The sequence below is a fragment of the Phytohabitans sp. LZ39 genome (assembly GCF_059359075.1).
Genome location: NZ_JCADBM010000022.1, coordinates 57,672 through 113,801 on the forward strand (window position 1 = coordinate 57,672; position 56,130 = coordinate 113,801).

57 protein-coding genes (2 of these 57 running past the window's edge) are annotated in these 56,130 nt (G+C 71.2%); 33 read left to right on the forward strand and 24 right to left on the reverse strand.

From position 1 onward, the window contains the following. Positions 1-58 carry the final stretch of a pullulanase-type alpha-1,6-glucosidase gene (gene pulA, locus AC5L36_RS33910; RefSeq protein WP_441222688.1) on the forward strand. 5,237 nt of this gene lie to the left of the window's left edge, so the window shows 58 of its 5,295 coding nt (coding positions 5,238-5,295); its start codon lies beyond the left edge, outside the window; the stop codon is at positions 56-58. 12 nt (positions 59-70) lie between these two features. On the opposite strand, the gene AC5L36_RS33915 is transcribed toward pulA, so the two are convergent. Continuing rightward, positions 71-1,516 (reverse strand): aminopeptidase P family protein, encoded by a 1,446-nt coding sequence (locus AC5L36_RS33915; protein ID WP_441222689.1) that lies wholly within the window; start codon positions 1,514-1,516, stop codon positions 71-73. 65 nt (positions 1,517-1,581) lie between these two features. Between AC5L36_RS33915 and asnB the strand changes: the two genes are divergently transcribed. From asnB to AC5L36_RS33940, 5 genes are all read left to right on the forward strand, one after another. Then, positions 1,582-3,507, forward strand: coding sequence for an asparagine synthase (glutamine-hydrolyzing) (gene asnB, locus AC5L36_RS33920; protein ID WP_441222690.1), 1,926 nt, complete (start codon positions 1,582-1,584; stop codon positions 3,505-3,507). Between the two features lie 151 nt (positions 3,508-3,658). Further along, positions 3,659-4,507, forward strand: a complete 849-nt coding sequence (locus AC5L36_RS33925) for an SCO2525 family SAM-dependent methyltransferase (protein WP_441222691.1) — start codon at positions 3,659-3,661, stop codon at positions 4,505-4,507. A 33-nt stretch (positions 4,508-4,540) separates the two neighbouring features. Continuing rightward, a complete protein-coding gene (locus AC5L36_RS33930) occupies positions 4,541-6,397 on the forward strand; it encodes an SCO2524 family protein (protein WP_441222692.1) in 1,857 nt (618 codons plus the stop codon). Then, complete coding sequence (locus tag AC5L36_RS33935) at positions 6,398-7,318, forward strand: SCO2523 family variant P-loop protein (protein WP_441222693.1); 921 nt, start codon at positions 6,398-6,400, stop codon at positions 7,316-7,318. Beyond that, positions 7,303-8,271, forward strand: coding sequence for an SCO2522 family protein (locus tag AC5L36_RS33940; RefSeq protein WP_441222694.1), 969 nt, complete (start codon positions 7,303-7,305; stop codon positions 8,269-8,271). Before AC5L36_RS33935 ends, AC5L36_RS33940 begins: the two co-directional genes overlap by 16 nt. Here the strand turns inward: AC5L36_RS33940 and AC5L36_RS33945 are convergent. After that, positions 8,264-9,253, reverse strand: a complete 990-nt coding sequence (locus tag AC5L36_RS33945; RefSeq protein WP_441222695.1) for a DUF6879 family protein — start codon at positions 9,251-9,253, stop codon at positions 8,264-8,266. The two genes, AC5L36_RS33940 and AC5L36_RS33945, sit on opposite strands and share 8 nt — an antisense overlap. Beyond that, positions 9,250-10,209, reverse strand: a complete 960-nt coding sequence (locus tag AC5L36_RS33950) for an SCO2521 family protein (RefSeq protein ID WP_441222696.1) — start codon at positions 10,207-10,209, stop codon at positions 9,250-9,252. The genes AC5L36_RS33945 and AC5L36_RS33950 overlap by 4 nt, the downstream gene beginning before the upstream one ends. A gap of 87 nt (positions 10,210-10,296) precedes the next feature. Between AC5L36_RS33950 and AC5L36_RS33955 the strand changes: the two genes are divergently transcribed. Then, on the forward strand, positions 10,297-11,343 hold the full coding sequence (locus AC5L36_RS33955; RefSeq protein WP_441222697.1) for an FAD-dependent oxidoreductase: 1,047 nt from the start codon (positions 10,297-10,299) through the stop codon (positions 11,341-11,343). On the opposite strand, the gene AC5L36_RS33960 is transcribed toward AC5L36_RS33955, so the two are convergent. Next, positions 11,324-12,403: a lytic polysaccharide monooxygenase auxiliary activity family 9 protein gene (locus tag AC5L36_RS33960; protein WP_441222698.1), complete on the reverse strand. Its 1,080-nt coding sequence runs from the start codon at positions 12,401-12,403 to the stop codon at positions 11,324-11,326. The genes AC5L36_RS33955 and AC5L36_RS33960 overlap by 20 nt on opposite strands. A gap of 245 nt (positions 12,404-12,648) precedes the next feature. Then, a complete protein-coding gene (locus AC5L36_RS33965; RefSeq protein WP_441222699.1) occupies positions 12,649-13,065 on the reverse strand; it encodes a DUF1801 domain-containing protein in 417 nt (138 codons plus the stop codon). Positions 13,066-13,096: 31 nt separating this feature from the next. On the opposite strand from AC5L36_RS33965, the gene AC5L36_RS33970 reads away from it, so the two are divergent. After that, positions 13,097-13,471, forward strand: a complete 375-nt coding sequence (locus AC5L36_RS33970) for a nuclear transport factor 2 family protein (protein WP_441222700.1) — start codon at positions 13,097-13,099, stop codon at positions 13,469-13,471. Here AC5L36_RS33970 and AC5L36_RS33975 read toward each other — a convergent pair. Both AC5L36_RS33975 and AC5L36_RS33980 read right to left on the reverse strand, forming a co-directional pair. Next, complete coding sequence (locus AC5L36_RS33975; protein ID WP_441222701.1) at positions 13,465-14,295, reverse strand: MBL fold metallo-hydrolase; 831 nt, start codon at positions 14,293-14,295, stop codon at positions 13,465-13,467. The genes AC5L36_RS33970 and AC5L36_RS33975 overlap by 7 nt on opposite strands. 33 nt (positions 14,296-14,328) lie before the next feature. After that, a complete protein-coding gene (locus AC5L36_RS33980; RefSeq protein WP_441222822.1) occupies positions 14,329-14,742 on the reverse strand; it encodes a thioesterase family protein in 414 nt (137 codons plus the stop codon). A 192-nt stretch (positions 14,743-14,934) separates the two neighbouring features. Between AC5L36_RS33980 and AC5L36_RS33985 the strand changes: the two genes are divergently transcribed. After that, positions 14,935-15,933, forward strand: a complete 999-nt coding sequence (locus AC5L36_RS33985; RefSeq protein WP_441222702.1) for a phosphatase PAP2 family protein — start codon at positions 14,935-14,937, stop codon at positions 15,931-15,933. Here the strand turns inward: AC5L36_RS33985 and AC5L36_RS33990 are convergent. The 3 genes from AC5L36_RS33990 to AC5L36_RS34000 are packed head-to-tail and all read right to left on the reverse strand — an operon-like array spanning position 15,824 to position 17,927. Further along, the gene (locus AC5L36_RS33990) at positions 15,824-17,248 is read right to left on the reverse strand and encodes a PH domain-containing protein (protein WP_441222703.1); all 1,425 of its coding nucleotides are present in this window, start codon (positions 17,246-17,248) and stop codon (positions 15,824-15,826) included. The two genes, AC5L36_RS33985 and AC5L36_RS33990, sit on opposite strands and share 110 nt — an antisense overlap. Continuing rightward, a complete protein-coding gene (locus AC5L36_RS33995; RefSeq protein ID WP_441222704.1) occupies positions 17,245-17,745 on the reverse strand; it encodes a PH domain-containing protein in 501 nt (166 codons plus the stop codon). The genes AC5L36_RS33990 and AC5L36_RS33995 overlap by 4 nt, the downstream gene beginning before the upstream one ends. After that, on the reverse strand, positions 17,742-17,927 hold the full coding sequence (locus tag AC5L36_RS34000; protein ID WP_441222705.1) for an acetone carboxylase: 186 nt from the start codon (positions 17,925-17,927) through the stop codon (positions 17,742-17,744). The genes AC5L36_RS33995 and AC5L36_RS34000 overlap by 4 nt, the downstream gene beginning before the upstream one ends. Positions 17,928-18,230: 303 nt before the next feature. Between AC5L36_RS34000 and AC5L36_RS34005 the strand changes: the two genes are divergently transcribed. From AC5L36_RS34005 to AC5L36_RS34015, 3 genes are read left to right on the forward strand one after another with little or no spacing between them, the layout of a single operon-like run. Further along, entirely contained in the window at positions 18,231-19,352 is a 1,122-nt protein-coding gene (locus tag AC5L36_RS34005; RefSeq protein WP_441222706.1) for an AAA family ATPase, read from the forward strand. After that, positions 19,349-20,269, forward strand: a complete 921-nt coding sequence (locus tag AC5L36_RS34010) for a DUF58 domain-containing protein (RefSeq protein ID WP_441222707.1) — start codon at positions 19,349-19,351, stop codon at positions 20,267-20,269. Before AC5L36_RS34005 ends, AC5L36_RS34010 begins: the two co-directional genes overlap by 4 nt. After that, the gene (locus AC5L36_RS34015) at positions 20,266-21,216 is read left to right on the forward strand and encodes a VWA domain-containing protein (RefSeq protein WP_441222708.1); all 951 of its coding nucleotides are present in this window, start codon (positions 20,266-20,268) and stop codon (positions 21,214-21,216) included. Before AC5L36_RS34010 ends, AC5L36_RS34015 begins: the two co-directional genes overlap by 4 nt. Before the next feature lie 73 nt (positions 21,217-21,289). Here the strand turns inward: AC5L36_RS34015 and AC5L36_RS34020 are convergent, their stop codons facing one another. The 6 genes from AC5L36_RS34020 to AC5L36_RS34045 all read right to left on the reverse strand — a co-directional run bounded on the left by AC5L36_RS34020 (position 21,290) and on the right by AC5L36_RS34045 (position 26,952). Further along, positions 21,290-22,255 carry a DUF559 domain-containing protein gene (locus tag AC5L36_RS34020; RefSeq protein WP_441222709.1) on the reverse strand — a complete coding sequence of 322 codons (966 nt, stop codon included), beginning with the start codon at positions 22,253-22,255 and terminating at the stop codon, positions 21,290-21,292. A 33-nt stretch (positions 22,256-22,288) separates the two neighbouring features. Then, positions 22,289-22,801 (reverse strand): GNAT family N-acetyltransferase, encoded by a 513-nt coding sequence (locus AC5L36_RS34025; protein WP_441222710.1) that lies wholly within the window; start codon positions 22,799-22,801, stop codon positions 22,289-22,291. Between the two features lie 257 nt (positions 22,802-23,058). After that, positions 23,059-24,231 (reverse strand): acyltransferase family protein, encoded by a 1,173-nt coding sequence (locus tag AC5L36_RS34030; protein ID WP_441222711.1) that lies wholly within the window; start codon positions 24,229-24,231, stop codon positions 23,059-23,061. Next, on the reverse strand, positions 24,228-24,968 hold the full coding sequence (locus tag AC5L36_RS34035) for an alpha/beta fold hydrolase (protein ID WP_441222713.1): 741 nt from the start codon (positions 24,966-24,968) through the stop codon (positions 24,228-24,230). Before AC5L36_RS34035 ends, AC5L36_RS34030 begins: the two co-directional genes overlap by 4 nt. 74 nt (positions 24,969-25,042) lie before the next feature. Continuing rightward, entirely contained in the window at positions 25,043-25,711 is a 669-nt protein-coding gene (locus AC5L36_RS34040; protein ID WP_441222714.1) for a response regulator, read from the reverse strand. Beyond that, complete coding sequence (locus tag AC5L36_RS34045; RefSeq protein WP_441222715.1) at positions 25,708-26,952, reverse strand: sensor histidine kinase; 1,245 nt, start codon at positions 26,950-26,952, stop codon at positions 25,708-25,710. Before AC5L36_RS34045 ends, AC5L36_RS34040 begins: the two co-directional genes overlap by 4 nt. Before the next feature lie 120 nt (positions 26,953-27,072). Here AC5L36_RS34045 and fabG point away from each other — a divergent pair, with 120 nt between their 5' ends. From fabG to AC5L36_RS34065, 4 genes are read left to right on the forward strand one after another with little or no spacing between them, the layout of a single operon-like run. Continuing rightward, complete coding sequence (gene fabG / locus AC5L36_RS34050) at positions 27,073-27,777, forward strand: 3-oxoacyl-ACP reductase FabG (protein ID WP_441222716.1); 705 nt, start codon at positions 27,073-27,075, stop codon at positions 27,775-27,777. Between the two features lie 16 nt (positions 27,778-27,793). Then, positions 27,794-28,561, forward strand: a complete 768-nt coding sequence (gene fabI / locus AC5L36_RS34055) for an enoyl-ACP reductase FabI (RefSeq protein WP_441222717.1) — start codon at positions 27,794-27,796, stop codon at positions 28,559-28,561. A 1-nt stretch (position 28,562) separates the two neighbouring features. Then, entirely contained in the window at positions 28,563-29,576 is a 1,014-nt protein-coding gene (locus AC5L36_RS34060) for a ferrochelatase (protein ID WP_441222718.1), read from the forward strand. A 49-nt stretch (positions 29,577-29,625) separates the two neighbouring features. Next, positions 29,626-30,405 (forward strand): HAD-IIA family hydrolase, encoded by a 780-nt coding sequence (locus AC5L36_RS34065; RefSeq protein WP_441222719.1) that lies wholly within the window; start codon positions 29,626-29,628, stop codon positions 30,403-30,405. Positions 30,406-30,533: 128 nt separating this feature from the next. Here the strand turns inward: AC5L36_RS34065 and AC5L36_RS34070 are convergent, their stop codons facing one another. Both AC5L36_RS34070 and AC5L36_RS34075 read right to left on the reverse strand, forming a co-directional pair. Next, positions 30,534-31,061 carry a hypothetical protein gene (locus AC5L36_RS34070; protein ID WP_441222720.1) on the reverse strand — a complete coding sequence of 176 codons (528 nt, stop codon included), beginning with the start codon at positions 31,059-31,061 and terminating at the stop codon, positions 30,534-30,536. A gap of 149 nt (positions 31,062-31,210) precedes the next feature. Then, on the reverse strand, positions 31,211-31,996 hold the full coding sequence (locus tag AC5L36_RS34075; RefSeq protein WP_441222721.1) for an Rv1486c family protein: 786 nt from the start codon (positions 31,994-31,996) through the stop codon (positions 31,211-31,213). 89 nt (positions 31,997-32,085) lie between these two features. Between AC5L36_RS34075 and AC5L36_RS34080 the strand changes: the two genes are divergently transcribed. After that, a complete protein-coding gene (locus tag AC5L36_RS34080; RefSeq protein ID WP_441222722.1) occupies positions 32,086-32,892 on the forward strand; it encodes a DUF3097 domain-containing protein in 807 nt (268 codons plus the stop codon). On the opposite strand, the gene AC5L36_RS34085 is transcribed toward AC5L36_RS34080, so the two are convergent. Then, entirely contained in the window at positions 32,884-33,363 is a 480-nt protein-coding gene (locus AC5L36_RS34085; RefSeq protein ID WP_441222723.1) for a Rieske (2Fe-2S) protein, read from the reverse strand. The two genes, AC5L36_RS34080 and AC5L36_RS34085, sit on opposite strands and share 9 nt — an antisense overlap. Before the next feature lie 61 nt (positions 33,364-33,424). After that, positions 33,425-34,726, reverse strand: coding sequence for a serine hydrolase domain-containing protein (locus tag AC5L36_RS34090; protein WP_441222724.1), 1,302 nt, complete (start codon positions 34,724-34,726; stop codon positions 33,425-33,427). Positions 34,727-34,820: 94 nt separating this feature from the next. On the opposite strand from AC5L36_RS34090, the gene AC5L36_RS34095 reads away from it, so the two are divergent. The 3 genes from AC5L36_RS34095 (at position 34,821) to AC5L36_RS34105 (ending at position 37,286) form a co-directional block, all read left to right on the forward strand. Then, on the forward strand, positions 34,821-35,258 hold the full coding sequence (locus tag AC5L36_RS34095) for an NfeD family protein (protein WP_441222725.1): 438 nt from the start codon (positions 34,821-34,823) through the stop codon (positions 35,256-35,258). A gap of 19 nt (positions 35,259-35,277) precedes the next feature. Further along, positions 35,278-36,381, forward strand: a complete 1,104-nt coding sequence (locus AC5L36_RS34100) for an SPFH domain-containing protein (RefSeq protein WP_441222726.1) — start codon at positions 35,278-35,280, stop codon at positions 36,379-36,381. A gap of 176 nt (positions 36,382-36,557) precedes the next feature. Continuing rightward, the gene (locus AC5L36_RS34105; RefSeq protein ID WP_441222727.1) at positions 36,558-37,286 is read left to right on the forward strand and encodes a hypothetical protein; all 729 of its coding nucleotides are present in this window, start codon (positions 36,558-36,560) and stop codon (positions 37,284-37,286) included. Here the strand turns inward: AC5L36_RS34105 and AC5L36_RS34110 are convergent. After that, positions 37,279-38,652: an MFS transporter gene (locus AC5L36_RS34110; protein ID WP_441222728.1), complete on the reverse strand. Its 1,374-nt coding sequence runs from the start codon at positions 38,650-38,652 to the stop codon at positions 37,279-37,281. The genes AC5L36_RS34105 and AC5L36_RS34110 overlap by 8 nt on opposite strands. Positions 38,653-38,703: 51 nt before the next feature. On the opposite strand from AC5L36_RS34110, the gene AC5L36_RS34115 reads away from it, so the two are divergent. The 3 genes from AC5L36_RS34115 (at position 38,704) to AC5L36_RS34125 (ending at position 42,389) form a co-directional block, all read left to right on the forward strand. Continuing rightward, positions 38,704-39,525, forward strand: coding sequence for a TrmH family RNA methyltransferase (locus AC5L36_RS34115; protein ID WP_441222823.1), 822 nt, complete (start codon positions 38,704-38,706; stop codon positions 39,523-39,525). Between the two features lie 4 nt (positions 39,526-39,529). Next, positions 39,530-41,155, forward strand: coding sequence for a PucR family transcriptional regulator (locus AC5L36_RS34120; protein ID WP_441222729.1), 1,626 nt, complete (start codon positions 39,530-39,532; stop codon positions 41,153-41,155). A gap of 61 nt (positions 41,156-41,216) precedes the next feature. Continuing rightward, positions 41,217-42,389, forward strand: coding sequence for a YncE family protein (locus AC5L36_RS34125; RefSeq protein ID WP_441222731.1), 1,173 nt, complete (start codon positions 41,217-41,219; stop codon positions 42,387-42,389). A 47-nt stretch (positions 42,390-42,436) separates the two neighbouring features. Here AC5L36_RS34125 and AC5L36_RS34130 read toward each other — a convergent pair whose 3' ends face one another. Next, the gene (locus AC5L36_RS34130; protein WP_441222732.1) at positions 42,437-43,741 is read right to left on the reverse strand and encodes a MurL-like N-terminal domain-containing; all 1,305 of its coding nucleotides are present in this window, start codon (positions 43,739-43,741) and stop codon (positions 42,437-42,439) included. Positions 43,742-43,759: 18 nt separating this feature from the next. Between AC5L36_RS34130 and murD the strand changes: the two genes are divergently transcribed. From murD to AC5L36_RS34145, 3 genes are read left to right on the forward strand one after another with little or no spacing between them, the layout of a single operon-like run. Continuing rightward, a complete protein-coding gene (gene murD / locus AC5L36_RS34135; RefSeq protein WP_441222733.1) occupies positions 43,760-45,097 on the forward strand; it encodes a UDP-N-acetylmuramoyl-L-alanine--D-glutamate ligase in 1,338 nt (445 codons plus the stop codon). A gap of 35 nt (positions 45,098-45,132) precedes the next feature. After that, positions 45,133-45,711, forward strand: coding sequence for an RNA polymerase sigma factor (locus AC5L36_RS34140; RefSeq protein ID WP_441222734.1), 579 nt, complete (start codon positions 45,133-45,135; stop codon positions 45,709-45,711). Continuing rightward, positions 45,708-46,577 carry a hypothetical protein gene (locus AC5L36_RS34145; protein WP_441222735.1) on the forward strand — a complete coding sequence of 290 codons (870 nt, stop codon included), beginning with the start codon at positions 45,708-45,710 and terminating at the stop codon, positions 46,575-46,577. The genes AC5L36_RS34140 and AC5L36_RS34145 overlap by 4 nt, the downstream gene beginning before the upstream one ends. A gap of 21 nt (positions 46,578-46,598) precedes the next feature. Here AC5L36_RS34145 and AC5L36_RS34150 read toward each other — a convergent pair whose 3' ends face one another. Continuing rightward, positions 46,599-47,537: a hypothetical protein gene (locus AC5L36_RS34150; RefSeq protein WP_441222736.1), complete on the reverse strand. Its 939-nt coding sequence runs from the start codon at positions 47,535-47,537 to the stop codon at positions 46,599-46,601. Positions 47,538-47,611: 74 nt separating this feature from the next. Here AC5L36_RS34150 and AC5L36_RS34155 point away from each other — a divergent pair, with 74 nt between their 5' ends. The 5 genes from AC5L36_RS34155 (at position 47,612) to AC5L36_RS34175 (ending at position 52,707) form a co-directional block, all read left to right on the forward strand. After that, complete coding sequence (locus tag AC5L36_RS34155) at positions 47,612-48,901, forward strand: aspartate aminotransferase family protein (RefSeq protein ID WP_441222737.1); 1,290 nt, start codon at positions 47,612-47,614, stop codon at positions 48,899-48,901. Between the two features lie 144 nt (positions 48,902-49,045). Further along, a complete protein-coding gene (gene ngcE / locus AC5L36_RS34160) occupies positions 49,046-50,413 on the forward strand; it encodes an N-acetylglucosamine/diacetylchitobiose ABC transporter substrate-binding protein (RefSeq protein ID WP_441222739.1) in 1,368 nt (455 codons plus the stop codon). Positions 50,414-50,430: 17 nt separating this feature from the next. Next, the gene (locus AC5L36_RS34165) at positions 50,431-51,339 is read left to right on the forward strand and encodes a carbohydrate ABC transporter permease (RefSeq protein ID WP_441222740.1); all 909 of its coding nucleotides are present in this window, start codon (positions 50,431-50,433) and stop codon (positions 51,337-51,339) included. After that, positions 51,336-52,232: a carbohydrate ABC transporter permease gene (locus AC5L36_RS34170; RefSeq protein WP_441222741.1), complete on the forward strand. Its 897-nt coding sequence runs from the start codon at positions 51,336-51,338 to the stop codon at positions 52,230-52,232. Before AC5L36_RS34165 ends, AC5L36_RS34170 begins: the two co-directional genes overlap by 4 nt. 10 nt (positions 52,233-52,242) lie before the next feature. Next, the gene (locus tag AC5L36_RS34175) at positions 52,243-52,707 is read left to right on the forward strand and encodes a GNAT family N-acetyltransferase (RefSeq protein ID WP_441222742.1); all 465 of its coding nucleotides are present in this window, start codon (positions 52,243-52,245) and stop codon (positions 52,705-52,707) included. A gap of 201 nt (positions 52,708-52,908) precedes the next feature. On the opposite strand, the gene AC5L36_RS34180 is transcribed toward AC5L36_RS34175, so the two are convergent. Continuing rightward, a complete protein-coding gene (locus AC5L36_RS34180) occupies positions 52,909-53,919 on the reverse strand; it encodes an N-acetylglucosamine kinase (protein WP_441222743.1) in 1,011 nt (336 codons plus the stop codon). A 162-nt stretch (positions 53,920-54,081) separates the two neighbouring features. Between AC5L36_RS34180 and AC5L36_RS34185 the strand changes: the two genes are divergently transcribed. Together AC5L36_RS34185 and ngcE (AC5L36_RS34190) are read left to right on the forward strand one after the other, a co-directional pair. Beyond that, entirely contained in the window at positions 54,082-54,975 is an 894-nt protein-coding gene (locus AC5L36_RS34185) for a MurR/RpiR family transcriptional regulator (RefSeq protein WP_441222744.1), read from the forward strand. An 82-nt stretch (positions 54,976-55,057) separates the two neighbouring features. Further along, positions 55,058-56,130, forward strand: the 5' portion of a protein-coding gene (gene ngcE / locus AC5L36_RS34190) for an N-acetylglucosamine/diacetylchitobiose ABC transporter substrate-binding protein (protein ID WP_441222745.1). It continues 361 nt past the right edge of the window; 1,073 of the gene's 1,434 nt are visible here — the first part of the coding sequence; the start codon lies at positions 55,058-55,060; its stop codon lies beyond the right edge, outside the window.

A 56,130-nucleotide genomic window follows, 5' to 3' on the forward strand; every position in this document is an offset into this window, starting at 1 on the left:
CTCGACCGGCACCTTCACGGTGCCGGCGCGCAGCGTCGCGGTGTTCGTGCGTTCGTAGCCGGAGCGGTGCCTACGGGAGGCGGGGTCCGCCCGCCTCCCGCTGGGCGGCCAGCCACGTCTCGACGTCGGCCGAGCGCCTCGGCAGGCCGTCGGAGAGGACGACCGCGCCCTCCGCGGTGACCAGCACGTCGTCTTCGATGCGGACGGCGATGCCGCGCAGCTCGGCGGGCACGAGTTCGTCTTCGGGCTGGAAGTACAGACCGGGCTCGACGGTCAGCACGTTGCCCTCGTCGAGCTCGCCCTCGCGGTACTTCTCCTTGCGGGCCCGCGCGCAGTCGTGCACGTCGATGCCGAGCATGTGCCCGAAGCCGTGCAGCGACCACCGGCGGTAGAGCGTCGAGTCCTTGTCCATCGCCTCGTCGACGCTCACCGGCAGTACGCCCAGCGCGTGCAGGCCCTCGGCGAGCACCCGCATGCAGGTCAGGTGTACGTCACGGAAGGCGACGCCGGGCTTGATGAACTCGATGCCGGCCTGCTGCGACGCGTACACGATGTCGTAGACCTGCCGCTGGAGCGGGGTGAACGTGCCGGAGACCGGGACCACGCGGGTGACGTCGGCCGTGTAGAGGTGGTGGCCCTCCACGCCCATGTCCATCAGCAGCAGCTCGCCGGGGACGGTGGTGCCGTGGTTGCGGATCCAGTGCAGGATCGTGCCGTTCGCGCCGGCACCGACGATCGAGCTGTAGCCGACGCCGTTGCCGTCGTGGCGGGCGCGCAGGCCGAAGACGCCCTCGACGAGCCGCTCCGAGACGCCCCGGTCGGCCGGGAGGATCCGGGCGACGTCTTCGAAGCCGCGGACGGTCGCGTCGATCGCCGCGCGCAGCTGGGCGATCTCCCACTCGTCCTTGACCAGCTTGAGCTCGGAGATCACCCGGCCCAGCTCGGCGTCGCGGGCGCCGGCCTCCTCGGTGTCGTACGGCAGGACCGCCGCGTCCACCACCGGGTCGAAGCCGCGCAGCACGCGGGTGCGCCCCGGCGGGCAGTCGGCCAGCGCGGCCGTCAGCTCGGACAAGGGCGCGGTGCGGATGCCCAGCTCGGTGGCCTTCTCGTCGAGCGTCTGGCGGCGCCCGACCCACAGCTCGCCGTCGCGGCTGCGGAAGAACTCGTCGCTTTCCCGAGGTGCGCGGATCTTGGTGTAGAGGACCGCGTCGCCGCTCGGGTGCAGGATCAGCACGCTGCCGGGGTCGTAGTCGCCGGTCAGGTAGGCGAAGTCGCTGCCAGGCCGGAAGGGGTAGTTGCTGTCGTTCGCCCGCACCCGCTCGGGGCCGGTCGGCACGACGATGATCTCGCCGGGGAAGGCCGCGGAGACGGCGGCCCGGCGGCGGGCGTGGTGGGCGGCTTGTGGCCGCTCGGGTACCGGCACGGCGTCGTCGCGCCAGCCGGTGCGCATGAACTCCAGGAGCTGTTCCGGATAGTCCGGGTCGTGTGATTCCGTCCTCGGCTTCTCGTCGCTCATCTCTTGACTCTCCCGTAATCCCGGATTCCCAGCGTCTGACGTTACCCGGTGCCAGAATGGTGCATATGTGTGGAATTCTGGCCTTCTTCTCCACCCGGGGCGATGCGGGCGCCCACCGGGACGCTGTCGCGGGCGCGCTGGAGTGCCTACACCATCGCGGGCCGGACGAGACCGGCGTCCAGGTCGTGGACGACGACGCCGTCTTCGCCCACAAGCGCCTGTCGATCATCGACGTGGAGTCGAGCCACGAGCCGCTTCCGTACGCCGACGGCCGCTACCTGCTGACCTTCAACGGCGAGATCTACAACTACCTGGAACTGCGCGAGGAGCTGATCCGCGACTGCGGCGCGATCTTCAAGACCCAGGGCGACGCCGAGGTGGTCGTCGCCGGCTACCACCACTGGGGCGAGCGGGTGCTGACCCGCCTGCGCGGCATGTTCGCGTTCGTGATCTGGGACCGCCTGGCCGGGAAGGCGTTCGGCGCCCGCGACTACTTCGGCATCAAGCCGATGTACTACATGGACACTCCGGACGGCGTCTACCTGGCCTCGGAGAAGAAGGCGCTGCTGGAGCTGGCCGGCCCGCTCCCCGTCGACGCGGCCAGCCTCTCGCACTACCTCACGCTCCAGTACGTGCCCGAGCCGCGCACCCTGCACGAGGGCATCCAGCGGCTCGGCTCCGGCGAGCTGTTCCGCTTCACGGCGGCCGGTGGCGTCGAGGTGGAGCGCTGGTACCGGCCGGTGTTCCGCCCGGCGCCGGTCGACGAGGAGCAGAAGGTGTACGACCGGATCCGCGAGACGCTGCGCGACAGCGTGCGGGTGCACATGCGGGCCGACGTGCCGGTCGGCGCGTTCCTGTCCAGCGGCATCGACTCGACCGCGATCGTGGCGCTGGCCCGCGAGTTCAACCCGAACATCCTGACCTTCACCGTGGGCTTCGACGTGGACGGGTACTCGGAGATCGGCGTGGCCCAGGACTCGGCCCACCACCTCGGTGTCACCACGATCCCGACGGTGATCGGGCCACAGGACATGATGGACGCGCTACCCAAGATCGTCTGGCATCTGGACGACCCGGTCGCGGACCCGTCGCTGGTGCCGCTCTACTTCGTCGCGAAGAAGGCGGCCGAGCACGTCACGGTGGTGCTTTCCGGCGAGGGGTCGGACGAGTTCTTCGGCGGATACACGATCTACCGCGAGCCGCTGTCGCTCAACTCGGTCCAGCGGCTGCCCGACCCGATGCAGCGTGGCCTGCGCGCGGTGTCCCGGGTGATCCCGCAGGGGGTCAAAGGCAAGAGCTTCCTGGAACGCGGGACGACGCGGATCGAGGACCGGTACTACGGAAACGCCCGGATGTTCGCCGAGGCGGAAAAACGCGAGCTCATGCGCCGTAACGACGGCTCGGTGCGGTACACGGACGTGACGGCGCCGATCTACGCCGAGTGCACCGACCTCGACGACGTGACCAAGATGCAATACGTCGACCTGCACACCTGGCTACGCGGAGACATCCTGGTCAAGGCGGATCGGATCTCCATGGCGCATTCGCTGGAGGTGCGCGTGCCGTTCCTCGACAAGGAGGTCTTCGAGGTCGCGTCCACGCTGCCGGTCGAGCTCAAGCTGCCGCCGCGCTCCACCGCCACGAAGTACGCGCTGCGCCGCGCGCTCGACGGCGTCGTGCCGCCGCCCATCGTCAACCGGCGCAAGCTCGGTTTCCCCACGCCGACCCGGGTGTGGCTGCGCGGCGAGATGTACGAGTGGGCCCGGCACCTGCTGGCCACCTCCGGCGCGGGCGAGCTGCTTGATCTTGGCTACGCGCAGAACCTGCTGGAAGAACACCGCCGCGGCGAGGCCGACCACTCCCGCAAGGTGTGGACGGTGCTGGTCTTCTGCGTCTGGCATGGCGTCTTCGTCGATCGGTCCATCGACCCGGGCATCGAGCGGAACCCGTCCGCCCTCCTCGCGAAACCCGCCCTTCGAGCGACGGTCTAGGGGCGTGTGCTTAGCTCCGTCTGGCTCAGACCGCAATTTGGCGGGTTCTGAGGTTTCATCTCCAGGTAGTACGGTGAAAGTTTCCCTAGGTTCCCATAGAGGAGAGTCGAGTATGGAGGCACCGGCGGTTCGCCGTGCCGAGGACCGGACCTTGATCAATTCAGGGTCCACCACGGACGACCAGACGCGGGTCAGCAACAGCGAAGCGCCGTGGGACGAGTTCGACGCCGACGCATATTGGGAAAACAACTACAGCACGCTTCGTGACGACGACGAAGACATCCTCAAGCGGGTCGCGGCCTACTTCGCGGCGAACCCGCCGGTGGGTGCCCGGCTCGGGCCGGTTACGCGACTCTGGCACCGGCTCCGCCGCCGCCCGGCTCCGGTCACGGCCGTCGGCCTCGACGTCGGTCCCGGCACCAACCTCTACCCCGCCCTCGCGATGTTGCCGTACTGCCGGCGCATCACTCTGTGGGAGTACTCCGCCGCCAACGTGCGGTGGCTCCGCAGGGAGCTGCGATCGTTCCGGTCCACCTGGGACGTCTTCTGGAAGCACGCGATCCGCACGCGCCGGCCGTCCGGCGGCGCCGGGCCGGTCCCCGTCGTCGACGACCCGCGCTCCGCGCTCACCCGGCGGGTCGACGTCCACAAAGGCAGCATCTTTGATCTGCCCAAGGCGCGCTTCGACGTCGGCACCATGTTCTTCGTCGCCGAGTCGCTGACCACCGACCAGCGCGAGTTCGAGCAGGCGACGCGGGCATTCCTCACAAGCCTCAAACCCGGCGCGCCGTTCGCCGCCGCCTTCATGGAGGGTTCTGTCGGCTACCAGGTAGGCGCATGTCATTTTCCCGCGGTTCCCGTTACCATCGGACAAGTCAAGGAGTTCTTGACCGGCCTGGCTCCTGACCTCGAGCTGCATCAGGTTCTCAGTGAAAAGCCGCTGCGTGAGGGCTATCACGGCACGATGATCCTTGCTCTGGGTACGGCGTCGAAAAGCTGACGGATACGCCCTGCGGGACGGTGGTCGCGACATATGAGGATGCAGCCGCGGCAGCAGCTACTTGAGGTGTGGCGGGCGACCGCGCGATCGTCCCTCCAGGACGGTAAGTGGACATGGGGCGGTCGTGACCGGGCCAATTCGATCAGCGACGCGGAGCAGTTGCTCTGCCTGATGACACCGGCCACCTCGGTCGAGTCGTTCGGCATCGACCAGCCCAACGCGACCGACGATGACGTCGCCACGGCGCTGCGCCTGCTCGGCGACCCGGTCGAGGTCCCGCAGCGGCTGGTCCGTGTCCTGACCGACTACATGGAGCGCTATACCGATCCGGCCGGCACGCCCATCTTCTCCGGTGACAGCTACTTCCGCAGCTCGGCGCCGGACCAGGAGCCGACCCACGCGCAGGCGGCCCTCGACGTGGTCGACTCGTTCGCCATGTCGGTGACCCTGGCGTTGGCCACGATCGGTTTCCTCCGGGTGTTCCGTGCCGAGTTGCTGCGCCGGGAGGATATCCGCGGCGAGGTCGACGCGCTGGAAAAGCTGGCCAGCACGCGGCTGACCGCCGCGATGGTGGGGTTGTTGCGCAGCTTCACCGTTTCGGTGTTCGACGCCGACTCCAGGGCCGGCCGTGCACTGGTCCGCACGGCCAACCAGACGGGCCTTCCCAGCCGCCAGGTCGTCGACTCGGTGCGGCGAGCCCTCCGCCAGGTCAGCGCCACACTGCGCGAGGTCACGATCGGTTCCGGTGCCCAGCAGGTGCTCGACCTCGACAACCCCAACCGTCTCTTCGAGTGCGGCTGGTCCTGGGGCATCGTCGCCAACGCGCCGAAGATCAAGCTTGACGATCCCGACGTAGACATCGGCGAGCAGGCCGACGGCGTCGCACAGGAGGCCCCCTACCTCTACTTCACGGTGGTCGCCCTCGACGGCATCGCGGCCCTCTTCTCCGAGCGCACCCGCATCCTGGGCCTGCTCAACGAAGAGCAGCAGCGGCTGTCCCGGGCGCTACAGATCCGGTGGGACCTCACCCAGCAGTACTGGGCGACGATCGCGTCGTTCGATCCGGTGCGCTGGCCGCTGGAGGACATCCCGTGGCGCACCACGGACGAGATGGAAAACGACTACCTGAGTCTCCTGGTAAGCGCGGTGACGGTCCAGGAGCTGGAGAGCCGGCGGGGGTCCGATGTGGATCTCGAGCGGGTCGGCCGGGTCCTGGAGGAGTTGGCCAACCGGGGTCGTGTCACGCGACGGCCGCTGGCGCGCGATGCGGCGGTCAGCCTGCACGCACCAGGCTTCACCTTCGAGCTGGAGGGGAGCGAGGAGCTGGGCGGGCCCCGGCTCACCTGGCTCGCGTCCGACTACTCGCCGCTGCTGCTCAAGCGCACGCTCCAGGTGGCTGGTCTGGTCCGCGACCCCGACCTGCGTGGACGGCTGCTGGCCCAGGCCGACATGGTCTGGGATCACCTGGTCAAGCGGCGCCTCACCGACGGCAACGGCCGTGACCTGTGGGACCGGCCGGCCGGGGCGTTCGAGTCGGTCACCGGCGGCGACGACGCCCCTTCGTGGTACTACACGGAGCGCGTCGTCGAGTGCTTGGTCACCGCGGCCAACCTCGTCAGTCGTTCACCGCTGCGCAGTGAGCGGCTCACCGAGTTGGCAGGTGAGCTGCTCAACGAAGCAGACCACCTCTTCGACCAGGAGCTCATGGGTGGTGGCGGTGACGCCGGCCCCGCGTTGCGGCACGCACTGCAAAACGCCCGGGCCAGCCTGCGCCGGGCCCGCCAGCTGCTCAGTGACCGGCCGGGCACGGCGTACGTGCTCGCCAGCGACGTGCTGCGCGAGCTCGACCGACTCGCGGCCGCGCGGCAAAACGTGTTCGAGGCGGACTGAGTGCTTGTCTTCGCGACCTCCGACAAGGGCGGCACCGGGCGGTCGGTGACCAGCAGCAACGTCGTGTACCGGCGTTCGCTGCAAGGCAGTGACGTCTGCTACCTCGACTTCGACTTCGGCTCGCCCACCGCCGGCACCATCTTCAACGTCGACGGCGCCATGCGCGGGGTGCGGACCGGAAACGGGCTCCACTCGTACATGCTGGGTCGTGTCTCGGACCCGCTGGCGCTCGACATCTGGACCGACTCCGACCGGCCCAGCCTCCGGCACCGCCCGCCCGGCGCGGGGCGGTTGGTGCTCTACCCCGGTGACGCCGGCGGCAGCGAGTTCTCGATCGACGGCGACGTCGTCAAGCGGTGCATCCGGCTGCTCCGCCGGCTCGACGAGGAGTTCGACCTCTGCCTGCTCGACCTGAGCGCCGGCCGGTCGTACGCGACGGAGATGGTGCTCGCCGCGACGGCGGCGCCGGAGATGCAGTCGGTGACCGCCCGCTGGCTGGTCTTCCACCGCTGGACTCGGCAGCACATCATCGCGGCCAACGGCCTCGTCCACGGGCAGCGGGGGATCATCGAGGTGGGGCGCGACCGGGGCCACGACCCGCAGCGGCTCAGCGACGCGATCCGCTACGTCCGCACGGCCGTCGTCGATCCCAACTCCGAGGAGCTCGCCGGCCTCCGTTCTTCCCAGGTGGCCTGGCTCCGCGACTGCAACCGCGACCTTCAGGAGTTGGCCAGCGCGCGCAAGGTCGGACGCACCACGATGCTCGGCGCGATCCCGCTGGATCCGGTGCTTCAGTGGCGCGAGCAGCTGATCTCCGACAACGACGTGTACGCCCGGCAGATCGCCAACCGGGATACCGTCGACGCGTTCGAGACACTCGCGAAGCGCCTGACCGAAGATGCGGCTTGGGTGACACTCTGATGTCCGCCGACGCCATCTTCCGGGAGGCAGCGGCGGAGCGGCGGGTCAAGCGGGTGCCTCTCTCGCACCTCTCGATCGAGCTCGGTCACCTCTACATGGAAGACTTCGTGCAGGGGCCGGAGCGGCTGCGCGAGCTTTTCCGCCGCGTCGTCCCGTGGACCGCCGCCGCGCGCCAGACCTGCGCCGACAGCCTGCCCGGCAAGCGACCCCGGATCAGCACCTGCTTCCTCGTCGACGACTATTTCACCCGGTTCAGGTCGCCGGCGGCCGTCGTGCCGGATGTGCTCGAGCTGGCCAGGGAGAGCGGCCTCGAGATCGACTACCTGGCGCGCGAGTCAGGCTGCGCCAAGGCCGACGGCGTGCCGCTCGCGCGCCTGGTCGAGGGGCGAATCGTGCCCGATCCGCCGCCGGACACCAACGGTGCCCGGCCCCCCATGACCGAGTCGGGCTGGCTTTCCAACGGTCAACGGTCGCCGGTCAGCGGCTCGCCGGAGGCCATGGGGAGCGTCATGAAGTGGCATCCGCCGGTGCAAAACGCGGCCAACCGCCATTCGGTCTTCGTCGACATCGAGCTGTGGGACGAGGGCCGGGGCGGTCGCACGTGGTCGTGCTCGTTCCTCGCGGCGGTGTGGCAGCTGCTGCGTCTCGGCATGCTCCGCAACGAGGGCGAGCCGGTCGCCGTGCCGCAGCCGTGGACCGAGGAGTGGCCGGACGACTGGGACGAGCTGCCCGCGGTGATCAAGGTCAATCCGACCGCGGCGCCGTTCAGCGCCTACGCGACCATGTCGGTCCTGTCCAGTCGCTTCCTGCCGATCGAGATTGGCGTGCGGACCATCCTCAGCCAGGTGTGGCCGGATCAGGACGTCATCCGGCAGCTGCGCGAGTCGGCGGAGCGAGACGGCGTGCGGCTACCCGCCAACCTGGTCGACCGCCTCTCCTACGCCTTCACGTGACCGGCTCGGCCGCCAGCCACAGCTCCTCGAACTGCTTGATCAGGTCGTTGACCCGGCTGACCCGGCGCACCAGCCGGGTGTTGACGATCGTCGGCTTGGAGTCGCCCTCCATGCGTGAGGCGGGCGTCGTCTCGTAGCTGATCACCCGGTCGAAGAGGACGAAGTCGAACAGGGAGCTCTTGCGCAGCCGCGGGTTGGCCGACGGGTCGAGGATCCGCACCTGGATGCCGATCTCCTCCTGGCGGGCACACACGGTCCGGAGACCTGAGTCCTTGGTCAGGCCGGGTTGGTCGACGATGAAGACCCGGCGAACCGCCACGTCGCGGCGGATCGCGTCGCGCTGCGCCTCCAGGTAGCGCTGGCCCAGGTCGCTGTGCCAGAGGCCGTCGTCGGTGAACCGGGCGCCCCCGGCGTCCACTGTGGTCAGGCTTGTGGCATCGATCGTGGAGTTGGCGGTGCGGGCCAGGCCGAGCAGCCAGTCGCGGTCCTCCCCGTCGTATGTGACGTCGGAGCCGGCACCGAACTCCCGCAGGAACGCCGACATCCGCGCGATCTCCGACTGGGCGAACTCGTAGACGATCGCCGGGGAGGTGACGTCGATTCGTGTGGAGTGGCGCACCAGTTGCGTCACGAGGTCGGTGCGGATAGCGGACGCCTCGACAAGGCCGAATAGCTCGGTCGCTTCGTTGATCTTGGTGAACTTCTCCTCGACCGTCCGCGCGACCGCGGTGAACCGCTCGCGGACCGACGACTCGGTCTCGGACGCGTGGCGGGTCAGCCCCGCCTCGACCGCGGAGAGCCGGTTGTCGAACTCGACCAGGAAGTCGACGACGAGGGTGACCCCACCTACGAACGCGCCCAGCAGCACCGCGTAGATGTCCGGCTGGTCGGCGAGGTTGGTCACGAAGTAGGCGATGCCACTGGTGAGCAGCGTGAGCCCCACTTTGCGCAGGATCCGCCCCCGGACGTCGCCCCTCGTCATGAGCTACCCGCGCCCGCCACCGATTCGCTCAGCATGACTATCGTGCCGGCCGCCAGCTGGTCGCGGATGCGGTTGACCGAGGCCACCCACTGCCGGGTCATCCCCGGTCGTCGCTCCAGTGCCTCCCAGACGTCGCGATCGACCCGCGCGGCCGGCATCCACAGGTGGAGCAGGTGGTCGATGGCCGGGCCGAACTTGCGGACCACCTGGGCCCGGTCGACCGCGCCGATGTCGCTCCCTTCGATCAGCGACTGGAGGCAGGTCAGGAGCCAGTCGTGTAGCGCGATGTCCGCACACACCTCGGCGATCGCGGCGGTGTCGCGGCTGTCGCCGCGCAGGCGCAGGGTGCGCAGGCCACGCTCCTCGATCGCGAACAGGACCAGGTGCTCGTCGTCACCGTCGATCGCGGCCCAGCGCAGGTGCGTTCGCTGCGTGCGAAGCGGCGCCTTCTGGTCCAGTTCGGACGATGTCTGCACCTGATGCATGACCTCGGTGCACATCGCGCCAAGGTCGAGGCTGTCCGGCGGATACGCCTCCGAGAGGAAGCCGTCGGCCAGGTCGGTGGAGTCCACTTTGCCCAGCGCCTCCACGATGCCGGGGCGGGTCAGGTAGTGCGGCCACGAAAGGCGGCGGTCGGTCTCGCTGCAAATCACCCTGGTGAACGCGGAGCCTTGCAGCACGTGCCCCCCGGTGATCGCGGCGCGGGTGACCACGGTGCCGATCGCGCGGTGTCGGGCCTTGGACGCGGCCACGAGCTTGCAATCCACGCCGCGAAGCACGTCGGGAGAGACCGCGTACGGCAAGGGGCGGGCCGATCGTCGGACGCGCTCGCCCTCCACGAGGCGGAGCACGTGGGCGGATCGGCCTGGCGATACCGAAGTGGAGTTTCGCAAGAATCCGGTGTGGACTTCGCCGAGGGTCAGCATCGCGCCTCCAGCGACCGGGGGACGATGCATCGATTGGACCGCACGTTGTGCGGTTTGCGCAACCTAATGGGCACTCTGCGTATTCCTCGATCGAGAGATGACGGTTAATGTCGAACGGTGACCCCACGCCAGGCAGACGTCCTCGTTATCGGCGCCGGCGTCTCGGGCCTGACGACCGCCGTGTGTCTGGCCGAGGCCGGCTACATGGTCCGGGTCCGCGCCACCCGGCCCCCGCTGCACACCACCTCTTGCTCCGCGGGGGCGCTCTGGGGACCGTACCTCGTGGAGGACGACCGGGTCCTCACCTGGTGCGAGGAGACCCGGCGAGCGATGGAGCGGCTGGCGGGGGAGGAGACCGGCATCCGCATCGCCACCGGCGTCGAGGCATCGAAGACCACAATGGACCCTCCGGCCTGGGCGCGGGCCCTCGACGGCTTCGCGATATGCGGGCCCGATGACCTTCCCGAGGGCTACCTGACCGGGTGGCGATACACGGCGCCGACCGTGGACATGCCTACCTACATGGCCTACCTCACCCGGCGTTTCCTGGAATCCGGTCGCGGCGCGCTGGAGACCGGTGTGCTTCGCTCGCTCGCCGACGCGGCCACGCTGGCGGAGGTCGCGGTCAACTGCACAGGTTACGGCGCGCATCAGCTCGTGCCGGACGCCCAGGTCACGCCAGTTCGTGGCCAACTCCTCGTCGTCGACAACCCGGGCATCGAGCGGTTTTTCGCCGAAGCCGAGGTGGCGGTCGACGGTGCCGACCCCACCGAGCTGACCTACATCCTCCCGCATGGCGACCACGTGGTGCTCGGGGGCACGGCGGTCCCGGGGCGGCACGACGTCAGCGAGGACGAGGCGGCCGCCGAAGGCATCCTGCGGCGGTGCGTGGCGGTGGAGCCTGCCCTGGCGGGAGCGACTGTCCGCGCCAGCCGGGTGGGCATCAGGCCGAGCCGCCGGCACGTAAGGGTCGAGCGGGTCGACGTCGACGGGGCACACGTAGTGCACAACTACGGGCACGGCGGGTCGGGTGTCACCCTCTCCTGGGGATGTGCCGCCGAAGTGCTGCGCCTGGTTCGGGAGGTCGACCGCAAACCGGGCCCGGTGCCGAACTCGGCGCCGGGCCCGGACGGTGAAGCGGTGGTTACGCCACCGAACAGCTGAGTGTCGGTGCCGTGTTGGGCCCGTTGGCGGTGAAGCCGAACGTCGTCGACGCGCTCGCGTTCAGCGCGCCGTTGTAGTTGGCGTTCCGCACCGTCAGGTTTGGTGCCGTGCCGGACAGCGAGCCGTTCCAGACGCTCTGGACGCTCTGGCCCGACGCGGTCGTCATGCCGACGGACCAGCCGGAGATGTTGGCCGTGCCGCTGTTGCGGACGGTGACCTCACCCTGGAAGCCGCCGTTCCACGAGCTGACCGAGCGGAACGTCGCCGAGCAGGCGCCGGTACCCGGACCGGGGCCGGGGTTACTGGTGGTCGGGCCGGGCGTCGGGGTGTCCGGCGGGCCGGTGGTGCCCTGGCCGGGGCCGATGCCGGTGACCTGGCCGTTGCCGCCGTCGAAGGTGACGTCGGAGCAACCGAAGAAGTTTTCGGCGCTGTCCGAGCGGACCCAACGCGAGTAGATGATGTGGCGGCCGCTCTTACCCGACGGCAGGTTGCCGGAGAAGTAGTAATGACCGTCGTTGGTGCCCACCGCACCGCGCTGGGGCGGGTTGGTGACCGTCAGGAACGGCGTGGACTCCAGGTCGCTCCAGGCCAGCGGACGCGTGGGGCTCCAGTTGTTGTTGGTCACGTAGAAGTAGAACGTGCCCGGGTGGTGCGCCCAGTTGCTGTACCGGAACTCGATGTTCGCGCCCGCGGTCAGGTGGGTCAGCGGCCAGTCGTTACGCGCCAGGTTGTACGCCGAGAAGGTGGAGTTGCCACCACTGCACAGCTGCCCGTCCGGCACGAAGCCGGTCGTGCGGCCGGCCGCGTCGGAGCGCAGGACGCTGAACCAGTTGTACAGCGGGTTGGCGCCACCCTGGTTGACCGCGGCGGTACAGGCCGGGTTGTTGGGGATGATCTGGCCTGTGGACGAGAGGCCGTCCTTCCAGCACAGGAAGGTACGACTGCCGGGCACCATCGCGGCGCCGTGCGCCTGAGCCGCGCCGGGCGTGATAACTGTGACGATGCCAGCGGCAACCACAGCGACGGCGGCGGCAGCCGCTGCCCTGCGTAGAAGTTTCACCTTGGTCTCCCTTTCATTGCGGGTTCCGGTGACGCGTGGTGGCGGGCACCGGATTCGGGAGAGATGCAGACGGAACGCGCGGCAGGTCGGCTCGACGCACCCGTCCGATCTCGGACGCACACGCGCCTCTCACATGACCCAACCCGGCAACCGGCCCGGCGCGTGTCAGCCCTGCGCCGCCCGGCATCGACATTGCACCATGAATCGATATCCAGGGCAATAGCCGCCCGTCGATGTCGTCGCCGCTAGGCTCCCGGGTGGGCGGCCGCGGCCGCGCGGACCAGCTCGGCCACCGTGGCGAGGTCTACGTCGGACAGGCGCTTGATGCGGACGCAGCTGCGGCCGATGTCCGCCTTCGGGAGGCGGTCGCGGTAGGTCTCGGCCAGGTAGCGGTCGCCGTCGGAGGCGCTGACGTAGAGCGAGATGTAGGCGCGGCGGCCGGCCAGCCCCACCACGAACCAGTCGCCCTCGCGGCCGCTGTCGTAGCGGTAGTGGTAGGTGCCGTAGCCGACCATGCCCGACTGCATGTGTGGCTCGAGCTCGGGCGCCTCGCGGCGGATCAGCTCGTGCAGCACCCGCACCTCGTCCCGGCGTGACTCCGGGAGCGTGGCGATGTATTCCTCGGGTGTCTTGACCTCGGCGTCCATGGCACTCGCGCCCATTCTGTCAGACCCTGCTGCCACTCTGTGTGCCATGACGAGGTCACACGATGCGGTGATGGCTTACTGGGCGGCGGCCGAGGCGCGCGACTGGGCGGGCTTCGCCGAGCTGCTCGCCGCCGACGTGGTCTACGAGCTGCCGCAGACGCGGGAGCGCATCGTCGGCCGGGAGCGCTACCTCCAGTTCAATGTGGAGTACCCGGGGGATTGGCACCTCACGGTGGAGATGGCGGTCGGTGAGGAGCGGCACGCGGCGACGTGGGCGCGGTTCACGGTGGGCGGGGAGGAGCAGCAGGCGCTTTCATTCTTCGAGTTCGACGACGCGGGCCTGATCACGAAGGTCACCGACTTCTGGCCCGAGCCCTACGAGCCGCCGGCCGGGCGCGAGCACCTGGTGGAGCGTTACTGAGCGCGGCCCGACAGCTCGGCGTAGCCGCGGCGTACGGCGACGCGGGCGGCGTCCGGGCCGAAGGGGGCCTTGGCGGCGACCGACGCCACCGGGGCCCCGTCGCGGTGGCCGTCGCGGATCAGCCAGTCGAGCGCGGTCAGCTCTTCGTGCTGGCCCTTCACGAAGTGGGGGCCGACCGGGGCGCCGTGGCCGGGCACGACCACGGTCTCGGGGGTGGTGAGCCGCAGCAGCGCGGCCAGTGCCTCCGGCCACTCCAGGGGGTAGGCGTCGCCGAAGGACGGGGGTGCGCCCTCCTCGACCAGGTCGCCGGCCACGATCACGTCGGCGTCGGGTACGTGCACGACCAGGTCGCCGGCGGTGTGGCCGCGGCCCAGGTGGCGCAGCACGACCCTGCGGCCGCCCAGGTCCACGGTGGACTCCTGGTGCACGGCGCGGTTGGGCGCGAGGATAGGCGCCTCGGCCAGCTCGCCGGCCAGGTCGGGGGCGAGCCGCAGCGCCTCCTCGTACGCTTCGCGCCGCACCGCCTCGGGGCGCGAGCGCAGCAGCGACACCGTCTCCTCGTGCGCCCAGATGTCGCACGGCGCGTCGCCGGCCAGGGTCGCGTTGCCGAAGGTGTGGTCGAAGTGGTGGTGGGTGTTGACCAGCGCCCACGGCGCGGCGGTCACCTGGCGGGCGGCGGCGGCCAGCTCGGCGGCCTGCGCGGGCGTGGCGAGGGTGTCGACGATCAGGGCCACGCCGTCGCCGAGTATCAGGGTCGCGTTGACGTCGAGCACCGGGTAACGGAGCACGAAGACGTCGTCGGCGACCTCCGCGAAGCTACTCACCTGGCCCACCTCTGGCTCACTCGCTACGCTCGCTCACTCACCGAAGGCGCGCTCCACGAACTTGTGCCGGTCGACGAGCACCCGCTCGACGCGGCCCTCGGCGACGGTGGTCGAGCCGTCGGTCACGGTCACCTCGAAGAGCAGGCGGCGACCGTCGACCTTGGCCAGCTGGGCCTGTGCCACGACCGTGCGGCCGACCGGAGTCGGCGCCTTGTGGTCGAGCTCGACCCGCGTGCCGACCGTGGTCATGCCGGCCCGCATCCGCTGGGCCGTCGCCACCACCGTGGCGGCCTCGACCAGTGCGAGCACGCGGGGCGTGCCGAGCACCGGCACGTCGCCCGAGCCCAGCGCCTGCGCGGTGTCGGAGTCGGTGACGGTCAGCTCCACCCGGGCGGTCAGCCCCGGTGCGAACCCGGGGCCGAGCTGGTCGGCGCTCGCTCCGCTCACGCTGGGACCCGGGGGACGGCTCCCGCCGTCCTCGTCGCTTCGCTCCTCGGGCCGGCGGTCGCCCGCCCCAGGGTCCGGCTGCTGCTCCATGCCGCATAGCGTAGGCGCTCCGGAACCGGACAGACCACGTATCCGCGTACCGAACGCGCCCACCGGCCATTCGGCGTACCACCATGGTTAACCTGGAACCCGATGGCCGTGACGATCTCTCCCGCGCCCGCCGATTCCCCGCCTCCCGTGCGCGACCGGCGGCGCCAAGTGATCGCGATGGGCCTCTGGGCGGTGCTCTTCGTGGCCGGCTGGCTCGTCATCGGCCTGCCGACCGACCCGCTGTACGCGTTCGGCTGGCTCTGGACCGCCACGATCGCCTGGCGGATCGAGCGGCCGTGGCGCTCCCACCTGGGCTTCGCCCGCGACTGGCTGCCGGTGGTGCTGCTGCTCGTCGGGTACAACCTGTCCCGCGGCTTCGCCGACAACGGCGCCACCCCGCACGTGCTCGAGCTCGTCGCGGCCGACCGGTGGATGTTCGGCTGGGCGACCGGCGGCGAGGTGCCCACGGTCTGGCTCCAGCAGCACCTCTACGACCCCGATCGGGTCCACTGGTACGACGTGCTGGTCAGCTGGGTGTACTTCTCCCACTTCGTCGTCTCGCTCACCGTCGCGGTGGTGCTGTGGCTGATCGCGCGGCCGCGGTGGGCGGCGTTCATGCGGCGGTGGGTGTTCCTCTCGCTGGCCGGCCTCGCCACCTACTTCCTCTACCCGGCCGCGCCGCCGTGGTGGGCCGCCCGCTACGGCCTCATCGAAGACGTCGTCCGCATCTCCACCCGGGGCTGGAAGGCGATCGGCATGCACGGCGCCGGCAACATGCTCAACGTGGGCCAGGTCGCCGCCAACCCGGTGGCCGCGATGCCGTCGCTGCACACCGCGTTCGCGCTCTTCGTGGTGGCCTTCTTCCTCAACTCGGTGCGCAAGCGCTGGTGGCCGCTGCTGCTCGCGTACCCGCTCGCGATGACCTTCACCCTCGTGTACTCGGGCGAGCACTACGTGATCGACGTGCTGGTCGGCTGGGCGTACGTGGGGCTCACGTTTCTGGCGGTGGGGCTGGGTGAGCGGTGGTGGGCGCGGCGGAAGGCTGCCGAGCCGCCCGCGAACGCTCCGCCAGTGTCGCCGCCAGCTCCCACGCCTCACTGACGTCCCGGTCACGGGCGGCGGCACTCGGCCCGCCGGCGGTGTCCGCGTAGACGGTGGCGAGGCCGAGGCGCCGCTGGAGTGGCCCGCGCACCACGCGCACGCTCTGGATCCGGGCGAATGGCACGACGAGCACCTCGCGGGTCAGCAGCCCTTCCCGGTGCGCGACCACCCGATCGGTCAGCGCGGAGCCGAGCACCCGCCAGGCGAGCGGGTGCAGCCAACGGGCCCGCCGCGAGGGCGGCGTGAACGGGATCTCGTCGAGCGCGACGCCGGGCAGTGCCTCCGCGAGCACGGACCTGGCGGTCTCCGGGGTGCCGACCGGCAGCAGCCGCCCGCCGCCGGACTCGTCGCCCGAGGTGGGCGCGGCGACGCCGGCCACGTGCGGGCGCAGCCGCAGCCACCGCTTGCCCCGCCACAGCAGCGGCCAGGTGGCGGTGACCGCCTGGAGCCGGTCGAGCGGCACGGTCTGGCTGCGCGTCTCCAGCAGGCCGCCGCGCAGGCGCAACGAGCTGTCCTGGCTGGCCAGCCGGAAGTTCCAGTCGGCGAGGATGCGGCGCACCGGCTGGAGCAGCACGCCGGCCATCGCGGTGAGGGTGCTCGCGATGCCGATGAACGACCAGGTCGCCTCCGACACGAACTGGATGACCACGAACGCGACACCGAACGGCAGGAACACCGTCTGCGGGGTGAGCAGTTGGCTGACCAGCAGGTCGCGGTTGGCGACCGCGTGGATCGGCCGCTCGGCGTGGGCGGTGGGTGCCGGCTCGCCCTCGGCCACCTCGGCGAGGACGGGCGCGCTCGCCTTGCCGGCCAGCACGAGCAGCCGCTCGCGCAGCGTGCGGGCCTCGTCGGCGGTCAGGAACGCGAGCGGCGCCTCGGTCTTGCCGCCGCCCACCACCTCCAGCCGCAGCTCCGCCAGGCCGGTGAGCTGGGCCAGCAGCGGGCGGACGACCTCGACCGACTGGAGCCGCTCCAGCGGGATCGCCCGGGTGCGCCGGAAGACGAGCCCCTCGTGTATCCGCAGCTCGCGGCCGACGACCTGGTAGCCGGTGAAGTACCAGCTGACCGCGGAGAGGACCAGCTGGCCGATGAGGGCGGCGACCACCATGGCGGCGAACCAGCCCAGACCGACCCGCCCGAGCGTCTGCCAGGAAAGCGCCGCGATGATCACGGCGAGCGCGCGGGCACCCTTGAGCCACGGCGTCAGCGGGTGCAGCCGCCGCCTCGGCTCGGCGGCGACGGCGGTGGTGGCGTGGGGCTCTCCGGCGGTGCGGCTCGCGGCGGGTGGCGGCCCTGAGCCTGATGGCTCGCTCACAGGCCCTCCGCGCGGTCCTCGCCGAGCGCGGTCAGGCGGTCACGCAGGCGGGACGCCTCCTCCGGTGGGAGGCCGGGGACCTTGGCGTCGGAGGCCGCCGCGGCGGTGTGCAGCTGGACGGTGGCCAGCCCGAACGCCCGCTCCAGCGGCCCGGCGGTGACGTCGACGAACTGCATCCGCGCGTACGGGACGATCGAGAGCCGGCGCACCAGCAGCCCGTGGCGGACCAGCAGGTCGTTGTCGCGCTCGGCGTACCCCCAGGCCTTGACCGCCCGGAAGATCACGATGACCCGCCAGACGGCCTGGACCACGGAGAGGGCCAGCGCGAGGCCGAAGAGCCAGTGGCCGGTCAGCGCCCAGCCGATGCCCAGCCCGCCGAAAACGAAGATCATGAAGATGCCGTACTGGATCAGCTCGACCCAGATCAGGTTTCGCGAAACGGGCCGCCAGTCGACGGTCTCCGGCCACGGCTCCAGCGCACTGGTGGGGGCGGTCACGCATCCAGGCTACGGTCAACCTCGCGCAGGAACCCACGCGCGGCCAGGAAGTCGCTCAGGTGCTCGCGGTGGGCCTCACAGGCAAGCCACACCTTGCGCCGCTCGGGCTGGTGGATCTTGGGATTATTCCACCGCAGGGCCCACTGGGCCTGCTCCTGGCATCCGCGCGCTGAGCACAGCATGATCAGAAGTTTACGGGCACGGAAAGAATAAGAGCGCCGGGCGGCCACGGGGGAAGCCGCCCGGCGACGGCTGAATCGTACACACTGAAAACCCCCTCATGTCTACCCGTTCGTCGTGCCTCTTTGGCGTCTGGCCGTAAGCCGTAGCGGCGGCCGGACGTTCGGTGGCCGCGAGCAGCCACGACGTGCGGGACGGACCGGATTTCCGGCGCTGCGACCCCGGCTGGTTAGCTGGGCGTGTAAGGCTTGGTGCGGCAGCACCTCGCCTTAATCTCGATGACGCCGCACCGCACTGGAGGACCGGTGGCCAACGCGACCACGCCAGAACAGCCCGACGCGCCGGTTGACACGCCTCCCGCGGGCAGCACCCCGGCACAGGACGCCACGCTGCTCGAACGCGCGTTGTTCGAGGTCAAGCGGGTGATCGTGGGTCAGGACCGGATGGTCGAGCGGATGTTCGTGGCGCTCCTGGCGCGTGGCCACTGCCTGCTGGAGGGCGTGCCCGGCGTCGCCAAGACGCTTGCCGTGGAGACGCTGGCCAAGGTTACCGGCGGCACGTTCGCTCGGATCCAGTTCACGCCCGACCTGGTGCCGGCCGACATCATCGGCACCCGGATCTACCGGCAGTCGAGCGAGAAGTTCGACGTCGAGCTCGGCCCGGTGTTCGCCAACTTCCTGCTCGCCGACGAGATCAACCGCGCGCCCGCCAAGGTGCAGTCGGCGCTGCTGGAGGTCATGTCCGAGCAGCAGGTCTCGATCGGCGGCGAGACCCACGAGGTGCCCCACCCGTTCCTCGTCATGGCGACCCAGAACCCGATCGAGCAGGAGGGCGTCTACCCGCTGCCCGAGGCCCAGCGCGACCGCTTCCTCATGAAGATCATCGTCGGGTACCCGACGGACGCCGAGGAGCGCGAGATCGTCTACCGGATGGGCGTCAGCCCGCCCGAGCCGTCGGCGATCTTCACGCCGGGTGAGCTGATCGCGCTCCAGCGCAAGGCCGACCAGGTGTTCGTGCACAACGCGCTGGTCGACTACTCGGTGCGGCTGGTGCTCGCCACCCGCACACCGGCCGAGCACGGCATCCCGGACATCGCGCCGCTCATCCAGTACGGCGCCAGCCCGCGCGCCTCGCTCGGCATCGTGCGCGCCACGCGGGCGCTCGCGCTGATGCGCGGCCGCGACTACGCGCTCCCGCAGGACGTGCAGGACGTCGCGCCCGACATCCTCCGCCACCGCCTGGTGCTCAGCTACGACGCGCTCGCCGACGACGTGCCCGCCGACCACATCGTGGCCCGGGTGATGGCCTCGGTGCCGCTGCCGACGGTCGCGCCGCGGCAGAGCGCCAGCCCGACCCCCGCCCCCGCCTCCGGCCCGCCGATGGGTGCCCAGCCCGCTCCCGCCGGTGCGTGGCCCAACCTGCCATGAGCCCGCCGCTCGACGCGCAGACCACGGCGCGGGCGGACGCGGTCCTCTCCCGGCTCCAGCTGCTCGTCACCCGCAAGCTCGACGGGCTGCTCCAGGGCGACTACGTGGGGCTGCTGCCGGGTCCGGGCAGCGAGGCGGGGGAGTCGCGCGAGTACCGCCCGGGTGACGACGTGCGGCGCATGGACTGGCCGGTCACCGCGCGCACCACGTTTCCACACGTGCGGCAGACCGTCGCCGACCGCGAGCTGGAGACGTGGATGGCCGTCGACCTGTCCGCCAGCCTCGCCTTCGGCACCGCCAAGCACCTCAAGTCCGAGCTGGTGATCGCGGCGACCGCGGCGCTCTCCTACATCACCGTCCGCGGCGGCAACCGGATCGGCGCGGTGGTCGGCACCGGTGCGCAGATGCAGCGCCTGCCGGCCCGCCCCGGACGCAAAGAGGCGCAGGGGCTGCTGCGCGCGATCGCCCGTACCCAGATCAGGCCCGGACGCTCCGACCTGGGTGCGCTGATCGACATGCTCAACCGCCCACCACGCCGGCGGGGTGTGGCTGTGGTGATCTCCGACTTCCTGGCTCCGGTCGAGCAGTGGGCACGCCCCGTGCGCAAGCTGAGCGTGCGCCACGACGTGCTCGCGATCGAGGTGGTCGACCCGCGCGAGCTGGAGCTGCCCGACGTGGGTGTGCTCACGCTCGTCGACCCGGAGACCGGCGCGCTGCACGAGGTGCAGACCGCCGACCCCAAGCTGCGCAGCCGGTACGCGGAGGCGGCCGGCGCGCAGCGCGCGGCCATCGCACAGGCCCTGCGCGCGGCGAACGCCGCCCACCTGCGCCTGCGCACCGACTCCGACTGGCTGCTCGACATGGTCCGCTTCGTCGCCGCCCAGCGGCACGCACGCACCCGAGGGACGACGCGATGATCCGCTTTCTCGAGCCGTGGTGGCTGCTCGCGCTGCTGCCGGTGGTCGCGATCGCGGCCGTGTACGTGTGGCGGCAGTTCCGCCGCAAGCAGTACGCGGTCCGCTTCGCCAACCTCGACCTGCTGCGCACCCTCGCGCCCAAGGGCCTCGGCTGGCGCCGCCACGTGGCGGCCGGCACCTTCCTGCTCGCGCTGCTCGCGCTGGCCACCGCGATGGCCCGCCCCTCGATCGATCGCGAGGAGCCGCTCGAACGCGCCACCATCATGCTGGCGATCGACGTGTCGCTGTCGATGGAGGCCGACGACGTGGCGCCCAGCCGCATCGAGGCGGCGCAGGAGGCGGCGAAGCAGTTCGTGACCGAGCTGCCGCCGACCTACAACCTGGGGCTCGTCTCGTTCGCCAAGTCGGCCAACGTGCTGGTGCCGCCCTCGAAAGACCGGCTCGCGGTGCAGCAGGCCATCGACGGCCTCACCCTGGCCGAGGCCACCGCGACCGGCGAGGCGGTCTTCACCTGCCTGGAGGCGGTGCGCTCGGTGCCGGCGGACGGCGCGCAGGGCATCCCGCCCGCGCGCATCGTGCTGCTCTCCGACGGGTACCGCACGTCCGGCCGCTCGGTCGAGGAGGCTGCGTCGGCCGCCGCCGCGGCGAACGTGCCGGTCTCCACGATCGCCTTCGGCACCGACGCCGGCGTGGTCGACATCGGCGGCCAGCTCCAGCCGGTGCCGGTCGACCGGCTCGCGCTGGCCGAGCTGGCCGAGACCACGCAGGGCTTCTTCTACGAGGCGGCGTCGGTGAGCGAGCTCAAGCAGGTGTACGAGGACATGGGCAGCTCGATCGGCCACCGGGTCGAGCCGCGTGAGGTAACGCAGTGGTACGCGGGGATAGCGCTGCTCTTCGCGCTGGCCGCGGGAGGCATGAGCCTACTGTGGACGTCCCGCCTGCCGTAGGCCGCAACGCGGGATGCACGAGCGTCCGTGGCGATTTCTGGCCCCTGGAGGGGCCAAAACTCGCCACGGACGCTCAGTTTGGTCTCCAACCGGCGGCTATGAGGGCGGCGCGCAGGTCGGTGAGCACCTCTTCGGGACACTGGCGCAGCGCCCAGCCCGGAAAGCGCAGCAGCCGCTCTCCGGCGATCGCGATCTCGTTGTGCTGCCGCATGTCCGCGTACCACGCCTTCACGTCCATGTGCTGCGCACCGTCGATCTCGACGTGTACCGCCCAGGGGTCGAAGTACACGTCGCGATAGCGGCGGCGACCGGACCGGTCGGTGCGGCTGACCTGACGCGACGGCTCGGGTAGCCGGGCACGGCGGCACAGCCGGGCAAAGTCGATCTCCAAGATGGACTCGGCGCCGCCGGCCGCGTCCGTGATCGCCGCAACGATGACCTTGCGTCGGCCCACCCTCGGCATCCGGGCCAGCGCGGGTTCGACGTCGACGAGCCCGACCAGGCGCTGCTGGAAGCATGCGGCGATGATCGTGACGGCTTCCCGGTCCGTGCGGGCCCACTGGGCCGCGTCGATCATCGAGCGGGCCGGCATCGTGCAGGGCGGGTTTCCCGCCGGGTGCCGGTCCTCGACCGCGACGTGCCGCGTGCGGTGCACGACCACGCCGGGAGGCGGATCGGTGTCTCGCCGCTGCGCGCCGACAAGCACGTGGATCGGGCGGACGGCGAATCCTCGAAGGCCGTGCACCGCGAGTGCGGACAGCCCGGCCAGCGGCGCGACAAGCCCGCGGCCCACGGCGAGCGCCGCGATCCAACGGCGCTGGTGCTCGCTGACCGCTCCCGTCCGCGCGAGGTAGACCCCACGGTGTGCGGCCAACCAGCGCCCAGTGGTGAGCCTATGCCGGATCGCCTTGGCGGACAGGTAGCGAAGCGCCTGGCGGCGACTTATCACCCCGTCCTGACGAAACAGCAGGAACTCGAGATCCCCCGCCTCGTCGGGCCGAAACGCGCGGATGTCGTCGACACGTTGATACCCAGCCACGGTCCACCAGTGTCGGGGTGGGGTCCGACAAGTTCAGGTGGGGCGGTCCAGGCGGTACACGACGACGGGCGTGCCGGTGAGTTCGGAGGTCTCGCGGTCGAGGTGGAAGCCCAGCCTGCGGGCGAGGCCGATGCTGGCCGCGTTGTCGGGGTGGATGACGGCGGTGACGTGGTCGTTGGGGAGGTTGGCCCACAGCCAGGCGAGCCACGCCTCGCTGGCCTCGCGGGCGTAGCCCTTGCGTTGCGCGTCGCGGGCGATGACGTAGCCGAGCTCGAGCATGCCGTCCGGCCAGTAGTGGAGGCCGGCGCGGCCGATCAGGCGGCCGGTGGTGCGTTCGATGACGGCGCTCTGGCCGTGGCCGTGTTGGCGCCAGATGGTCTGGAAGCGGGCCACCTGGAGACGAGTGCCCTCAAAGGACAGTCGGGAGCCGCCGATGTACGCCGCCACCGCGGGGTCGGCGTAGATGGCGGCCAGGGCCTCGGTGTGCGTGGCGTCGAGCGGCGGGAGGTCCAGCCGCTCGGTGCACAGCACCAGGTCTCCGGACAAGGAGCCTTCAGACGAGGACGAAGAGGACGACGACCCAGACGGCGGCGAGGGTGAAGCCCAGCGGGGCAGCGTAACGGTTCATGGCGGTTCTCCGGTGGCGAGTTACGCGCGGCGGCGCGCCCGAGGCCGTGACCCGGGCGCGAAAGGGAGAGGAGAGACCGGTCAGCTCAGCTGACGCGTGGCCCGGCTATGACTAGGGGGATCGCTATCTCGCACAGCGATCACCTCCATAGGTAGTCCGGGCTCAGAACCGTCCGTCATCGTACACCCCGGGCACCCGCCGCACCTACTTGGCCGATCGGTCGGCGTGCGGTGTCCACCCGGCCGGCCACGGCCGGGAAGACCGTGCACGCGGTGGCCAGAACCGTTGCGAACACGGGGAACCAGAGCATCCGCGCACCTACCCAGGTCAGGCTCTCCGGCGCGGTGTGCAGACCGGGTACGGGCCGGCCGGCGGTGAGCCACGCCATGCCGGCCACCACGGCGATGAGCGCGCTCTGGTGCCACAGGTAGATGGGCATCGCGGCGCGGTTGAGCACCGCGACCGGGCGAGGTGTGGGGCGGCTGTCGAGCCACGGGCGGACCAGCAGCGCGACGCCGATCTGCGCGGTGCCGAGCGCGATCGTGAACAGTGAGGGGGGCGACAGGTTGGAGCGCCCGTCGCCGGGTACGCCGACCGCGCTCATCGGATAGTCGAGCCACCGGATCAGCACGGCCATCGCCACCGCGCCGCCCACCAGCATCGCCAATCCGGTGCCGCGGCCGGTCAGGCGGCCGGCGGCGAGCGCCATGCCCAGGGTGTACGGCACGAGCCAGGCCGCGAGCACCGTCAGCGGGAGCCAGCCGAGACCGGCGTCGGCGAGCGCGACCACGGCCACCGCCGGGATGGCGGCGGCCGGTCCGGCGCGGCGCAGCGGGGCGGTCAGCGCCAGCAGCGCGACGAAGGGCAGCAGGAACCACAGTGGACTGACGACGAGCGTGCCGACCGTGTCCAGGGTCACGCCGGGCACGCCGGCCATGGCGGCGACGACCAGCGCGAGCGTCCACAGTGCACCGAAGCCGGCCACCGGCAGGACCAGCCGGGGCAGGCGCCGGTGGAGCGGGCGGCGGGAGCGGGCCGCGGCGTACCCGCCGGCGAAGAAGAACAGCCCGAGGGTTTGCAGCACCCACGTCACGGGTGCGAACGACGGCAGCGCGCTCAGTGGGCTGGCCTGGTCGATCCCGCCGCCGGGGCCGAGGACGAGCCCGGTCACCAGCCAGTGCCCGAGGACGACGCCGGCGATGGCGACGGCGCGGATCGTGTCGACCGCCCGGTCCCGGGGCTGGCTCGACCTGGAGCTGGATGCGGAGCGGCCAGCTCGGTTCGAAACGGCGGCCGGGGCCGAAGCGAGCGGAGCGAGCCAGCCAGCAGAGTCCCGGTCCGCGTTCACGAGTCCACCGCCACGATGCCGGCGACGGCGGTGAGCGTGGCTGAGCCGTCGGTCAGGTACTCGGGATGGCCGTCCACCCCTTCCGTCGGGAGCCGCCGCGCGCCGAACGAGGAGTCGGCCGGGTGCGTGCCGAGGCCCAGGTCGAAGAGGCGGATGCCGGGTACGAAACGGATCCAGTCGTGCGGTGACTCGGCGGCCCATACGCGGGCGGTGGTGTGCAGGTCCGCCGCGCGGTCCGCGCCCATGCCCGGTGCGCCCAGCGCGACGATGTCGGTCACCTGCGGCGGCAGGTGCGCCGCGGCGTAGCCGATGACCAGCGCGCCGTAGCTGTGGCCGATCAGCGTGATCCGTGCGTGCGGATGGCCGGCCACGAGCGCTTCGACGTAGCGGATGAGCGCCTGGGCACCCGCCTCCGCCGAGGTCGAGCGGGCCGCCTCCAGCCCGAGCCCTTCCGGCGGCCGGTAGCCGAGCCAGGCCACGACCGCGACCTCGCCGGGTTCCGTGCGCGGGGCGGCGGTGGCGTACAGCGCGCGGGCCATCGCGCCGGTCGTCCGGGAGAGGTTCGCCGAGTTGGTGCCGACGCCGGGCACCAGGACGGCGATGCGGTCCGCTGTGGACGGTTGGCCGACCACGTCGACCGCGGTGGTCGCCGGGAGCGCGGCGCCGGCGTCGTGCGGCGGCGCGACGAGCACGGCGCCGAGCAGCGCGGCGGTGGCGGCGTACCGGATCCGGTTCATGCCACGAAGAGTGGGCCGGGGCCCACGCTCCACGCGTCAGACCGGGGTTTGCTCTTACCCTTAGGACCGGGGTACTACTCCCCGGCGGCGACCAGACCCGTCTCGTACGCCAGGACGACCGCCTGCGCCCGGTCGCGGAGGTTGAGCTTGGCGAGGATCCGCCCGACGTGGGTCTTCACGGTCTGCTCGGCGACCACGAGGTCGTCGGCGATCTCCCCATTGGACCGTCCACGTGCGATCAGCCGCAGCACCTCCGTCTCCCGCGGGGTGAGCGCGGACAGCACGGTCGGGCGCGGGCGGTTGCGGCTGGGCCGGGCGGCGAACTCGGCGATCAGCCGCCGGGTCACCGAGGGCGCCAGCAGCGCCTCGCCGCCGGCCACCACGCGCACCGCCTGCACCAGGTCGGCGGCGGGCGCGTCCTTGAGTAGGAAGCCGGAGGCGCCCGCGCGCAGCGCCTCGTAGACGTAGTCGTCGAGGTCGAACGTGGTCAGGATCAGCACCTTCGGCCGTTCGCCGCCCTCCGGCCGGGAGCCGATCAGGCGGCGGGTGGCCTCCAGGCCGTCGAGCACGGGCATGCGCACATCCATGAGTACGACGTCCGGGTCGAGGCGGCGGGCGGCGGTGACCGCGTCGGCGCCGTTCGCCGCGTCGCCGACGACGAGCAGGTCGGGCTGGGCGGCCAGCAGCGCCCCGAACCCCTGCCGCACCATCGCCTGGTCGTCGGCGATGAGCACGCGGATCACTCGCCGCTCCCGGGCTCCGGCTCAGGGGGCGGCGCGTAAGGCAGCCGGGCCGCCACGGCGAAGCCGCCGTCCGCGGTGGCGCCGGCCGCGAAATCCCCGCCCAGCAGCGTCACCCGCTCGCGCATGCCGGCGATCCCGTGCCCCTCGCCTTGTGGCGACTCGGGCGGCGCCGTCGGGGGGCCATTGTGGACGCGCAGGCTCAGGTCCGCGAGCCACGGCCGGATCTCCACCCGCACGGCCGCCCCCGGCGCGTGCCGGCTCGCGTTGGCGAGGGCTTCCTGCACGATCCGGTACGCGGCGAGCCCGACCGCCTCCGGTGGCGGCTCACCCTCGGCGACGTCGAGCGAGGCGTCTACACCGGCCCGCTGCGCGCTGGTCACCAGCTCGGGGATGTCGGTGAGCCCGGGCTGGGGCGCGATGAGCCGTTCGCTGTCTTCGCTGCGCAGCACGCCGAGCAGGCGGCGCATGTCGGTGAGCGCCTGGCGGGCCGCCATCGCCATCGACGTGAACTCGGCGCGGGCGGTCTCGGGCAGGTCGGGGAGGCGGTACGGCGCGGTCTCCGCCTGTACCGCGATCATGGACATGTGGTGGGCGACCACGTCATGCATCTCCCGCGCGATCCTGGTGCGTTCCTCCAGCACCGTACGCCGTGCCTTCTCCAGCTCGCTCACCTCGGCCTGCTCGGCGAGCTGCTCGCTGAGGCTGCTGCGGCTGCGCGCGATCCGGGCGATCACGTCGGCGACCAGCACCACGACGACGAAGAGCAGCGACACGCCGGGGAGGTCGGCGGGCGGCACGAAGATCCAGACCGCGAGCAGGCTGAACGCGAGCATCCACATCAGCACCGCGCGGTCGACCCGGGCGCCCACGACGAGCAGCACCAGCAGGATGACGAACACGTGGCCAGGGCTCCACGGCCAGGTCTCGTTCCCGCTGTTGAACGTGCCGAAGAGCATGCTGACGAACATCAGCCGCCACGCCCAGAGGGGCCGGGAGAGGAGGAACGGCAACGGCAGCACCGTGAGGATGGCGATGAGCCAGCCGCTGATCGGCGGCAGCTCGCGGGCGTCGATCAGGTACGCCGCCGTGCCGACCGTGACGCCGACGAGCGCGAGCACGGCCACGGTGGGCGCTACCAGCCGGAGGCGCGGCCACGGCAAGGGCACGGTGACCGGCGGGTAGTCCGGTCCGCCGAAGAGGCGCTTGAGCGCGTTCCAGGCGCCGCGCGAGGGGGAAGCCACGTCTCGCAGGTTACGGTGTGTGATCAATCGCGTCGTACCGCCGTGGTGTGATCCTCGGTGTCATACCCCGGTAGTGTCTGGGCCGTCGGCGCAGCCGCGACGAGGAGTGGAGGAGCCACGATGGCCCGCACCGTGCTGGTGACCGGGGGCAACCGGGGGATCGGCCTGGCGATCGCGCAGGCGTTCGCGAAGCAGGGGGACCGGGTGGCCGTCACCCACCGCGGCAGCGGGGTGCCGGGCGACCTCTTCGGCGTGCGGTGCGACATCACGGACACGGCTGCCGTCGACGCGGCGTTCTCCACCATCGAGGCCGAGCTCGGCCCCGTCGAGGTGCTGGTGGCCAACGCCGGCATCACCGACGACACGCTGCTGCTGCGGATGTCGGAGGAGCAGTTCACCCGGGTCATCGACACCAACCTCACCGGGGCGTACCGGCTCGCCAAGCGGGCGGCCTCGAAGATGCTGCGGGCCAGATGGGGCCGGATGATCTTCATCTCCTCGGTGGTCGGGCTCTACGGATCGCCCGGCCAGGTCAACTACGCGGCGAGCAAGGCCGGCCTGGTCGGCGTCGCCCGCTCGATCACCCGCGAGCTCGGCACCCGTAACATCACCGCGAACGTGGTGGCGCCCGGCTACGTCGAGACCGACATGACCGCCGCGCTGCCCGAGGACCGCAAGGCGGAGTACCAGAAGCTGATCCCGGCCGGCCGCTTCGCCGCACCCGACGAGGTGGCGGGCGCGGTGACCTGGCTGGCGAGCGACGCCGCCGGATACATCTCCGGCGCGGTCATCCCGGTCGACGGTGGCCTGGGAATGGGCCACTGAGAAAGAAGGGTCGTACGTGTCTGGACTCCTCGCCGGCAAGCGGCTGCTCATCACCGGCGTCATCACCGATCAGTCGATCGCGTTCTCGACCGCGAAGCTCGCGCAGGAGCAGGGCGCCACGGTCGTGCTGACCGGCTTCGGCCGGCTTTCGCTGGTCGAGCGGATCGCCAAGCGGCTGCCCGAGCCGCCGCCCGTCATCGAGCTCGACGTGCAGAACTCCGAGCAGCTCGCCGGGCTGGCCGACAAGGTGCGCGAGCACGTGGACGGGCTCGACGGGGTGGTGCACTCGATCGCGTTCGCGCCGCAGAGCGCGCTGGGCGGCGGGTTCCTCGACGCCGGGTGGGACGACGTGAGCACGGCGCTGCACGTCTCCACGTACTCCTACAAGGCCCTCGCGATGGCCGCGCTCCCGCTGATGAGCCGCGGCGGATCGGTGGTCGGGCTGACCTTCGACGCGCAGTACGCCTGGCCGGTGTACGACTGGATGGGCGTGGCGAAAGCCGGCCTGGAGTCGGCCTCCCGCTATCTCGCGCTGCACCTGGGCAAGCAGGGCATCCGCAGCAACCTCGTCTCCGCCGGCCCGCTGCGCACGATGGCGGCCAAGTCGATCCCCGGCTTCGAGCAGTTCGAAGACGAGTGGGTGAAGAAGGCGCCGCTCGGCTGGGACCTGGGCGACCAGCAGGCGGCGGCCAAGGCGATCCTGATGCTGCTCTCCGACTGGTTCCCCGCCACCACCGGCGAGATCGTGCACGTGGACGGCGGGTTCCACGCGGTAGGAGCCTGAGGTGTACGACGCTCTGCTCCTGGTTTCCTTCGGCGGGCCCGAGCACCCCGACGACGTGTTGCCGTTCCTGGCGAACGTCACGCGGGGGCGCGGTGTGCCCCCCGAGCGGCTGGCCGAGGTGGCCGAGCACTACCAGCACTTCGGCGGGGTGTCACCGATCAACCAGCAGTGCCGCGCGCTGATGGGGGCGATCCAGGAGGGCACCGACCTGCCGGTGTACTGGGGCAACCGCAACTGGCACCCGATGCTCGCCGACACCGTGGCGCAGATGCGCGACGAGGGGGTCAAGCGCGCGCTCGCGTTCGTCACCAGCGCCTACGGCGGATACTCCTCGTGCCGCCAGTACCTGGAGGACATCGCGGCCGCGCGGGCGGCGGTGGGCCCGACCGCGCCGGCGATCGACAAGCTGCGGCACTTCCACGACCACCCCGGCTTCGTCGAGCCGCACGCCGACGCGGTGCGCGCCGCCCGGGCCACGCTCCCGCCCGGCGGTGACCTGCGGGTGGTCTTCACCGCCCACTCGATACCCACGTCGATGGCCGCGACCGCGGGCCCGGACGGCGGTCGCTACGAGGCGCAGCTCAACGAGACCGCGGCCCTCGTCTCCGCCGCCGGTGCGCCCGACCTGCCGTGGGACCTCGTGTGGCAGAGCCGCAGCGGCCCGCCGCACGTGCCGTGGCTCGAACCGGACGTCAACGACCATCTCACCGCGCTCGCCGAGCGTGGTGTCACCGGTGTGGTGGTGAGCCCGATCGGCTTCGTCTCCGACCACCTGGAGGTGATCTGGGACCTCGACAACGAGGCCGCCAGCACCGCCAAGCGGCTCGGCCTCGACTACGCGCGCGCCGCCACGCCCGGCACCGACCCGCGTTTCGTGGCGATGGTGCACGATCTCGTGCGGGAGCGTGTTAACGCGCCGGAAAGTGTCCGGCGATCTCGGCTGGGTACCCTTCCGCTCTGGGACACCTGTCCCGTGGGCTGCTGTCCACCACCGCGCAGGGGAGCCGCTCAGTGAGTGACCGCGGCGCCGCGCTCCGCGCGGGCCGCCGATCAGGAGGCGCACCATGACGGACCGGAAGCCGATCGAGTCCTGGCTCACCGATATGGACGGTGTGCTGGTGCACGAGGGGCAGCCGATTCCCGGCGCGCCCGAGTTCATCAGCCGGCTGCGCTCGTCGGGCAAGCCGTTTCTGGTGCTGACCAACAACTCGATCTACACCCCGCGTGACCTGCAAGCCCGGCTGACCCGGATGGGCTTCGACGTGCCCGAGCAGTCGATCTGGACGGCGGCGCTGGCCACCGCCCAGTTTCTGGCGGACCAGCGGCCGGGCGGCACGGCGTACGCGATCGGCGAGGCCGGCCTCACCACGGCGCTGCACGCGGTCGGATACATACTGAGCGACTTCGCACCCGACTACGTGGTGCTGGGGGAGACCCGCACGTACAGCTTCGAGGCCATCACCAAGGCCGTGCGCCTCATCAACGACGGCGCCCGCTTCATCTGCACCAACCCCGACCCGACCGGCCCGTCCGTCGAGGGCGCGCTGCCGGCCGCCGGCTCGGTGGCGGCGATGATCTCCAAGGCGACCGGCGTCGACCCGTACTTCGTGGGCAAGCCCAACCCGATGATGATGCGCTCCGCGCTCAACACCATCGAGGCGCATTCGGAGACCACCGCGATGATCGGCGACCGCATGGACACCGACATCCTGTGCGGCCTGGAGGCGGGTTTGGAGACGATCCTCGTGATGAGCGGGATCAGCACGCGCGCCGAGACCGAGCGGTACCCGTACCGCCCGTCCCGCATGGTGGAATCGGTCGCCGACCTGATCGACGAGATCTGACGCGCTATCGGGTTGACGGAGGTGGCGGTGGTGTCTAACCTCGAATGTGCCTAGTGCAGTAGCGCTTAGGAAGTGGACCCGGTAGCCCTCCGGACGGTGGGCGGGCCGGGTTCCGCGCTTTCTGGACGTTACACTTTCCGCACGTCGGTGACGATCTCGTTGACCCGTGCGCGCCAGTGGCCCCCCTTAGCCCACGACCACGCGATCGCATCGGGGATAGCGAGGAGGCTCTCTTCGTAGGCGCGCATATGTGCATATTGCAAAGCGTTGCCGTCGCCCCCTGAATGTAGCTGGGCAAAGATGAGTGCCTTGTCGCTCTTGAGGGCGCCTTCCTCGGTTTCCAGGATCAACCGCTCCACATCGAGGTTGACGAGATCTTTGACGAGCCGGGCGAGGCACGCGTCTCGTGCGGGTTTGTTGGCCGTATGCCGGCGTCCATCGTAGACGATCGCCTCGACGCCAAGGGTGGCGATGGTGTCGAGGATCTGCTTTCTGCGCCCGTTGCTTTCCTTCTGGAAGTGGATCCGGCGCTGACCGGGCATGACCAATGCCTTGATCGATTGACGCGCCGGCGCCAATTTCGCCGGCGGGAGAAGGGCGGCGACCATGATGTAGCCGTGCGCCTTGGCCTCGTCTGTGAACGCGTGTAAGGGCACCGTCCATCCGCCTCTTGTGGGCTAACACCGCGGGAACTCATGATTGGTAGCACACAAGAGACGGCCGCGCTGACCCTGAATTATTCGAAGAATCGATCAAGGACGAATAGTCGCCCTATTGTTTGTCCTTGATCGACGGAGCGAAAAGGCTAGGGCCTTAGTGGGGCATTGCATGCCGCCACCAGTGCGCGGCGGCAGGCTGTCGTGAGTGGACGGAGGGCGGCGTCGCGCTCCTGCGCCTCGTATCCGTTGACCGCGCCGCCCGGTGCGGCGTGCTCGGCCAGCGCCAGCACGCGATCCAGCACGCTCGCGCGCGCGAAAAGGCGACGGGCCCGCGGATCGAAGCCGGGTGGGAGGTCGATGCCCGCGTCGGGACGGCGAAGCGCGGCCAGCGCGCCGGCGAGCTCCGGCCGCCACTGGGCCACGTCGAGCCGGGCGAGGCGCGCGGTGGCCTCGGCCAGCGCGGCGGACAGGTCGGACTCGGCCTCGGCGGTGCCCGGCTCGCCGCCGGACCCGCCCACCGCGGGCAGCGGATAGACCCGCCAGAGCAGGGTCTCGAACGTCACGCCCGAGCCGGACGTGTGGCTGCGCACCTCGGGGATGAAGCCCAGATCGCCGGCGACCACCGCCTCGCCCGCGACGAGCGCCGCGCCCGCGAACGGCCCGGGGCCGGGCAGCCCGCGCGGGTCGCCGGGGGCCGGCAGCACCAGCCGGATCTCGTCGGGCGGCAGCTTGGAAAGCGTGGGCAGCGCGTCGCGCAGCGGCACGTCGGTCCAGGTGCCGGGCGCGTCCGCGACAAGGTGCTCCTCGTCACCGGCGATCTCGTCGGCGACCTCGTCATAGGGCACCAGCCCGGCGCGCCACGCGCGGACCCACGCCACGAACCGGCTCGACCGGCGCGCCGCGAGGGTCGCCGCGCCTGCTGCGGGAGACATGCGGCAAGAGTACGTGCTGGCCGCTGCCCTGTCTCGGGTGCGGCGCGTCTGCGTGGCATGCCGCACGCGCGCGGCTAGCGTCCGAGAGCATGTATGGGGAGGACGTACTAGCCGGGAATTGGCGCCGCCGCAAGGTGGTGCCCGAGGTCGACGCGGAGGTCGACCTGGTCGTGGAAGACGCCGACTCCGGATTCTGCGGCGCTGTCGTGGGATTCGAGTACGGCGCGGTGGTTTTGGAAGACCGGCACGGCAAGCGCCGCAACTTTCCCTTGGCACCGGCCGCGTTCCTGCTCGACGGCGCGCCGGTGACATTGCGAAAGCCCGTGCGGAGCGCCGCGCCGGCCGCCCGCCGCCGCACGGCGTCGGGTTCGATCGCCGTCCAGGGGGTACGCGCACAGGTCGCCAAGGCCAGCCGCATCTGGGTCGAGGGTGTCCACGACGCCGCGATGGTGGAACGGATCTGGGGCGACGACCTGCGTATCGAGGGCGTCGTGGTGGAGCCGTTGGACGGGATCGACGAGCTCGCCGACGCGGTGCGCGCGTTTCAGCCCGGCTCTGAGCGGCGGCTCGGCGTGCTCGTCGACCATCTGGTGCCCGGCTCGAAGGAGAGCCGCGTCGTGGCCGCCGTGACGTCGCCGCATGTGCTGGTGACCGGCCATCCGTACGTGGACATCTGGCAGGCGGTCAAGCCGGAGCGGTTGGGCATCAAGGCGTGGCCGGTGGTGCCGCCGGGCCGGCCGTGGAAGGAGGGCGTGTGCGCCGCCCTCGGCGTGGCCGACCCGGCCGACATGTGGCGCCTGATCCTGTCCAAGGTAGACACGTTCCACCATGTGGAAACCCCGCTGATCGGCGCGATGGAACGACTCATCGACTTCGTGACGGTCGAGTCACCCTAGGACGATCGAGTTCCCTTCCACCGTGATCGTCTGAGCGGGGAGCGGGGAGGTGGCGGGGCCGGCCAGCACCGAGCCGTCGCTGGTGGAGAAGGCGCTGCCGTGGCAGGTGCAGACGATCTCGTTCCCCCGCACCTGGGAGACGAGGCAGCCCTGGTGGGTGCACTGCGCGCTGAAGGCCTTGAAGTCGCCCGCCGCCGGCTGGGTGACCACGACCTGCTTGTCGGCGAAGATCGTGCCGCCGCCGACCGGAATGTCCGAAGTGCTGGCGAGCGCGTCGGCCGGGGAGCCCGTCGAGGAGCCCGCCGAGGAGCTCGTCGACGGAGATGGCGCCGCGCTGGTGGGCGTCGAGGCCGCCGGCTCCTCGTCACTGCCGCAGGCGGCCAGGAGGCCGACCGCGCCCACGCCGACCGCCCCCGCGGCCAGTACGTTGCGTCGACTCGGCAAATTTGGTTGAGCGTTCACCTTCTGCATGGGCGCCAGCATGTCCGGCATGACTGGATGAGTCCTGTGGCGAACCTGTGGATCCGCTGAATTAGCCGAGCTGGCCGGCGTCTCTGGTGAAGATGAACGTCGCGATGTCGAGCGCCGCCACCCCGCCGGCGGGGTCGCGCCGCACCACGAGCGTCTCGCCGTCGTTGGCGCCCGAGTGGCAGCGCCACCGGTCGGTGCCTTCGACCGTGAAGCGCCACGGGTCGCGCCCGGCGCGGGTGAGCACCAGCTCGCCGTTTTCCCAGGTGGCGTCGTGTGCCAGCCCCATCCACCACCAGCGGCCGCACAGCTCGACGGCCTCCGGCGGGGGCGGTGCGGCCGGGCGCCACGGTGCGGGTGGCACCGGCTCGCGGTCGAGCACCTCCAGCAGCGCCGCGAAGGCGAGCTGGCCGATCGGAAAGCCGTAGGCGTTGGCGTACCCGACGACGCCGGTGCGGGACGGCCGGTGGACGGCGATGACGGAGACGTACCCCGGCATGGAGCCGCCGTGGCCGACCAGGACGCGCTCGCCGCGGCGATAGAGCTCGATCCCCAGGCCGTGGCCCCCGCTCCAGGTCTCCGGGTCGCTGATGGCGACCGGCACGCACATCTCGGCGAGCGTGTCGGGGGCGAGCACCTCGGGCGCCGGCTCGGCGAGGAACGCCGCCCACCGGCCCAGGTCGGCGAGCGAAGACCACAACTGCCCGGCCGGGGCCATCGCGCCGGTGTCGGTGCGCGGCTCCTCGTTGAGCGTGCCGTGGAGCGGGTGCACCACGTAGCCGGGCGCGAAGGGCTCGTGCGGGTGGTATGTGGTGCGCAGCATCGACAGCGGCGCCAGCACCTGCTCGGTCAGCAGCTCGATCCACGGCTTGCCGGTGACCCGCTCCAGCACGGCGCCGAGCAGGCCGTACGCCAGGTTGGAGTAGTGGTACGTCCGGTGTGGAGGGTGGGCGAGCTTTTCCGGGGTGAGGCCGGCCAGCAGCGTGTCGACGTCGGTGCCCTCGGTCCGCTCCCACCACCCGGCGCTGTCCGGCTCGCGCTGGAGGCCGGAGGCGTGCCCGAGGAGCTGGCGGAGCGTCACGCCGCCCACCGGGGTGCCAGGCAGGTGCCGGTAGAGCAGGTCGTCGAGGGTCAGCCGCCCCTCGTCGCGCAGCCGCATCACCAGCGTCGCGGTCATGGTCTTGGAGATCGACCCGATTCGGTACTGGGTGCCCGGGTCCGGCAGGGGGTGGTCACCGGCTCCGGCCACGTACGCCAGCCCGCCGTCGCGCACGATGCCGAGCACCACCGAGGGCGCCCGGCCGGTGGCCTGGGCCTCGGCGGTGAGCACGTCGAGCCGGCGGGTCGTGTCGGGTAGCAGCGCCACGTTCGTACCTCCCGATCGGGGTCAACGGAACAGGCGCCCAGACGTTACCGTCCGGCGACTCGCCGCACGTGCGGTGACGTGCCACGATCGAGGGGTGGATGCGGTTCTCTGGATCGTTCTGGGGGTTTTGCTCGCGGTCGCCGAGATGTTTACGTTCACGTTCGTCCTGATGATGCTCTCGGCCGGAGCCTTCGCCGCCGCGATCGCCGCGGCGCTCGGTGCGGGCGTGCCGGTCCAGGCGGCCGTCTTCGCGATCGTCTCCGCGCTCTCGCTGGTGGCCGTGCGGCCGGTGATCCGTCGCCATCGGGACGCACGGTTGCAGAGCGACGAGACGCCGATGGGGGTGGACGCCATCTCCGGCTCCACCGGCCTGGTGCTGGAGCAGGTCGACGCGGAGCACGGGCTCGTCAAGATCGACGGAGAGCTGTGGACCGCCCGGTCGTACGACGCCACGCAGGTGCTGGAGCCCGGCGAGCGTGTGCGGGTAATCGAGGTCAAGGGCGCCACCGCCATGGTCTGGCGGGATTTCTGAACCGGGGTTGGGGTAAACAATGGATGTTGTCATCGCGATCGTCGTGGCTTTCGTCGCACTTTTTGTGGCGATCACCCTTATTCGTGCGGTGCGGATCGTGCCGCAGCAGCGCAACTTCGTGGTCGAGCGGCTGGGCCGCTACCAGCGCACCCTCCGGCCGGGGCTCAACCTGCTGGTCCCGTTCATCGACTCGGTCCGTACCAAGGTCGACCTGCGCGAGCAGGTGGTGAGCTTCCCGCCGCAGCCGGTGATCACCTCCGACAACCTCGTGGTCTCCATCGACACGGTGCTCTACTTCAAGGTCGTCGACCCGGTGCGCGCCACGTACGAGATCGCCAACTTCCTCCAGGCCATCGAGCAGCTCACGGTCACGACGCTGCGTAACGTGATCGGCTCGCTCGACCTGGAGAAGGCGCTCACCAGCCGCGAGGAGATCAACCGGCACCTGTCCGGCGTGCTCGACGAGACCACCGGCCGCTGGGGCGTCAAGGTGACCCGCGTCGAGATCAAGGCGATCGAGCCGCCGCCGAGCATCCGCGACTCGATGGAGAAGCAGATGCGCGCCGAGCGCGAGCGGCGAGCGACGATCCTGACCGCCGAGGGGCAGAAGCAGGCACAGATCCTGAGCGCCGAGGGCGACAAGCAGGGCGCGGTGCTGCGTGCGGACGGTGACCGGCAGGCGCGCATCCTCCAGGCCGAGGGCCAGGCGAAGGCCATCCGCACGGTCTTCGACGCGATCCACGCCGCCAATCCGAGCCAGAAGGTGCTGGCGTACCAGTACCTCCAGGCGCTGCCGCAGATCGCCAACGGCACGGCCAACAAGGTGTGGATCGTGCCGGCCGAGCTCACCAAGGCCCTCGAAGGCCTCGGCGGCGCGCTGGGTGGCCTCGCCGGGATGGTCGGTGACGAGCCCAAGGTCGCGGTGGACGCGGCTGCCGTCGAGCGGGAGGCGGCCGAGGCCGCCCAGGCCGCGGCGGCCGCCGCCGAGGAGGTACAGCAGTCGGTGCAGGAGGCGGAGCGGCAGGTCTCCGGCGACAGGCCGCGCGGCCTGCCCGCGCCCGAGCCGGTGGCCCCGTCCGACCTGCTCGACCAGACCGCGGCACAGGAGAGGGAGCGCGCCTGATTCGTCGGAATCGTCCTCCCGGCGCCCCGGCTGCTGCCATGATCGATCCAGCATGGTAAGTGCCGGGGCGCCGGCGCGTTCCGGCCGCAGCGGGGGAAAGGCGGTTGGCCATGACGAACGCCACGAGACACACGCGCCCGGCGGGGTCGACGGTGCGGTCGGCCCCGGTGAAGGTGGTGTCCCGGACCGACGCGGGGGTCGCGGTCGTCGCGGCCGCCGCCCCGGAGCGCTCGGCCATCGGCCCGGTCACCAACGCCACCTGGGCGTGGTCCGTACGCCGCTTCGCCCGGGGCCTGATGTGGACGCTCCCGGGCTACGCCGTCGCCTACGGCGCGGTGACACTCGGCCGATGGGACGGCGGAGCGCCGATCCCGTACCTGGAGAACGGCCGCGTGCTCCACCTCATCGGCTGGGTGGTCGCGATGTGGCTGGGCCTGATGGCGCTCGTCGCGCTCACGGGCCTGCTGGCCGCCGCGCGCAGCCGCCGCACCGCCGCGGCCGGCCTGATGGTCGGTCTCACCGGTGTGGTGCTGTGGCTGCCGTTCGCGGCGGTGCCCAGAGACACCGCCGTGTACGGCACGGACGCGCGCACGCTCGCGCTGGCCGGCGGCGCCGTCTACTCGCTGGGCTGGCTGCTGGCCGGGTGGTCGGTGGCGCGCAGCGGCCTGTTCGGCAAGTCGGACGGCCTGATCCTGATGCTCGCCGCGCCGATGCTCGGCGTCGCCGGCCTGCTGGTCGGTCCACTTCAGACGGTCGGTGCCATCTTCGTCCTCGCGGCCGGCATCGGCATGTCGTGGACCGCCGGCCACCTGGTGCCAGCCGTCCACAGTGGGCGGACGGCCGCGGCGGCCGCCGGCGCCAAGGCGGTGGCGGCCAAGGTGGCCACGACCGGCAGCGTCAACTGACCCGTTCCAGCCGTGGGGCGGCCGCCGTGGCCGCCCGGCGCTCGTCGCGCGGGCGCAGCCCGGACCAGATGAGGAACGCGCTGACGAGCGTCACGGCCACGTTGACGCTCAGCGCGAGCCGGATGCCGGTCAGCTCCACGCTCTGGGTCGCCGCGACCGCGCTCAGGATCGGTATGCCGACGGTGATGGCCACCTGTTGCGTCATCGAGGTCAGCCCGGTGGCCAGGCCCTGCTGCTCGTTGGGCAGACCCGACGTGCCCGTCACCGTGTAAGCCACGATGGCGGTCACATGGCCGAAGAAGCCGATGAACAGCGCGGGGACCAGGATCGCGAGCGCGGACCGGTCGGTGCCGAGAAACACCAGCGGCAGCGTGGCGAGGCCCTGCACCAGCACGCCGACGGTCAGCATCCGGCGGCTGCCGAAGCGCCCGATGGAGCGTCCGGCGAGGACCCCGGCGGCCACGGCGGCCAGGCCCGGCACGCCGAAGACCAGGCCGGTGGTGAGCGCGGAGAAGCCGAGGGTCTTCTGGAGGTACAGCGTCATCAGGAAGATCATGGCGGGCTCCATCAGGAAGATGACCAGCCCCGCGTAGTTGCCCCACTTCACCGTGGGCAGCTTGAGGATGCGCACGGGCGCGAGCGGCGCCGGGGAGCGCAGCTCGATCATCCAGAACGCGACCAGCAGCAGCACGCCGGCGGCGCCCCAGAGCAGGTGCTTCTCGATGATCCCGTAGAGCACGGCGAGCAGGCCGCCGGTCACGGTCACCGCGCCGGGCACGTCCAGCCTCGCCCGGTCGGGCACCCTGCTCTCGCTGATCAGAAACGGCGTGAGCAGCAGGATCGCGACGGCGACCGGCACGTTGACGAAGAACGCGGCCCGCCAGCTCCACACGCTGACCAGGGTGCCTCCGACGAGCGCGCCGAACGTGAAGCCGCCGGACAGCAGGGCGCCGTTGAGGCCGAGGATGCGAGCGCGCGTCGAGCCCTCGGCGAAGGTGGTGGTGAGCAGCGACATCGCCGCGGGGATCGTCATCGCGGTCGCGAAGCCCTGGAGCACCCGCGCGGCAAGGAGGGTCTGCGGGTTTGTTGCGAAGCCGCCGAGCAGCGACGACGCGGCCAGCAGGACCATCGCGGCCAGAAACAGCCGGCGGCGCCCGAAGAGGTCGGCCATCCGGCCGAACAGGAGCGTGAAGCCGGCCGCGGGCAGCGCGTACGCCGAGGTGATCCAGGGCAGCCCGGTCACGTCGAGGCCGACGCCGGCGCCGACCTCCGGCAGTGCCACGTTCAAGATCGAAAAGTCGACGGACAGCATAAAACCGGCACCGAGGAGGACGAAGAGGATCAACCGTTCCCGGCCACTGAGCATTTCGGCTCCCATATAGCAACTGACTGGTTGCTACTCAACTTATAGCAGCCAATTGGTTGCGTCAACCCGGGGCGGGAGAATGCCACCGTGGAGCTGATCACCGATCCGGACGACGAGCGGATCGCGGACTACCGGGCGCTGACCGACGTCGAGCTGCGGACGCGGTGGGAGCCGCCGCACGGGCTGTTCATCGCCGAGGGGGAGCTGGTCCTGCGGAGGGCGCTGCGGGCCGGCTACCGGGCCAGGTCGTACCTGCTCGACGAGAAGCGGCTCGAGCAGTTCGGCGATCTGGTGGACGCCCCCGTCTACGCGGCCAGCCAGGAGGTGCTCGAAAAGGCGACCGGCTTCCACGTGCACCGCGGGGTGCTCGCCTCGTTCCACCGCAAGCCCTTGGCCGACCCTGCGGACGTGCTCGGCGAGGCGCGGCGGGTGGCGATCCTGGAAGACGTCAACAACCACACCAACCTCGGCGCGGTCTTCCGGGGCGCGGCGGCGCTCGGCGTCGACGGGGTGCTGCTCTCGCCCTCCTGCGCCGACCCGCTCTACCGGCGCAGCGTGCGGGTGAGCATGGGCGAGGTCTTCGCCGTGCCGTACGCGACGCTGGAGCCGTGGCCGGCCGCGCTCGACCGTGTGAAGGCCGCCGGCTTCACCGTGCTGGCGATGACGTTGTCCGCCGACGCGACGCCGATCCAGAGGGTGGGGAAAGCCAAAAGGACGGCCCTCCTCCTCGGCGCCGAGGGGCCCGGCCTGTCCCGCAAAGCCATCGAAGCCAGTGACAAGCGCGTCGTCATCCCGATGCGGCGCGGGGTCGACTCGCTCAACGTGGCCGCGGCGGCGGCTGTCGCCTTCTGGGAGCTGGGTCGGGAAGACTGAGCCTGTGTTCCCTACTGTCCGTGAGGTCATCGCCCTCGACCCGGTGCGCCACGGGGAGCCGCGCGTGGTCGCGGGGGAGAGCGGGCTCGACCGGCCGGTGCGGTGGGTGCACGTGGCCGAGGTGCCCGACATCGCCACCCTGCTGCGCGGCGGCGAGCTGGTGCTCACCACCGGCATCGGGCTGCCGGTCGACGACGCGGGCATCCGGGCGTTCGTCGCCGACCTCGCCGACGTGGGCGTCGCCGGGCTCGTCGTGGAGCTCGGCCGGCGGTACACGGGGAGTGTCCCGAGGGTGATGGCCGCGGCGGCGCAGCGGCGCGGGATGCCGCTGGTGGAGCTGCGGCGGGCCACGCCGTTCGTGCGGATCACCGAGGCCGTGCACGCGCTGATCGTCGACGCGCAGCTGACCGAGCTGCGGGCGACCGAGGAGATCCATCAGCGCTTCACCGAGCTCTCGGTCGAGGGGGCGGAGCCGGCCGAGGTGGTGCACCAGGCCGCCGCGCTGGCCGGCTGCCCGGTCGTGCTGGAAAACCTGGCCCGCCAGGTGCTCGCCTACGACACCGCCGGCGACAGCGCGGAGCTGCTGCTGGACGCCTGGGAGCAGCACTCGCGGCGGATCCAGCCGGCGGGGCGCACCGCGTACGACGCCGACGCGGGGTGGCTCGTCACCAACGTCGGCGCACGCGGGCAGGACTGGGGCCGCCTGCTGGCCCGCTGGGCGGGCGACGGGCCGCCGCCGACCCGGCTGACCATCCTGCTCGAACGCGCCGCGTCCACGCTCGCCCTCGGCCGCCTGATCCGCCGCGACGCCGCGGGCCTGGAGCACCAGCTGCACCGCACCCTGCTCACCGCGCTGCTCGACCACACCCGCCCGGTGGACGAGGTGGCGCTGCGGGCGCGGGCGCTGGGGGTGCCGCTGGATCGCCGTCACCTGGTCGGCGTGGTGGTGCGCCATCGCGGTGAGGAGCCCGCGCCCGACGCGGCCCGCCTGCGCGACCTGGCGGAGGCGGTGAGCCACGCGCTGCGCGAGGCCGCCCTGGCCGGGCTGGCCGGCCCGCTCGACGACCACGCGGTGGGCGCGCTCGTCGCGCTGCCCGCGGTCACCGACGAGGAACGGTCGCTCTCCGCGTTCGCCGCCGCCTTGCACCGGGTACGGGGAGCGGCCGCGCCCGCCGTGGTCGTCGCGGCCGGCTCGCGGGTCGACTCGCTGCGCGACGCGCGTCGCTCCCTTGTGGAGGCCCGGCAGGTGGCCGACGCGGCGCGGCACGGGCGGCGGGACCTGACGGTGTTCCGCCTGCCGCACGTGGGACTGGCCGGCCTGCTGCACCTGCTGCGCGACGAGCCGCGGCTACAGACCTTTGTGGAGCGTGAGCTGGGTCCCCTGCTGGCGTACGACGCGCGGCACCCCAAGGAGCGCCTGCTCGGCACGCTACGGGCCTATTTGGACAGTGGCCGCAACAAGTCGGCCGCGGCCGCCGCGGCGCACCTGTCGAGGCCGGCTCTCTACGAGCGGCTGGCCCGCATCGAGCGGGTGCTCGACGCCGACCTCGACGCGGTCGACACCTGCCTCTCCCTGCACGTGGCGATCCTGGCGCTGGACGCGGTGCGGGAGCAAAATATGAAACATTGACGCGTTTCCCGATATCCATTTTACTGGGCGGTAACATTCACCGTCCTCGAAGGGGCGCGTCATGAGAAAGACTTCCCTGGCGGCCACGACACTCCTGCTCGGCGCACTCGCGGTCGCGCCGTCCACCGCGAGCGCCGCACCCGCCGCCCTCCGCGAGGTGCTCCTGGTCGGCAACGCCTACGGCGGCACGGTCAGCTTCGTCGACGAGCGGACGTTCGAGGTCCTCGGCACGCTCGACGTCATCCCCGACCTCCAGCAGCGCCTCGACGAGATGAACCTCGTCGAGCGCGCCGCGTACGAGGTGGTCCGCTCGCAGAACGGCGACAAGCTGGTCGACGACATGGCCGTCTCGCCGGACGGCCGCGTCATGTACGTCTCCCGCTCCAATCTGCCCGACGTGGTGGCCATCGACCTGGTCACGCACCAGCAGGTGTGGCGCTACAAGCTGGAGGGCTACCACGCCGACCACATGGCGATCTCGCCCGACGGCAGCCGGATCATCGTCTCGGACACCACCGTGAACAAGGCGCAGGTCATCAACGCGGCCACCGGCCGGGAAGTGGCCGAGTTTCCCACCGGCGCCTACCCACACGCCAACGACTACTCGCCGGACGGCACCCGCCTCTACAACTCCAGCATCGGCGCGATCTCCCTGCCGCAGTGGATGGAGTGGGCCAAGGGCGCCAAGCGGCTCACCGTCGTCGACCCGAACACGTTCCGGGTGACCCGCACCTACGAGTTCGACCACGGTGTGCGCCCGGCGGTCTTCACCCCCGACAACCGCACCATGTACGCGCAGCTGTCCTACCTCAACGGCCTCGTCGAGTACGACCTGGTCGCCGGGCGGATCGTGCGCACGGTCAACCTGCCGTTCAGCGAGGAGGGGCGGGCCACCCACCCGGACGACTACCCGGGCAACTCGGCCCACCACGGCATCGCGATGTCCGGCGACGGCACCAAGCTCTGCGTGGCCGGCACGATCGACGACTATGCGGCGATCCTGTCCCGGCCGGCCCTCACCACCAACCAGATCGTGCCGGTGGGCGACATCCCGTACTGGGCGCAGAGCAGCTTCGACGGCCGCTACTGCTACGTGACGCTGAGCGGCGACGACGAGATGGTCGTCCTGTCCTACGCCACGGGCGCGGTGGTCGCGAGAGTCCCGGTCGGCGACTTCCCCCAGCGCGAACGCAACGCCAAGCTCGCGCCGGAGGCGATCGCCGCGCTCCCCTGACCTTCCGCCCCCCAAGAGGGCTGCCCTCTTGGCACGCGGGCGCGCCCTTACGGGGTGACCAGCGAGGCGAAAGCCGGTGGCACGTAGTTGGTGCCGCCGGGCGTGAAGACGTCGGAGTTGGCGGCCGCGGTCCACGCGGCACCGGGGATCGCGGCGGCCAGCTCCGACACCACCCGCGCGTCTGTCCACTCCGGACTATCCCGCAGCAGGCTCAGCGCGACGACCGACTCCTCGACCTCGCCCACGCACTCGAAGGGCTTGTGGCCGTCGAGGCCCAGCAGCTCCTTGTACCCGGGGATCTGGGTCTCGTCGGCGAGCAGGTCGGCGCCGAAGATGGCGACGAGCCGGGCCCGCGGCATGAACGGGGCCATCGCCAGGAAGACGAAGCGGCACTTTGGACAGTGGCCGCACCACCGGGCGCTCGCGTCGCGCAGCTTGAAGGCGGCGTTGCAGCTCGTGACCACCTCGTCGTACTGGGTGTGCGCCGCGAACAGGCGCGCGATGTGCAGCTCGGAGAGCGGCCGCAACAGCGAGAAGTACGCGTCCGCGAGCCCCGCGTGCGCGGCCAGCGCCCCGCGCAGCAGCCCTTCCGCCTCGACGCCCTTGGACCACTGGTGGTTGATCTCGTGCTCGTTCCAGACGAGGTTGGGGTCGGAGGCGGAGCGCTCGTTGGACATCACCACCGGGCCGAGGCCGTGCAGCGTGGCGGTGGCGACCGCGATGAGCGAGTTGATCGCGGTGACCGGGATGTGGCCGTTGAGCGCGCCGGCCGCGTTGAGGTCGAAAAGCTTCGGGTCGATCTTGCGGCGGGCGACCAGTGGGGTCAGGCCGGAGGCCGAGAAGACCGCCTGGATCACCCAGTTGGGGTTGACCGCGAACGGCACCGGGTCGAGCCCGCCGCGCCGCAGCGCCTCCAGCGTCACGATCGAGTCCTTGCCGCCGCCGACCGGGCTGAGCGGCCGCTTGCCGGCGACGGAGACCGGGGACTGCGGTGACGCGGCCGGCGCCGAAACGCTCAGCGAGAGCACGTGCGGCAGTTCGTTGCGGTACGCGTACTCCGCCATGCCCTTGGTGTAGACCGCGTCGAGCAGGGCCGTGGCGGCCGGGCTGAGCGGCGTGGCGGTCGTGATCTCCGGCGGCGCGCCCACCTTGAAGTAGCTCACGCCCGCGACGAGGTGCAGCAGCTCCAGCACGCGGTGGAAGGCGGCCGGGACCGGCCCGGTCGGCACCGGGAACGTCACCGTCTCGATGAACTCGAGCTCGTCCAGCGCGTAGGGCAGCCGCGCCTCGCCCGACGCGGGGTCGAACGTGAGCGCGGGGAAGGACAGCCGGCGGAACTGGGTCTCGAGCACCCCGCAATACTAGGGCGCATGCGCCTTTCTGACCTGCGTGGCCGTTCCGTCGCCGTCTGGGGCTCGGGACGTGAGGGGGTGGCCGCCGCCGCGGCGATCGCGGCGCACGGGCCGGCCCGCCTCGTCGCCGTCGACGACACGGTCAACTTCCTCTCGCTCGACTGGTCGGAGAGCAAGGCGAAGGACGTGCCGCTGGTCACCGGCGACGGCTGCCACGACGCGCTGATGGGCGCCGACGTGATCGTGCGCTCGCCGGGCGTGCCGCAGACCCATCGATGGATCCTCGAAGCTCGCGAACGGGGCATAACGGTCACGGGTGGCACCGCCCTGTGGATGGCCGACCACGCCGCCGCGACCGTCGGCGTGACCGGCAGCAAGGGCAAGAGCACCACGTCGAGCCTGATCAGCCACCTGCTGAGCGCCGCCGGGCGGCCCAACGTCTTCGGCGGCAACATCGGCGTGCCGCTGCTCGACCTGCCCGACAGCGAGCAGTACGTGCTGGAGCTCTCCAGCTACCAGTGCAGCGACCTCACCGACTCACCCCGGGTGGCGGTGGTGACCGCGCTCTTCCCCGAGCACCTCGACGCGCACGGCGGCGAGCGGGAGTACTACCGCGACAAGCTCAACCTCATCGCGCACGACCCGGAGACCGTGGTGGTCAACGGGCTCGACGAGCGCCTCGCGGCGGAGATCGGCGACCGCCCAGCGGTGCGGGCCGGCCTGCCCGACTCGTACCACGTGCGGGACGGGATCGTGTACCGGGCGGAAACCCCGCTCTTCGAACGGGCGGTGCTGCCACTGGTCGGCCGGCACAACGAGCGCAACCTGTGCGTCGCGCTCGCGGTGCTGGAGGCGCTCGGCATCGACACCGTGGCCGGCGCGGACACGCTCGCCACCGCCGCCAAGAGCTTCGCCGCGCTGCCCCACCGGCTGACCGAGATCGACGACCCGTCCGGGCTGACGTTCGTCGACGACACGCTCGCGACCAGCCCGTACGCCTCGATGCACGCGATCGACGCCTACGACGGGCGGCCGCTGACCGTCATCGTGGGCGGCACCGACCGGGGCCTCGACTACGCCCCGCTGCGCGCGCACCTGGCCGGCCGCGAGCTCACCGTGATCGGCATCCCGGACAGCGGCGCGCGCATCGTCGCCGCGCTGGACGGGCTGCCCGGCGTGCGTACCGAGGTCGCCGACGACCTCGTCGACGCGGTCCGGCGGGCCCGTGCGGTCACCCCCGCGGGCGGCGCGGTGCTGCTGTCGCCGGCGGCGCCGAGCTACGGCCGCTTCCGCAACTTCGAGCACCGTTCCGAGGTCTTCGCCCAAGCCGTGAGGGACACCGCCCCGCTCGCGTGACGCGACACGCCGGCCCCGGCCGGCCATATACAGGTGTGAGGATCGAGGTACCGCCGAGCGACACCCAGCTCCTGGCGGCCGGCACCGCAGGCGACGAGGCGGCGTTCGGGCAGCTGTTCGAGCGGCACGCCCGCGCGGTCTACAACCACGCGTTCCGGCTCTGCGGCTCGTGGAGCGTCGCCGAGGACGTCACGCAGACCACGTTCGTGACCGCGTGGCGGCGCCGGCGCGAGGTCCGCCTGGTCGACGGCTCCGTGCTGCCGTGGCTGCTGGTCGTGGCCACCAACGCGGCCCGCACCGAGCACCGGTCGCGGCGCCGCTGGCACGCCCTGCTGCGCCGGGTGCCGCCGGAGCCGGAAGGCACGTCCGACCCGGCCGACGAGGTGGCCGACCGGCTGCGCGACGAGCAGCGGATGCGGGACCTGCTGGCGCTGGTGCGCAAGCTGCCCCGCGCCGAACGCGAGGCGCTCGCCCTCTGCGTCTGGTCCGGCGTCGGCTATCCGCAGGCCGCCGCGATCCTCGGCGTCACCGAGGGCGCCGTCCGTTCCCGGGTCAGCCGCGCCCGGTCCCGCCTGGCCCGCATGGTGGCCGCCGACACCGAGGAGGAGCGATGAACGACATCCTGAACCCCCCCGCCGACCGAGACCTGCCCGCCGACCGCGCGGACCGCATCCGGGCCGGCGTCCTCGCCACGCTGGGCGAGCCGCCGCCCTCGCACACCGGCCGGCGGGTGGCGGTCCTGGCCGCCGTCGTGACGACCGTCGCGGCGGGTGTGGGCGGAGCCGTGCTGTGGCCGTCCGGCGACGGCGGTGGCCAGAGCACCCAGGCGCTCGCGATGTCCGCCGCCGAGCTGTCGCCCCCGCTGCGCGCGGCGGCCAAAAAGTGCCTGGCCTGGAATCGGGAACGGCACCCGGAGGTCCCCGGACACGCGATCACCGTCGGGATGGACGACCTGGTCGTGGCGACGGGGCACGGGCACCGGTCCGCCATGCTATTCCTGAAACCGGACGGGTACTACACCTGCGAGCTGGACGAGGAGCCGGGCGAGGAGATCAGCGGCGGCACCGGTTCGGACGAGTGGGGAGACCGCCGAAACTGGCTGCCCGGTCCGGTTCAGTGGCTCAGCCTGTCGTCCAGCGATGTGGACGGCGGCGACGTGATGGTCATCGGCCGGGCCAGTCACCGGGTGAGCCGGCTCGTGTTGGAACACGGCGACGGGCGCACCACCCCGGCACGCCTGAAGGACGGCGCCTTCGGCCTGGTCAGCCAGGGCGGCCCGGTCCGCGCCAACGCGCGCCTGGTCAGCTACGACGCCGACGGCAACGAGATCGGCCGTATGCCCCTCTTCGACAAGGACTACCCCGACCGCTGCTACGCCGACCCGGCCGGCAACGTGCTCTACCTCCCGCGCCCCGCGAAGAAGGACGCACCCACACCGGACCCCGCCACCTGCCTACCCACCGAAGCCTGGCGCCGCTAGCCCGGCACCCACCACGGCGGCTCAACCCCCGAGGGCGGCGACCAGCAGGCGCATGGAGCGGATCGCGGACCTGATCTCCTGGAGGTAGCGGCCGGGGGTGAGCACCGGCTCGGGCAGGGCGAGGTCGTCGGCGAGGCGGGGGTCGACGCCGATCGTGTCGACCGCGCAGCCGTACGGCAGGCCGAGGGTGCGCACCGCGTCGCAGTGCTGGAACGGCACGTAGATCGGCGCGGTCACCACCAGCACCCGGTCGCCCTGCGCCAGCGCCGCGCGCTTGGCCCAGAAGCGCTGGGTGTCGGCGGTGTGCGCGCGGCGTATCCCGGGCTCGGACGACGGCGCGGCCAGCACCGCGATCGGCGGGCCCTCCTCGGGCGCGTAGGTGCGCACGGACCAGGAGCCGTCCGGCGCGGCGTCGGCCTCGACCGGCTCGTCGACCTTGAACGCGCGCCGCACGCCGAGGTCGAGCACGTCGATCTCGCTGCGGCAGCCGTTGACCGGCGGGAGGGCACGCTCGGCCGGCGACAGCGGGCGGAAGCTGCCCAGCACGCCCACCCCCTCGGCGAACGTGCCGCGGTGCAGCAGGTGCGCGGCGTACGCGGTGCGCCGCAGGCAGGCGTGCGCGAGCCCGCCGAGCACGACCACGTGCTTGTAGTCGCGGCGAGGCGGTGGCTTCGCGCCGATCATGCCGAGCGCCTCGGCCGACGCTTCGACGAGCGTGGCGATCTCGGGGTCGAGGTCGGGCTCGCGGGCGTCCGGGCGCTCGGCGCCGGCGCGGAAGTCCCAGTGGGTGGCCGAGAACGCGTCCAGCCAGCCCAGCAGCGAGGGGCTGTCGCCGCCCGGCCACTGGCCGCCGAACGCGGTGACGAGGTCGCGCAGGGGCGCGGACGTGATCCAGCGAGCCACGCCGTCGAGCACGGCGGCCGGCTCGCCGGACGGGAGCGGGACCGGCTGCACGTGCACGGTCGGATCTTAACGGGGATGGCAGTTACACACTGTAGGTTGCCTCCGGGGCCGCGCCGGTGGGAGCGTGCGGTATGACCGATGACCTGCTCGCGCGGCACAGAGCCGTGCTGCCCAAGTGGATGCCGCTCTACTACCAGGAGCCGATCGAGATCGTGTCCGGATCGGGGTGCCGGGTCACCGACGCGTCCGGCCGCACGTATCTCGACTTCTTCGGCGGCGTGCTCACCACCATGATCGGGTACGACGTGGCGGAGATCCGCGAGGCGGTCGAGCGGCAGCTGCGCACGGGCGTGGCGCACACCTCGACGCTGTACCTGATCCGCCAGCAGGTCGAGCTCGCCGAGAAGATCGCCCGGCTCTCCGGCATCGAGGACGCGCGGGTCTTCTTCACCAACTCGGGCACCGAGGCCAACGAGGCCGCGCTGTTGGTCGCCACCAACCTGCGCAAGTCCAACCAGGTGCTCGCGGTGCGCAACAGCTACCACGGCCGGTCGTACGCGACGATCGGCATCACCGGGCACCGCAGCTGGTCGGCGAGCGCCCTCAACCCGCTCCAGGTGGCCTGGCTGCACTCCGGCGACCGGCTGCGCGGCGTGCTCGCCAAGCTCGACGACGCCGACCACATCGAGGCGGCGGTCGAAGACCTGCGCGAGGTGATCGCCACGCAGACCGCCGGCGACGTGGCCTGCCTGATCGCCGAGCCGATCCAGGGCGTGGGCGGTTTCGTGAGCGCGCCGGACGGGCTCTTCGCGGGGCTGAAGAAGGTGCTCGACGAGTACGGCATCCTGCTCATCTCGGACGAGGTGCAGACCGGCTGGGGGCGCACCGGCGAGCACTTCTGGGGCTACCAGGCGCACGGAGTGACGCCCGACCTGCTCACGTTCGCCAAGGGCATCGGCAACGGCTTCGCGCTGGCCGGCGTGGTCGGCCGGGCCGAGGTGATGAACGCGGTGGAGGCGATCTCCTTCTCCACCTTCGGCGGCAACCCGATCTCGACGGCGGCCGGCAACGCGGTGCTCGACTACGTGCTCGACCACAATCTTCAGGAGAACGCCCAGCGGGTCGGCGGCATCCTGTTGGAGGGGCTGCGCTCGGCCGCCGCGGATCACCCGATCATGGCCGAGGTACGGGGCAAGGGGCTGATGCTGGCGATCGAGTTCGTGCGGCCGGGCACGGTGGAGCCGGACCCGGCGGTGACCGCGCGGGTCTTCGAGCTCGCGAAGGAGGGTGGCCTGCTCGTGGGCAAGGGCGGCCTGTACGGCAACGTGCTGCGCATGGGCCCGCCGCTCACGCTCGGTGAGGACGAGGCGCGGGAGGGGCTGGCGATCCTGGTCGACGCCATCGGGAGGGCCGCCACGTAACGGTTCGGTGCCCAGGGGTTGCTGTCACCCACGACTTGTCGTAAGAATCCTTCAAAGCGTTAACAGCGACTGAAGGGAAGTGACGCGGCCCCCATGAATAGTACAAGGCGTGACATTCTCCGTCGTGGGGTCGTCGCCGGCGTCATGGCGACCCCCGCGGCCGGCCTACTGACCGGCTGCGCGACGAGTGGCGACGACGACTCCGGCGGCGACAGCGCCAACCAGGGCGAGAAGACCGCGGAAAACCCCTTCGGCGTGAAGGCGGACGCGCCGCTGGAGGTGGTCATCTTCAACGGCGGGTACGGCGAGGAGTACGCCAAGGCCCACGAGGCCATGTACAACGAGAAGTACCCGAACGCGAAGATCACGCACTCGGCCACCCAGGAGATCAGCAAGACCCTCCAGCCGCGCTTCGTCGACGGCAGCCCGCCCGACGTGGTCAACAACTCCGGCGCCGGCCAGATCGACCCCGGCGGCCTCGTGTCGCAGGGCGCGCTCGCCGACCTCGGCCCGCTGCTCGACGCGCCGAGCCTCGACGTGCCGGGCAAGAAGGTGCGCGACACGCTGCTGCCCGGCGTGGTCGACGTGGGCAGCTTCGACGGCAAGTTCCACGTGCTCAACATCAGCTACACGGTCTACGGCATCTGGTACTCGCAGAAGCTCTTCGCCGACCGCGGCTGGCAGTACCCGAAGACGTGGGACGAGCACATCGCGCTGTGCCGCACCATCCAGGCGGCCGGCATCTCGCCGTGGACCTACGCGGGCAAGCACCCCCGCTACATGAGCTGGCCCGTCATCTCCACGGCCATCAAGCTCGGCGGGCTCGACGTCGCGAAGGCGATCGACAACCTCGAGCCCAACGCGTGGAAGTCGGACGCGATGAAGCAGTCGGTCGACGCCTGGCACCAGATCGTCAAGGACAAGTTCATCCTGCCCGGCACGCCCGGCCTCGACCACGTGCAGTCGCAGACCGAGTGGTGCCGCGGCAAGGCGGCGTTCATCTCCTGCGGCTCCTGGATAGAGAACGAGCAGAAGGCGGTCACCCCCGCCGGCTTCAACATGGCGATCGCGCCGACGCCGAGCCTCAGCACCGGCGACAAGCTGCCGTTCGAGGCGATCCGGGGCACGGCCGGCGAGCCGTTCGTCGTGCCGGCCAAGGCGAAGAACGTCCCCGGCGGCCTGGAGTACTTCCGCACCGTGCTGTCGATGCGCGGCGCCAAGGACTTCACGCAGAAGGTCTCCGCGCTCAGCGTGGTCGCAGGCGCGGCCGAGGGTGCGACCCTCCCGCCCGGCCTGACCACTGTGGTCAAGGCGCTTGACGCCTCCGGCAGCAACGGCTTCAACTGGGTCTACAACAACTACTACCGCAAGCTCGAACGCGAGCTCGTCGACGCGGCGTGCGGGGAGTTCTTCAGCGGTCGCATCAGCCCGACCGAGTTCCTCGACCAGTGCCAGAAGGGCGCTGACATGATCGCGCAGGACAGCTCGGTCAAGAAGTTCAAGCGGGCCTGAGGGGGCAGGGGCGGCGCATGCGGCATGGCAAGTATCCCCTGATCATCACGTTCCTGGTGCCGCCCCTGATCCTGTACGGCGTCTTCGTGCTCTCGCCGTACCTTCAGGCGTTCCAGATCTCCACCACCGACTGGCTCGGCTACTCCACCGACGCCAACTCGGTGGGGTTGGACAACTTCGTCCAGCTGTTCAAGGACGACTACGTCTGGAACGCGATCAAGAACAACGCGATCCTGCTCGCCCTCGTACCGGTGCTGACGATCGCGCTCGGCCTGTTCTTCGCGACGATGCTCAACATGGGCGGGCGCGGGGGACGGGCCGGCGTGGTCGGCGTACGCGGCACCGCGGCCTACCGCCTCGTGTACTTCTTCCCCCAGGTGCTCTCGGTCGTCATCATCGCGGTGATCTGGCAGCAGGTGTACCACCCCAACGCCGGCATCCTGAACGCCGCGCTCGAGCCGTTCGGCATCGACGGGCCGAGCTGGCTGGGCGACCCGCGCTTCGCGTTCTGGTGCGTGTTGGCCGTGATGGTGTGGGCCAACGTCGGCTTCTACGTCGTCCTGTTCGGCGCGGCGATGCAGGCCATCCCGAGGGACATCTACGAGGCGGTGCTCCTCGACGGCGCCTCCCGCGCGGTCATGCTCCGCCGGATCACGATCCCGCTGCTGTGGGACACCGTGCAGGTCGCCTGGATCTACCTGGCGATCGCCGCCCTCGACGGCTTCATCCTCGTGCAGCTGATGACCAACGGCGGCCCCAACTTCTCCTCCGACGTGATCGGCCTGCGCATGTACAACACCGCCTTCGGCAGCGACACCAAGTTCGGGTACGCCTCGGCGATCGGCGTCGTGATGTTCTTCCTCACCCTCTCGGTGGCGGTGCTGGCGCTGCGCACGTCGCGGCGGGACCGGATCGAGTACTCATGACGGCCCTGGCTGATAAGGCGGTCGAGGCTCAGGCCGCCGCTCGCGCCGACAAGCCGTTGCGCCGCGAGTGGGGCGTGGCAAACGTCTTCTCGCACGGCTTCCTGCTGCTGTGGGCGCTGCTCACCACGCTGCCGCTGCTGTGGGTGGTGCTGAGCTCGTTCAAGGACGACAACGAGATCCTGACCGACCCGTGGGGCCTGCCCGGCGCGCTGCGCTTCGAAAACTGGCACCGCGCGTGGACCGAGGCGCACATCGGCCGCTACTTCCTCAACAGCATCATCGTCGTCTCCGGCTCGCTCACGCTCACGATGCTCTTCGGCGCCACCGCCGCGTACGTCTTCGCCCGCTACGACTTCCGCTTCAAGCAGGTCTTCTACTACCTGTTCGTGGGCGGCATGATGTTTCCCGTCTTCCTGGCGCTGGTGCCGCTCTTCTTCGTGGTGCGCAACGCCGGCCTCTTCGGCACCTGGCGGGGCCTCATCCTGGTGTACGCGGCCTACTCGCTGCCGTTCACCGTGTTCTTCCTGACCGCGTTCTTCCGCACGCTCCCGCAGGCGGTGGCCGAGGCCGCGCTCATCGACGGCTGCGGCCCGTTCCGGCTCTTCTTCCGCGTCATGCTGCCGATGGCGCGGCCCGGCCTGATCAGCGTGGGCATCTTCAACTTCCTCGGCCAGTGGAACCAGTTCATCCTGCCCCAGGTCCTCATGCAGGGCGACGACTCGAGGTGGGTGCTGGCGCAGGGGTTGTCGGCGCTCGCGGTGAGCCAGGGCTACCAGGGCGACTTCAGCGGCCTCTTCGCCGGCCTGACGATCGCGATGCTGCCGGTGCTGGGCGTCTACGTCCTCTTCCAACGCCAGATCCAGTCCGGCCTGACCGCCGGCCAGCTCAAGTAGTCTGGCCGGGATGGGAGTGACGGCACGTAAGGCGACCCCGGCGGACGCGCCCGTCATGGCCGAGCTGCGCTGGCGCTGGCCGACCGAGGAGCACGGCTACACGGGCACCGACCACGCGGCCTACGTCGAGTCGTTCGCCGCCTGGGTCGTCGACCACATGGCCACGCACATCCCGTTCGTCGCCGAGGTGGACGGCGCCGTCGTGGGCATGGCCTGGCTGATGCTCGCCGACCGCGTGCCGGGCCCCACCCGCCGCCACCGCCGCACGGGCGACGTCCAGGCCGTGTACGTGGCGCCGGAGCAGCGCGACAGCGGCGTGGGGGCGGTGCTGCTGGAGGCCCTGCTGGCCGAGGCCCGCGAGCTCGGCCTCGAACACGTCACCGTCCACTCCAGCGAGCGCGCCGTCCCCTTCTACGAACGCCGCGGCTTCACCCACGACCGCCAGTGGCTCTGGTGGCAGCCCACCTCACCCTGACCGCCGCGCTCAACCCGACCCCTTCGACGACTGGAACACCAGTGCTGTAAAACCGACCGGACAACAGCACTGGTGTTCCAGTCGTGCGTGACCCTTGGCCGGCGCAGCCGGCGGGGTGAGGGCGACCAACAGCGGACGGGGGAGGCCGCGGGAGCAACGGCACGGACCACGACGGACATCGCGGTAGCTCGATGGATTTGTCTACGGGAGCAGTCGCGTGTGGAGGGCGGCCGCTTCGACCGGGGTGAGCAGGGGGCGGGCGGAGAGCCAGGCCGCCGCCGCGGCGCCGTCGGAGGCGTGGGGGCGGGGGGCTTCGGGCCAGCGGGCGGTCAGCTCGCGCTCGACCGCCGGGGCCAGCGGTGTGTCGCCGGTCAGGAGGCCGCCGGCCAGCACGATCGGGCTCGTGTCGCCGGGCTCGCGGATGCGGGCGACGCTCTCGGTCAGCAGGCGGGCGGCCTCGGCCAGCAGCGCGGTCGCGGTGGGGTCGCCCTCCGCGTGGGCGGCGATGACCAGCGGGGCCAGCTTGGCCAGCTCCACCGGCGGGCGCCGGGTCACCCGCTGTACCAGCAGGTCGACCCGGTCCCGCGCGGAGAGCGTGCCCAGGTCCGCGCGGGCGGCGGTGGGTGTGTCCTCGGGCGGGCCGAGGAGCCGCGCCACCACGGCGCGGGAGAGGCGGCCCGGCGGGCGGCCGGCGTCCATGGCGGTCAGGGTCGCGCGGACGGCCTCGCGGCCCAGCCAGAAGCCGGAGCCGGCGTCGCCCAGCAGCCAGCCGTGACCGTCCGAGACACGGTCGAGGGCGAAGCCGCGGATGGTGCAGGCGATGGCGCCGGTGCCGGAGATGAGCACCGTGCCGTCCGGGCTCGCCGTGCCGGACGCGTACGCCACCAGCGCGTCGCCGATGATCTCGAAGGGGCACTGGAGGCCGGCGTCGACCCAGGCGCGGTCGAACGCGGCGCGGCTCGCCGGGTCGGCCAGCAGGCGGGCCACGCCGGCGAGGCCGATCGTGCCGGCGCGTACCCGCGCGGGGTCGACGGCGGCGAGTGCTTCGGCGAGCGCTTTCGCCAGCTCGGCCGCGGCCGCCTCGGCGCCGTGCGAGGTGGGGTTGCCGCCGCCCGCGGCGCCGGTGCCGACCCGGTCGCCGGCGAGGGAGGCGACCAGGGCACGGGTGGATGTGCCGCCGATGTCCAGCCCGATCACGAGTGCGTCCGACACCCGCTCATCGTGGTGCCGGAGCCGCGCTGATAGCGCTCCCAGACGGTAACAGTTTGAAAACTTCGCCCAACACCTTGACAAGGTAGCCCTGTTAGTAAGAACTTTTACCACTATCAGTTAACACTCCTTTCGAATGAAGATCCATAAGGAGGGCGGCGCAGGATGGACACCCCGGTGGCTGTGGACGGCGTGCTGCTGGCCGTTCGCGGCAAGCTGCCGGAGTTCACCGGCGCGCTCAAGCGGGTCGCCGAGCAGGTGCTGACCGACCCGGCCGGGGCGTCGCGGGCCACGATCGTCGAGCTGGCCGAGCGGAGTGGCACCTCGCCGGCGACGGTCACCCGGTTCTGCCGGGCGCTCGGCTTCGAGGGTTACGCCGAGCTGCGTCTCGGCATCGCCGCGGAGACCGGGCGGGCCCGCGCGGCCGGCTGGACCGTCGACATCGGCCGGGAGATCGAGCCGGGCGACCCCCTGGAGAAGGTGCTTCAGCAGATCATGGCGGCCGACACGCGGGCCATGCACGACACCGCCGGGCTGCTCGACCTGGGCGAGGTGGAGCGCGCCGCCGACGCGATCGCGGGGGCCAGCCGGGTCAACATCTTCGGGGCCAGCGGCAGCGCCCTGGTCGGCGAGGAGATGCAGTTCAGCCTGCACCGCATCGGTGTGGCCGCGTGGGCCTGGACCGACGTGCACAACGGCCTCGCCAGCGCCGCCCTGCTGCGCCCCGGCGACGTGGCGCTCGGCGTCTCCCACAGTGGACAGACGCGGGAGACCATCGAGATGCTCGCCGAGGCGGGCAGCCACGGCGCCACCACGGTCGCGCTGACCAGCTTCCCGCGTTCGCCGCTGGCCGAGCTCTCCGACATCGTGCTGCTCACGGCCACCCAGGCGACGACGTTCCGGCCCGACGCCCTCTCCGCCCGGCATCCCCAGCTGGTCGTGCTCGACCTGCTGTACATCGCCGTCGCGCAGCGCACACACGATCGTGCCCACGCCGCGTTCCAGCGGACGGCCCAGGCCGTCGACGGCCACAAGGCGGGCAAGGAGGCGGCCAGATGAGCGCCAGCCGCCTGGGGCGCCCAGCGAGCTTTGCGAGCGCATTCAGCACAGTCCCACCCAACACCCAACGAGGAGACGCATCATGTCCGTAACCCCCGACGGAACGTCGGATCTGACCCGCCGCAGACTGCTGGGCCGGGCTGCGGCCGCCGGTCTGCTCGCGACCCCGGCCGCCGGTCTGCTCAGCGGATGCCTGGGCAGCGGCGATGACGAGCCGGACAACCAGGCTGAGGGCGAGAAGAGCGCCACCAACCCGCTCGGCGTCGACGCCAAGGCTCCGCTGGAGCTCTACATCTTCAACGGCGGCCTGGGCACCAAGTACGCCACCGACGTGCACGTGCCGTCGTACAAGAAGTCGTTCCCCGAGGCCGACGTGAAGTTCAACCAGGCCGAGGAGATGGCGACCGTGCTCCAGCCGCGGTTCACCAGCGAGGACCCGCCGGACATGGTCAACAACGCCGGTTCCAAGCTGATGGACCAGGGCGCGCTGGTGCAGGCGGGCCAGGTGCAGGATCTGACCGACCTGTTCAACGCGCCGTCGCTGGACATCGCCGGCAAGACGGTCAAGGACACGCTGGTGCCGGGCACGATCGAGCAGGGCTCGTTCAACGGCAAGCCCTACGTGCTCAACTACGCCTTCACCGTCTTCGGCCTCTGGTACTCCGACAAGCTCTTCCAGGCCAACGGCTGGACCGCGCCGAAGACCTGGGACGAGTTCACCGCGCTGCTGGACAAGGCCAAGGCCGCCGGCAAGACGGGGTACGCGTACGCGGGCGCGAACGCCGCCTACTACCAGTACCTGGTGATCCTCACGACCGCCGCCAAGATCGGTGGCGCGGACGTCCTCAAGAACATCGACAACCTCGAGGACGGCGCCTGGACTGCCGAGCCGGTCAAGCAGGCCGCACAGATGTGGGGCGAGATCGGCAGCAAGTACATGCTCAAGGCGCACCTCGGCCTGCGCCACACCGAGGTCCAGCTCCAGCAGAACCAGGATCAGGTGGTCTTCTACCCCTCCGGCTCCTGGCTGGAGAACGAGCAGGCCAAGGACACCCCGGCCGGCTTCAACTACGCGGTGATCCCGGTGCCGAGCGCCAGCTCGTCGGACAAGCTGCCGCAGACCGCGATCTACGCGGCGGCCGGCGAGATGTACTT

Coding starts and splice junctions, on each gene's coding strand:
- AC5L36_RS33965 (WP_441222699.1), bottom strand. CDS start 13,065: ATGGGCGCGAGTGCCATGGACGCCGAGGTCAAGACACCCGAGGAATAC.
- AC5L36_RS34165 (WP_441222740.1), top strand. CDS start 50,431: ATGCGGCATGGCAAGTATCCCCTGATCATCACGTTCCTGGTGCCGCCC.
- AC5L36_RS34010 (WP_441222707.1), top strand. CDS start 19,349: ATGAGCCCGCCGCTCGACGCGCAGACCACGGCGCGGGCGGACGCGGTC.
- AC5L36_RS34110 (WP_441222728.1), bottom strand. CDS start 38,652: ATGCTCAGTGGCCGGGAACGGTTGATCCTCTTCGTCCTCCTCGGTGCC.
- AC5L36_RS34065 (WP_441222719.1), top strand. CDS start 29,626: ATGACGGACCGGAAGCCGATCGAGTCCTGGCTCACCGATATGGACGGT.
- AC5L36_RS34015 (WP_441222708.1), top strand. CDS start 20,266: ATGATCCGCTTTCTCGAGCCGTGGTGGCTGCTCGCGCTGCTGCCGGTG.
- AC5L36_RS34080 (WP_441222722.1), top strand. CDS start 32,086: ATGTATGGGGAGGACGTACTAGCCGGGAATTGGCGCCGCCGCAAGGTG.
- AC5L36_RS34155 (WP_441222737.1), top strand. CDS start 47,612: ATGACCGATGACCTGCTCGCGCGGCACAGAGCCGTGCTGCCCAAGTGG.
- AC5L36_RS34000 (WP_441222705.1), bottom strand. CDS start 17,927: ATGCTGTGCTCAGCGCGCGGATGCCAGGAGCAGGCCCAGTGGGCCCTG.
- AC5L36_RS33930 (WP_441222692.1), top strand. CDS start 4,541: ATGAGGATGCAGCCGCGGCAGCAGCTACTTGAGGTGTGGCGGGCGACC.
- AC5L36_RS33950 (WP_441222696.1), bottom strand. CDS start 10,209: ATGCATCGTCCCCCGGTCGCTGGAGGCGCGATGCTGACCCTCGGCGAA.
- AC5L36_RS33985 (WP_441222702.1), top strand. CDS start 14,935: ATGGCCGTGACGATCTCTCCCGCGCCCGCCGATTCCCCGCCTCCCGTG.
- AC5L36_RS34100 (WP_441222726.1), top strand. CDS start 35,278: ATGGATGTTGTCATCGCGATCGTCGTGGCTTTCGTCGCACTTTTTGTG.
- AC5L36_RS34175 (WP_441222742.1), top strand. CDS start 52,243: ATGGGAGTGACGGCACGTAAGGCGACCCCGGCGGACGCGCCCGTCATG.
- AC5L36_RS34085 (WP_441222723.1), bottom strand. CDS start 33,363: ATGCAGAAGGTGAACGCTCAACCAAATTTGCCGAGTCGACGCAACGTA.
- AC5L36_RS34035 (WP_441222713.1), bottom strand. CDS start 24,968: ATGAACCGGATCCGGTACGCCGCCACCGCCGCGCTGCTCGGCGCCGTG.
- AC5L36_RS34185 (WP_441222744.1), top strand. CDS start 54,082: ATGGACACCCCGGTGGCTGTGGACGGCGTGCTGCTGGCCGTTCGCGGC.
- asnB (WP_441222690.1), top strand. CDS start 1,582: ATGTGTGGAATTCTGGCCTTCTTCTCCACCCGGGGCGATGCGGGCGCC.
- fabG (WP_441222716.1), top strand. CDS start 27,073: ATGGCCCGCACCGTGCTGGTGACCGGGGGCAACCGGGGGATCGGCCTG.
- AC5L36_RS34145 (WP_441222735.1), top strand. CDS start 45,708: ATGAACGACATCCTGAACCCCCCCGCCGACCGAGACCTGCCCGCCGAC.
- murD (WP_441222733.1), top strand. CDS start 43,760: ATGCGCCTTTCTGACCTGCGTGGCCGTTCCGTCGCCGTCTGGGGCTCG.
- AC5L36_RS34170 (WP_441222741.1), top strand. CDS start 51,336: ATGACGGCCCTGGCTGATAAGGCGGTCGAGGCTCAGGCCGCCGCTCGC.
- AC5L36_RS34125 (WP_441222731.1), top strand. CDS start 41,217: ATGAGAAAGACTTCCCTGGCGGCCACGACACTCCTGCTCGGCGCACTC.
- ngcE (WP_441222739.1), top strand. CDS start 49,046: ATGGCGACCCCCGCGGCCGGCCTACTGACCGGCTGCGCGACGAGTGGC.
- AC5L36_RS33915 (WP_441222689.1), bottom strand. CDS start 1,516: ATGAGCGACGAGAAGCCGAGGACGGAATCACACGACCCGGACTATCCG.
- AC5L36_RS34075 (WP_441222721.1), bottom strand. CDS start 31,996: ATGTCTCCCGCAGCAGGCGCGGCGACCCTCGCGGCGCGCCGGTCGAGC.
- AC5L36_RS33945 (WP_441222695.1), bottom strand. CDS start 9,253: ATGACGAGGGGCGACGTCCGGGGGCGGATCCTGCGCAAAGTGGGGCTC.
- AC5L36_RS33970 (WP_441222700.1), top strand. CDS start 13,097: ATGACGAGGTCACACGATGCGGTGATGGCTTACTGGGCGGCGGCCGAG.